Raw genomic sequence first — 55,661 nt, forward strand, 5'->3', positions numbered from 1 at the left:
TCGTAGGCCTGGCCGGGCACGACGTCCATCGTCAGGACCTGCGGCACGAAGGTCCAAGGCAGCTTGGAATTCACCGTGCCGTCGAACTCGATGCGCACCGTGCGGTTGGGGTCGACCTGCATGCCGACGACGCGGCGCTCGCCGGCGGGCGTGTCCTCGAGCTTGATGCCGAAGACCTTCTCGCAGGCGATCTCGTAGAGCGGCACCAGTGCGAAGGCGGCGACGAAGCATCCCGCCGAGACGAGCGCAATGGTGCGGGCGGTGGCGGCATTCGAACTCATGCCGAAGCTCCCTGCGTCATGACCTTGTACATCGCGTAGAGATAGACGGCGGCCGCCACGGCCCCAAGCAACCAAGCCGTCCGCCGGGCGGAGCCTCGGCGGGCGGGCAGGTCGTTCGGTTCGCGCGGCGCGTCCACGTCAGGCACGGATCACGTTCAGTGGGCGACGTCGCCGTGCGACAGGTCTTCGTCGCGGAGCACCGGCGGCTTCGTGAAGGTGTGGTGCGGGGCCGGCGAAGGCACCGTCCACTCGAGGCCCTTGGCGCCTTCCCAGACGCGGTCGGTCGCCTTGACGCCGCCGCGGGCGCACTTCCAGACGATGTAGACGAAGAGCAGCTGCATGAAGCCGAAGCCAAAGCCACCGACCGACGACCACATGTTGAAGTCGGCGAACGCCACGTTGTAGTCCGGGATGCGGCGCGGCATGCCGGCGAGGCCCAGGAAATGCTGCGGGAAGAACAGCAGGTTCACGAAGATCGTGCTGCCCCAGAAGTGCACCTTGCCGAGGGTCTCGTTGTACATGTAGCCCGTCCACTTCGGCAGCCAGTAGTACACGCCGGCCATGATGCCGAACACGGCACCGGTCACCAGCACGTAGTGGAAGTGGGCCACCACGAAGTAGGTGTCGTGGTACTGGTAGTCGGCCGGCACCATCGCGAGCATCAGGCCCGAGAAGCCGCCGATCGTGAACATCACGACGAAGCCCAAGGCGAAGAGCATCGGGGTCTCGAACGTCATCGAGCCACGCCACATCGTGGTGACCCAGTTGAAGACCTTCACGCCCGTCGGGATGGCGATCAGCATCGTGGCGTACATGAAGTACAGCTCGGCGCCGAGCGGCAGGCCCACGGTGAACATGTGGTGGGCCCAGACGATGAACGACAGGAAGGCGATCGAGGCCGTGGCGTACACCATCGCCTGGTAGCCGAACAGCGGCTTGCGGGCGAAGGTCGGGATGATCTCCGAAATGATGCCGAAGGCCGGCAGGATCATGATGTAGACCTCGGGGTGCCCGAAGAACCAGAACACGTGCTGGTACAGGACCGGGTCACCGCCACCGGCGGCGTTGAAGAACGAGGTGCCGAAGAACTTGTCGGTGAGGAGCATCGTCACCGCGCCGGCCAGCACCGGCATGACCGCGATCAGCAGGAACGCCGTGATCAGCCAGGTCCAGACGAAGATCGGCATCTTCAGCAGGTCCATGCCCGGGGCGCGCATGTTGAGGATGGTCGCGATGATGTTGATCGCGCCCATGATCGAGCTGATGCCCATCAGGTGGATCGCGAAGATCGTGAACGCGACGTTCGAGCCGCCCTGCAGCGACAGCGGCGGGTAGAGCGTCCAACCGCCGGCCGGGCCACCCGAGCCGATGCCGAACAGCTGGAGCACCAGCGGCATCAGCAGCAGCGCGAAGGCGAACGGCATGATCCAGAAGGACCAGTTGTTCATGCGCGGAAGCGCCATGTCCGGCGCGCCGACCATCAACGGGATCATCCAGTTGGCGAGGCCGACGAAAGCCGGCATCACGGCGCCGAAGATCATGACCAGCGCATGCATCGTGGTCATCTGGTTGAAGAACGCCGGGTCGACCAGCTGCAGGCCAGGCTGGAACAGCTCGGCGCGGATGACGAGCGCCATCGAGCCGCCGACCAGGAACATGACCAGCGAGAAGATCAGGTAGAGGGTGCCGATGTCCTTGTGATTCGTGGACAGGAACCAGCGCTCGAAGAACGTCTGCTGGTGGCCGTGGTCGGCGTGGTGGGTATCAGCGTGCGTGTTTGCCATGACGGGACCTCTCTGGCTCAACCCTGCGGACCGGCGACAGCCGGGACGGCGGAAGCGGTGCGTGCGGTGGTGTCATCCGCGGACTTCATCGCGGCCAGGCGGGCCTGGAACTCGGCCTTCGGCACCGCCTCGACCACGATCGGCATGAAGCCGTGGTCCTTGCCGCACAGCTCGGCGCATTGGCCGCGGTAGATCCCCGGCTCGCGGATCTCGGTCCACTGCTCGTTGACGATGCCGGGGATGGCGTCGCTCTTCCAACCCAGCGCCGGCACCCACCACGCGTGGATCACGTCGTCGGCAGTGATGATGAAACGGATCTTGGTGTCGGTCGGAAGCACCAGCCGGTTGTCGACGTCCAGCAGGTAGTTGGCGTTGTCGGCGTCGGCCTTGTCGACCACGACCCCGCTCTGGCGGAGGCGGTCCGACTGGCGGTCGAGGCGACTGGTGAAGCTGACGCCCTCGCCGACGTACTCGTAGGTCCAAAGCCACTGCTGGCCGACGATCTTCACCGTCATCTCGTGGTCCTTCGTGTCATAGGCCTCGATGACCTTGACGGTCGCCGGATAGGCCATGACCACGAGGATCAGGGTCGGAATGGCGGTCCAGATGACCTCGAGCTTCGTGCTGTGCACGAAGGTCTTGTCCGGCACCGCGCCCTTCGACTTCCGGAACTTGAGGATCGAATACGCCATCGCGCCGAACACGATGACGCCGATGACCACGCAGATGGCCAGCATGATCATGTGCATCTCGTACGCACGCTCCGCCGTGCGGGTGACGCCCGGCGTCATGTTCAGTTGCCAGGGCTCGGCCTTTTCGGCAGCCCAGGCGAACGTGGCGCCAAGGCCGGCCACGAGGGCGGCGATCGCGTGTTGGGGTCGGAACTTCTTCATGCCGATGACCTCACCTCAATGTTCGTTCGCCGGCGCACGGCCCGAAGCCGCCGCCAGCATCCACCGCAGCCGCTCCGCGAGCTCGCTGCGCTCGCAGGGCGGCAGGAAACTGCCGATCTCCACCTCGCGCCCCTGCGACCCCAGCCGCAGGTGCGCAGGCGCGTCACGCTCACCGTCGGTGCTCAGTCGCACCCAGTAGGGATGCGCCTTGAACACCGCGGCGTCATCCGGCGAGCGACGCACCTCGACGCGCCCCTCACCGACGACGATCCGCTCGTAGCGATCGCCGGACCGCCACACCCACCGCAGGGCCAGCGCCACGATGGCGAGGTCCAGCAGCGCGAACCACGGGGCGAACGCGTTGCCCAGCGCCGCGCTGTAACCCGACACCGCAGCCACCGGCAGGGCAATCAGCACGAAGAGAACGACGAACTGCCGCGGCGACAGGACCCGGCGGGGGCGCAGCATCAGCTGCGCCTCGGAGCCTGGAGCCGACGGCGGCAGTTCATCGATCACGGTGCCCGTGCCAGAAGACCCTGCGACAGGATGACGCAGTTTACGACCCGAGCGTCGGCAGGGGCAAGCAAAGCGGCGTGAGTGAAGGTGGCGAGCCGTGCCCAGCGCGCGCATACGGAAGTCAAACAGCAGGGGGTTACGGGGGTTCGGCACGGCGGGCACACTTCGCGTCTTTCCCCAGCGCCACCGGTCTCCGCGTGAAGCCCATCCTCAGCCCCGAACTGCCCGCCGCGCCCGGTCCGGCGCGTGAACGCACCACCGCGGCCTATGCCCGCGACGAGTCCGAGCACCTCGCCGAACTGCTGGCCGCGGCCCGGCTCCCGGCCGAGGTCCAGGCCGGGGTGCAGGCCACGGCCGAGGCCCTGGTCGAGCGCACCCGCGTCCGCGCGGCCGACCCGGAGCTGGTGCAGGCCTTCATGCGCCAGTACGACCTCAGCTCCGAGGAAGGCGTGCTGCTGATGTGCGTGGCCGAGGCCCTGCTGCGCATCCCCGACCAGCTGACCGCCGACAAGCTGATCCGCGACAAGCTGGGCGACGCGGCGTGGGAGAAGCACCTCGGGGGCTCCTCCTCGGTGCTCGTGAATGCCTCGACCTGGGGCCTGATGCTCACCGGCCGGGTGGTCAGCCTGGCCGAAGACACCCGCCGCGACTTCGGCGGGGCCTTCCGGCGCCTGATCGCCCGCACCGGCGAACCCGTGATCCGCCTTGCCGTGCGCCAGGCCATGAAGATCATGGGCCACCAATTCGTGATGGGGCGCACGATCGCCGAGGCGCTCGAGCGCAGCCTCAAGGGGGAGAACGCCCGCTATCGCTACAGCTTCGACATGCTCGGCGAGGGCGCCCTCACCACCAAGGACGCCGCCCGCTACTTCCAGGCCTACAAGGACGCGATCGGCGCCATCGGCGCCTCGCTCCGGTCCGTGGGCGGCGCGGAGAGCGTCTTCGCCGCGCCGAGCATCTCGGTGAAGCTCTCGGCCCTGCACCCGCGCTACGAAGTGGGCAAGCGCGCCCGCGTCATGGCGGAGCTCACGCCGATGGTGCTGGAGCTGGCCCAGCACGCGAAGGCACAGTCGATCGGCTTCACCATCGACGCCGAGGAAAGCGAGCGACTGGAACTCTCCCTCGACGTGATCGGCACGGCCTTCGCGGACAAGAGCCTCGACGGTTGGGAGGGCTATGGCCTCGCCGTGCAGGCCTACCAGAAGCGCGCGCCCTTCGTGATCGACGAACTCGCCGCGCTGGCGCGGCAGGTGGGCCGGCGCATGCCGATGCGCCTCGTGAAGGGCGCCTACTGGGACTCGGAGATCAAGAAGGCGCAGGTGGAGGGCTACACGGGGTATCCCGTCTTCACCCGCAAGGTGAACACCGACGTGAGCTACCTGGCCTGCGCGCGCCGCATGTTCGCGGCGACCGACGCGCTGTACCCGATGTTCGCCACGCACAACGCCCAGACCATCGCCGCGATCCACGCGATGTCGAAGGAAGGCGGCACGCGCCGCGACTACGAGTACCAGCGCCTGCACGGCATGGGCGAGGACCTCTACGCCGAGGTGATCGGCGCCGACCAGCTCGGCGTCCCCTGCCGCGTGTATGCGCCGGTGGGCTCGCACGAGGACCTGCTGCCCTACCTCGTGCGCCGCCTGCTCGAGAACGGCGCGAACTCCAGCTTCGTCAACCGCATCACCGACAGCCGCGTGCGCGCCGCCGACCTCGTCGCCGACCCGCTGGCCACGGTGGAGCGCAACACCATCAAGCCGCACCCGCACATCCCGCAGCCGCGCGACCTCTTCCGCTCGCAGAACGAACCCCGGACCAACTCGATGGGCATCAACCTCGCCAACGACGCGCAGCTGCGCGAGCTCGCCGCCAAGATCAACGCCGCCGTGACGCCGTGGTCGGCCCAGCCGCTGGTGCCGGGCGCCTCGGCCTTCGGCGGATCGGTGAAGGTGACCAACCCCGCCGACCGCCGCGAGGCCGTGGGCGAATACCTCGCGGCCAGCGAGACGAACGTGCAGCAGGCGCTGGCCAATGGCGTGAAGGCCCAGCCGGGCTGGGACGCCCTCCCCGCCGCCAGCCGCGCCGTGATCCTCGAGAAGGCCGCCGACCTGCTGGAAGCGCGCACGCCGGAGTTCATGGCGATGTGCGTCAAGGAGGCCGGCAAGAGCCTCCCGGCCTCGGTGGCCGAGGTGCGCGAGGCCGTCGACTTCCTGCGCTACTACGCTTGCCAAGCGCGCGAACTCTTCGCGCCGGTGAAGCTGCCCGGCCCCACCGGCGAGTCGAACCAGCTCACCCTGCACGGCCGCGGCGTGTTCGTCTGCATCAGCCCGTGGAACTTCCCGCTGGCCATCTACCTTGGCCAGGTCGCGGCCGCGCTCGCGGCCGGCAACAGCGTGATCGCCAAGCCCGCGGAGCAGACGACGCTCGTCGCCTTCGCCGCGACCAAGCTGCTGCATGAAGCCGGCATCCCCGAGGACGTGCTGCAGTTCCTGCCGGGCGACGGCGCCACCGTCGGCGCCGGCCTGACCCGCGACCCGGGCGTGGCCGGCGTGGCCTTCACCGGCTCGAACGAGACCGCGTGGGCGATCAACCGCACGCTGGCGGCGCGCAACGCGCCGATCGCCTCGCTGATCGCCGAGACCGGCGGCCAGAACGCGCTGATCGCCGACTCCTCCTCGCTGCCCGAGCAGGTGGTGAAGGACGCCGTGGCCTCGGCCTTCGATTCCGCCGGCCAGCGCTGCTCGGCCGCGCGCGTGCTGTTCGTGCAGGACGACATCGCCGACAAGGTGATGGACATGCTCGCCGGCGCGATGGACGAGCTCGTGATCGGCGACCCGGGCCTGCTCAGCACCGACGTCGGCCCGGTGATCGACGAGGACGCCAAGCGCAACCTCGAAGCGCATGCCGCGCGCATGGACAAGGAAGCCCGCCTCATCAAGATGGCACCGCTCCCCGAGGCCGCCGCGCACGGCTGCTTCGTCGCCCCGCGCGCGTACGAGCTGAGTTCGCTCTCGCAGCTCGACCGCGAGGTGTTCGGCCCGATCCTGCACGTGGTGCGCTGGAAGGCCGACAACCTCGACGGCGTCATCAACGACATCAACGGCACCGGCTTCGGCCTGACGCTGGGCATCCACTCGCGTATCGACGCGACGATCGACCACATCGCGAAGCACGTGCGCGTGGGCAACTGCTACGTCAACCGCAACCAGATCGGCGCGGTGGTCGGCGTGCAGCCCTTCGGCGGCGAGGGCCTCTCGGGCACCGGCCCGAAGGCCGGCGGCCCGCACTACCTCGCCAAGTTCGCCACCGAGCGCACGCTCACGGTGAACACGACGGCCGCCGGCGGCAACGCTTCGCTGCTGACGCTGGCCGAGTAAGCCCCCCGTGGCGACGCCGAAACACGCTGGGACGAAGCGCGGCGGCGGTGGCGGCCCGGGCCACGCTCCCGCCGCCAAGACCATCCCGGCCGTCGCCGGCCACGGGCCGCTGCGGGTGCGACGCTTCGTCGCCAATCCGGGCTTCGTCGCTTTCACGCACGCGCTGGTCGTGATCAACGCGCTGGCGCTGGGCGTGGAGGCCCTGCCCGCCGCCACCGAAGCGTTCGAAGGCCTGCTCGAAGGGCTGTTCGCCCTCTCGACGGCGTGGTTCGTCGTCGAGATCGCGCTGCGGATGGTCGCGCACGGCAAACCGCTGGCCGGCTTCTTCCGCGACGGCTGGAACAGCTTCGACACCATCATCGTCGTGCTGTCGCTGCTGCCGCTGGCCGGTGGCGTCGCCATCGTGGCGCGCCTCGCCCGCCTGCTGCGACTGCTCCGACTCGTGTCCGGCAACGACCTGCTGCGCGGCTTTGTCGCCCGGCGGCTGCCACTTGGCCCGCACCTGCTGGCGTCCGCCGTGCTGCTCGCCCTCGCCCTCTACGCCTTCGCGCTCGCGGGCTTCCACGTGGCCGGCGGGGTGTTGGCCGATCCCGGTGCGTGGTCCGACCTGCCCAATGCCGCCGCGAGCACGCTGCGCTGGGGCGTGGTGGTCGCGGCGCCGGCGCTGCCGGCGGAGGGCGCGGCCGGGATCGCGTGGCTGGGGGCCTTCGGCGTCACGCTGCTCGCATGGCTCGGGATGACCGTCCGCGGCCTGTTCGGGGCGGGGCCGAAACCATGAGGGCCGTGCTGATGCTCGTCGCCCTGGTGCTGCTGGCGCTCGCTGGGGTCATCGGCATGCAGCGCGCGAGCTTCGTGCGCGTGGCCATGCCCACCAGCGGGATCGTCGTCGACATCGAGTCCCGCGACACCCGCTGCGGCCGCAAGCCGCGCCGCGCCTGCACGAAGTTCACCGCCGTGGTCGAGTACACGGTGGCGAACGACACCCGCCGGTTGCGCACCGGCGCCGGCCAGTCGCGCGGCCGCAACCAACCCGAAGACCAGGCTCGCCACCGCGTCGGCGACGCGTTCCCCCTGCGCGTGCATCCAGCCACCCGCGAGGCGCTGCCCGACAGCACCATGGGCATGTGGGGCCTGCCGATCCTGCTCGGACTCGGCGGCGGCGTGTTCGCACTGTTCGGTGTGCTGGGCTTCCGCCGGCGGCGCTGATCCGGCCGCTGCCGATGGCCGCGCTTCCGTGGCAGGCTTAGCGCCCGTCCCCGTGGTTCCTCCGAATGCTCCTCGAGTACTACGGCTTCGCCGAAGCGCCGTTCTCGATCACGCCGGACCCGCGCTTCGTCCACCTGAGCGAGCGCCATCGCGACGCGCTCGCGCACCTGCACTACGGCATCACCCAGGGAGGCGGCGGCGGTTTCGTGCAGCTCACCGGCGAAGTCGGCACGGGGAAGACCACGCTATGCCGGCTGCTGCTCGAACAACTGCCTGACAGTGTGCGGGTTGCTCTCGTGCTCAACCCGCTTCTCTCCCCGGTCGAACTGCTCGAGGCCATCGCCGAAGAGCTGCGGATCGAGATCGGCGCGGTGCGCGGCAGCCTGAAGGGCCTCTACGACCGGCTCAACGCCTACCTCATCGACGCCTATGCCCAAGGGCTCCGTGTCGTGGTCATCATCGACGAGGCGCAGAACCTGTCGAAGGACGCTCTCGAGCAGGTGCGCCTCCTCACCAACCTCGAGACCCCGACGCAGAAGCTGCTGCAGATGGTGTTGCTGGGACAGCCCGAGCTGCGCGACCTTCTCGAGCGCCCGGAGCTGCGCCAACTCGCCCAGCGCATCACGGCCCGCTTCCACCTGACCCCGCTCGATGCCGACGAGGTCGAAGCCTACGTCCGCCACCGCGTGGCGGTGGCCGGTGCCACGCGTTTTCCGTTCACGCGCCTCGCGGTGAAGCGGCTGCACCAGCACGCCGGCGGCGTGCCGCGGCTGGTGAACGTCATCGCCGAGCGGGCTTTGCTGGCCGGCTACGCACGCGACGAGCATCCGGTCGGCGAGCGCCTCGTCGACCTCGCCGCACGGGAGGTGCTGGTGCGCCCGCTCCGGCGCCTGCCCACGCCTTCGATGCCGATGATGGTCGGCGCCGCGCTCGCCTTGGGCATCGCGCTGTTCGCGCTGGCGCCGCCGCGCGCCCTGACCCCGCCGCCACCCCGGCTCAATGCCGACCTGGCGATATCCATCCCGCCACCGCGGCTGGACGCGGCGACGCTCGAGGCACGGTTGCAACAGCTGGACGGGGCGATCGGGCCCGCTGCCGCCGAGCTGATGCGGATGTGGGCCGTACGCGCCCATGAGGCCTCGCCGGCGCGCGTCGCCGAATGCCCGCCACTACTGGCACCCGGCCTGCTCTGCCAAACCGGCTCGACCAGCCTCGACGCGCTGGTCGCGCTGCAGCGACCGGCGCTCGTGCAGCTGCATGGTCCCGGCGACCGCCGCGTCTGGGCGGTGCTGCTCGGTGCCGACGCCCTCCGCGTCCGGCTGTGGCTGGGCGACATCGCGGTCGACGTGGCGCGCGTCGACTTCCATCGCCACTTCCAGGGCCGCCAGCTGTCGATCTGGCGTGGCCCGGCCGCGTTCGCGCGCGTTCCCACGGAGGGCGATACGGGGCCGGAGGTCGATTGGCTGGCTGCGCGCCTGGCCCCTCGGGGCCAGGCGGCAACGCGCCAAGGGCCGTCGGAGTTCGACGCATCGCTCCTGGCTGCATTGCGCGACGTTCAGCGCGTGCATGGGCTCGACGCCGATGGCGTGCCCGGACCGACCACGTTGCGCGCCCTCGGTGCGGAGCGCGGCGATGGCCCGCGGCTTCGCCGTGACCTCGATGGAGGCGACCGCCATGTCCCTGATCCTTGAAGCCCTGCGCCGCTCGGAAGCCGAACGCCGGCGCACGTCCCCGCCCACGCTGCTCGGCGACAACGCGCCGCCGCCGCGCGCGGCGGCGGCATGGCCGATCGCGTTGGGTGGACTGGGCGCCGGCCTGCTCTTGGCCGCCGCTGCATGGTGGTGGGACTCCGCCCGCGATAGGCCGACGACGGCGGCTGCCCCGGCGCGGCCATCGGCCAACGGCGGCGCGGCGGCCGACGCCGAGCCCATTCCCGTCGCCGCCTACGCGCCACCCGACCGGCCATCGCTCGCCATCGCCCCCCCTCCGGCAGCCCCGGCCCGGACGCCGCCGGCCCGCGCCGCCGGAACCGCCGCGCCGCCCGCATCCGAACCTCGGCCGCAAGCACCCGACCCGCCCATGCGTCCAATGGATGGCGCGACACCGGTCGACGGGACCGGCACCGGGCCACGCCACGGCGACCTGCCGTGGATGGCGTCCAACGCCGAAGGGTTGCCCGCGCTGAAGGTATCGATGCACGTCTATGCGGAGGACCCCGCCCGCCGCTTCGCCATCATCGACGGCCAACGACGGCGGGAGGGCGAGGCGCTGGGGCCGGATCTCGCACTGCTCGAGATCCGCCGTGATGGCCTGCGCCTCCGCTGGCAGGGGCGCGTGCTGTGGGTACCGCGCTGATGATGTTCGTCGACGCCCCCGGACGCCGCCACGTCGCAAGGCGATGGGCCACGCCGCTGGTGCTGGTGCTGTGCGTCGGCGCGTACGGGCTCCTCGCCTTCGTCGATCGCGCCACCCACGACGCCCTGCTCCTTCGCTGGGGCGCCCTCTCCGCGGCCGCCGCCGATTGGCGCAGCCTGCTCCAGCCGGAGCGCGCCGCGACCCTCGTGACCACGCTGGGCCTGCACAGCAGCGGCACCCACCTGCTCGGCAACATGCTCTTCCTGCTCGTGTTCGGCCTGCCTGCCGAGCGCGCGCTCGGATCGTGGCGACTGCTGGTGGTGTTCGTGACCGGCGGCGCGGTGTCCAACTTCGTCGCGGCGCTATCGATGGATCGCCCCGACCGCGTGATCATCGGCGCTTCCGGCGCGGTCTCGACCCTGATCGGTGCCTACCTCGCGCTGTTCCCCAATGCGCGACTCGGCGTGGTGCTGCCGCTCGGCCTCTGGCTGGAGTTCGTGCGGATGCCCGCCGTCGCACTGATCAGCCTTTGGGTCGTGCTGCAGCTGCTTTTCACCTGGGCGGGGCCGAGCTTCGGCGCCGTGGCGTGGTGGGCACACCTCGCCGGCTTCGCCTTCGGCTTCCTGGTGGCCCTGGCCGTGCGCGAATCGCTGGCGCGGCGCTCGCGACTGCGCAACTGAGGACGGCTCCACGGGGCATTGGCGAACGCCGCCTATACTGCGCGCATGGCGAAAGCGATCTACAAAATCACCTTCCTCAACGCCGGGCGCATCTACGAGCTCTATGCGCGCGAGGTGCAGAGCAGCGCACTCTGGGGATTCACCGAAGTGGCCGACCTCGTCTTCGACGTGAACGAAGGCGTCGTCCTCGATCCGACGGAAGAACGATTGAAGGACGAATTCGGGCAGACCCGGCGGCTGTACCTGCCGATGCAGAGCATCGTCCGCATCGAGGAGGTGGAACGCAAAGGGAGCTCGGCGATCCGCGACGCCGGCAGCGGGGAAAAGGTGGTGACGCCCTTCCCGATGCCCTCGAAGCCGCGGTGAGTGGGGAAGGCCCGGCATCGTGGAGGCGCTCATCGGACGAATCGCCGCATGGTTCAGGAACCTGCAGCAGCGACGCCGCGAGGCATTGGCGTTCGAACGGCGCTGGGTCGTCGAGCACGACGACCTCGGGGTCCGCGTTTCCCGGCCGGACGGCGAACAACAGGCGATCGGCTGGAGCGATTTGTGGACGGTGGCCATCGAGACCAATGACAGCGGGCCATGGGGCTCCGATGTCTGGTGGGTGTTCGAAGGTGCTTCGGCGCGCGTCGGCTACCCACAGGGCGCGACCGGCGACGCGGGAATGCTGGAAGTCATGCAAGCACGGCTCGCCGGATTCCGCGATGCCATGGTCATCGAGGCGATGGGCTGCACCGACAATGCCCGCTTCGTCTGCTGGACGCGCGAGGTGCCCGAGGCGGGAGGGCGGATATGACGCCGTTCGATGCGTCATGGCGGCGTACATGGGCGAATCTCGGGCGCGAAGCGCCGCATGGCCTCAAGCAACGACTCCTGGAGGCGTACGCCGAGCCGCAGAGGCATTACCACTCGCGGCAGCACTTGTCCGAATGCCTCGCGCTCCTGGATGACGCGATTGACCAGGCCGAGGCACCGGGCGAGGTGGAAGTCGCGCTGTGGTTCCACGACGCGATCTACCACCCCGGGGCGAAGGACAACGAGCACCGGAGCGCGGACTGGGCGTCGAGCGCCCTTGCGGCCGCGGGCCTCGACGGCGCGGTGATCGAGCGGGTTCGCGGCCTGATCATGGCCACGTGCCACGACGCCACCCCCCGTGACCCCGACCAGCAACTGCTGGTCGACATCGACCTTGCGATCCTCGGCGCCGATCCGCAGCGATTCGCCGATTACGACCGCCAAATCCGCGCCGAATACCCGTGGGTGCCCGGCTTCGTCTATCGATGGAGGCGCCGGCAGGTGCTCATGCGTTTCCTGTCGCGCCCGGCGCTTTACCTGACGCCGACCTTCAAGGCCCGATTCGAGACGCGCGCCCACGACAACCTGCGCGCGGCCTTGCGCTGAGCGCCATGGCGGCGCATGCCGTCATCCCGCGCCGGCAGGGCGTCGCGCGCTGGCCTGCCGCGCCGCGGCGGCCTGCTTCACGCGTCGAAGCGCCTCCGCCACCGCCGAATCACCCTCGACGATCACGCCGGTGGCGTAGCCGTCGGGCACCTCGGCATCACCGGCGAGGTGGCTGGGCAGGTCCTGCTCGCGAAGGCCGCGGATGGCCGTGCCCGGCAAGGTGACGTCCGGGAGGATGCCGCTGGCCTGGATGGAGCGCCCGGATGGCGTGTAGTAGCGGGCAGTCGTGAGCTTGAGCGCGTCGCCATTGCCAAGGTCGACGACCGTCTGCACCGAGCCCTTGCCGAAACTCCGCGCGCCGAGCAGCAGGGCGCGGCGCTGGTCGCGCAGGGCGCCGGCCACCACTTCCGCGGAGCTGGCCGTGCCGACGTCGAGCAGCACCGCGATCGGGGCTCCCTGCAGGGTGTCGCCGGGGGAAGCGCGATACAGCGTGTTCGAGGCCGCTGTGCGGCCGCGCGTGCTGACGATCAGACCACTTTCCAGGAACAGGTCGGCCACCTCGACGGCTGTGGTGAGCAGCCCTCCCGGGTTGTTGCGCAGGTCGAGCACGAGGCCGGAAAGCGGACCGCCGGAGGCCGCTTGCAGCGCGGCGAGCTGGCGCCTCGACTCATCGCCGGTATCGCCTTCGAAATAGCCGATGCGCAGATAACCGTAACCGGGCTCCAGCAGGCGGCCGCTGACGCTCGACAGCGCAACGCTTTGGCGGACGAGCACGACATCGCGCGGCAGGGCTTCGCCAGGGCGCAGCAGCGACAGCCGCACGCTGGTGCCAGCGGTGCCGCGCAGCGCGCGGGACGGGTCGGCCTCGCGCCGGCTTCCTGCGGGACGGCCGTCGATGGCCACGATGACATCGCCCGTGCGCAGGCCGGCCTTGTGCGCAGGACCGCCCTCGATGGTGCCGACCACCTTGAGGCTGCGGTCAGGCCTGACCTCGACCTCCACGCCGATACCGTCGTACACACCCTGCACGTCCTCGGCCAAGGCGCTGGCGCTGGTGGCCGGCAGATAGGCGCTGTGCGGGTCGAGGTCGGCAAGCAGGGCGCGGATGGCGGACTGCATCAGCGTGCGGTCATCGACCGGGTCGACATAGCCCTCCTGCACCGTGCGGAAGACCTCGACGAAACGCCGGATCTCTTCGAGCGGAACCGACGACGATGGCGCCGGGGCCAGCGGATCGGACGCCGGGCCGGCCTGGGCGAGCACGGGGGACGATGCGGACAGCGCGAGCAGGATCGGAAGGGGGGAAAGTCGCATGGCGTCCACCGGAGAGGCCGCCATTATGCGGCTCAGCGCCACCAGCCGCGCGGATCCACGGGTTGGCCGTTGCGGCGCAGTTCGAAATACAGCGCGGTCTGCGATGCGCCGCCGGAGTCGCCGGCGCGGGCGAGGGTGTCGCCCTGCCCCACCCAGTCGCCCACGCCGCGACTCAGCCTGTCGTTGTGGGCGTAGAGGCTCATCCAGCCGTCGCCGTGGTCGAGGATCAGCAGCAGGCCGTAGCCCTTCAACCAATCGGCATAGGCCACGCGGCCCGGCGCGACGGCGCGCACCGGGGTGCCGCGCGCCACGGCGAAACGCACGCCGTCGCTCTGCAGGCCGCCGGGCAGCGCAGCGCCGAAACGTTCGAGCACCCGGCCCCCCTCCACCGGCAGCGGCAGCTGGCCTCGGCGGCTGGCGAAGGGGCGATCCTCGTCGAGCCGCTTGGGGATATCGGCGATGGCATCGCGCAGTTCCGCCAGCAAGGTCTCCACCGCGCGCTGGTCGCGGCCCAGTGCGGCCAAGCGGGCTTGGCGGTCTTGGAAGGCGGCTTCCAGGCCCGCCAAGGCCTGGCGTCGAGCGCCGCGCTCGTCCTCCAGCGTGGCCAGGGCCGTCGTCGCCGCGGCCGCGACGGTGGCCATCTCGCCTTGCTGGCGCCGGACGTCGGCGGTCAGCGTCGCGAGCGCATCAAGCTCGGCCAGCACGCCCTGCACGCGACGCGCGCGATCGGCCTGCACATGGCGATGGTAGGCCAGCGCACGCCCCATCGCGCCGACCTGGTCCTGCGCCAGCAGCAGCTTCAACTGCTCGTGCCGACCCGCGGCATAGGCGGCACGCACCAGCCGGGCCAGCACCTCGCGTTGGCCCTTGAGGGCGTCGGCGAGTGCGGCGCGCTCCGCCTCCTTCGCGGCCAGGGCCTCGGCAAGCCGCGCCTGATCGGCTTCGGCGGCATCGACCGCCTGTTGCGCTTCGGCCACGCGGGCGTCGGCTTGGCGCAGGGCGGACAGCGTCTCGGACTTTTCGGCCTCCACGCGCTTCTGCTGCTCGACCAACGCCGCCACGCGCCGTTTCAGCGCATCGAGCTGGGCCTGCGCTTCGGCCTCGCGCGCCGCACGCTGTGGATCCGCAGGCTGCGCTAAGGACGGCGCGGCCCCGAGGGCGGCGAACGCCATCAGCCCGGCGAAGGCTCGGCCAGCCCACCGGCGCGCCGGCCTCGCGCGCGGGACCGTCAAGCGATCTGCACCAGCGATTCGCCGGTCATCGCCGCCGGCTTCGGCAGGCCCATCAGCCGCAGCACGGTCGGCGCGATGTCGCGCAGCGCACCGCCGGCGCGCAGCGTGGCCTTGCGCCCGACGTAGACGAAGGGCACCGGCCCGACGGTGTGCGCCGTGTGCGGCTGGCCCGTTTCCGGGTCGCGCATCATCTCGAGGTTGCCGTGGTCGGCGGTGACGAGCATCTCGCCGCCGACGGCCTCGATGGCCTCGCGCAGGCGGCCGAGCGCGGTGTCGACGGCCTCCGCCGCCTTGATCGCCGCGGCCAGGTCGCCGGTGTGGCCGACCATGTCCGGGTTCGCGATGTTGCAGGCGATGAAGTCGACCTCGCCGCCGCGGATGGCGGCGACGAGCTTGTCGGTGAGTTCGGGGCAGCTCATCTCCGGCTGCAGGTCGTAGGTGGCGACCTTCGGCGAAGGCACGAGCTCGCGCGTCTCGCCCGGCAGCAGGGCCTCGCGGCCACCGCTGAAGAAAAAGGTGACATGCGCGTACTTCTCGGTCTCGGCGATGCGCAGCTGCTTCAAGCCGGCGGCGGCGATCACTTCGCCCAGCGTGTCGCGCAGGTCTTCCGGCGCATAGGCCACCTTCGCCGGCAGCTCGGACGAATACTCGGCCATGCCGACGAAGCGCGACAGCGCGATGGCACGCGGCTTGGCGAAGCCCTCGAAGCCCGGCACGGTGAACGCCGCGGTGATCTGGCGGGCGCGGTCGGCGCGGAAGTTGAAGAACACCACGGCGTCGCCATCGCGCATCGGCGCGGCACCGTCGATGACCGTCGGCTTCACGAACTCGTCGTTCTCGCCGCGGGCGTAGGCGGCCTCGAGCGCCGCCAAGCCGTCCGCTGCGCGGAACCCGGCGACGCCTTCGGTGATCGCGCGGTAGGCCGCCTCGACGCGCTCCCAGCGCTGGTCGCGGTCCATGGCGTAGTAGCGGCCCGACACGGAGGCGAGGTGTGCGTTGCCAGCCTTGGCCATCACCTCGGCCAGCGCGCGCAGCGAGGCCTCGGCGGAGCGCGGCGGCATGTCGCGGCCGTCGAGGAAGGCGTGCACGGCGACGCGCGCCACGTCCTCGCGCTTCGCCAGCTCGATCAGTGCGAACAGGTGGGCCTCGTGCGAGTGCACGCCGCCCGGCGAGAGCAGGCCCATCAGGTGCAGCGTGCCACCCGCGTCGCGGGCCGCGCGGCAGGCGGCGAGCAGCTCGGGGTTGCGGAAGAAGTCGCCACTCTCGATCTCGGCATCCACCCGGGTGAGGTCCTGGTAGACGATGCGGCCGGCGCCGATGTTCATGTGGCCGACTTCGGAATTACCCATCTGCCCGTCCGGCAAGCCGACGAACTTGCCCTCGGTGTGGACGAGGGTGTGCGGGCACTCGGCCAGCAGGCGGCGCCAGTGCGGGACGCGGGCCAGAGCGATGGCGTTGTCGGCCGTGGCCTCGCGATGGCCCCAGCCATCGAGGATCAGCAGGAGGACGGGTTTCGGACGCGACGCCATGACCTTTGCACCAGTGACGAAAGGGAGGCGACAAGTCTAGCGGGCGGGCGGCAACATGGCCCCGTCATCCCGACCCGGAGCACGCCATGCGCCATCCCGTCCGCCTCAGCCCGCTGGTCATCGCCCTGGCCCTCGCCGTCGGCGCCGGTCACGCCCTGGCCGACACCCCGCCCAGTGAATCGAAGGTGCTGGGCAGCATCACCGCGCAGGCCGGCCAGGCCTACGACAGCCTGGATTCGGTGAACGGTGGCATCCGCATCCAGCGCGGCGCCACCGTGCGCAGTGCCGAGACCGTCAATGGCGGTATCAGCATCGACGAGGGTGCGAACGTCGGCAGCGCCGAGACCGTGAATGGCGGCATCAGCATCGCCGGCAAGGTGAAGCTGGGGAGCGCGGAGACGGTGAACGGTGGCATCAGCCTCGACGACGACGGCGAAGTGTCCGGCGATCTCGAGACCGTCAACGGCGCCATCCGCATCGGCGCCCGCAGCGTGGTGGCCGGCGAGGCCGAGACCGTCAACGGCGGCATCCGCCTCGATGGTGGCACGGTGCGCGGCGTGCTGCGCACCGTCAACGGCGACATCACCCTGACCCGCGGGGCCGAGGCCGGCGGCATCGAGATCGAGGAACCGAACCGCGGCTGGTGGAATTGGGGCGGCGAGAAGCTGCCGCGCGTCGTGATCGGCCCGGAGGCCAAGGTGAACGGCCCGATGGTCTTCAAGCGCGAGGTGCGGCTGTTCGTGCACGCCACCGCCACCGTCGGCGAGGTGCGCGGCGCCACGGCGGTGCGCTACGAGGGCGAAGACGCGCCCGAGTAGGCGGCCTAGAATCGGGGACGTTTCCACGTTGGAGTGTCCCCGTGATGCGATCCACCCTGATGGCGGGCGTCGCCCTCCTCACCAGTGCGGCCGCCTGCGCCACGCCGGTTCCGCCCGCCGCCGCCACCGCGACGGCCCAGCACAGCTTCGGGCCCGAGATCTCGGCCGAGGACTTCAGTGCCCACGTGCGCACCCTCGCCAGCGACGAGTTCGCCGGCCGCTCGCCGGGCGGCATCGGCGAGACCAAGACCGTCGAGTACCTGATCGCCCAGCTGCAGCGCCTCGGCCTGAAGCCCGGCAACCACGGCTCGTGGACGCAGGACGTCCCGATGACCGAAACCAAGGCCGACGACAAGACCAGCACCTTCACGCTCACCACGGCCAAGCAGACGCTGGCGCCGGCCATTGGTCCCGAGGTGGTGGTCGGCACGCGCACCGGCCAGCCGGAGGTGACCATCGACGCCAGCGAGCTGGTGTTCGTCGGCTACGGTGTCAACGCACCGGAGGCCGGCTGGAACGACTACGACGGCCTCGACGTGAAGGGCAAGACGGTCGTGATGCTGATCAACGACCCGGGCTTCCACGTCGGCAGCGCCGAGCTGTTCGGCGGCAAGCGCATGACCTACTACGGGCGTTGGACCTACAAGTTCGAGGAAGCCGCCCGCCAGGGCGCCGCCGCGGCGCTGATCATCCATGACGACGCCGGCGCGGCCTACCCGTGGGAAGTGGTGCAGAACAGCTGGGGCGGCCCGCAGTTCGACCTGCCACCGAGCGAGGACCCGGAACCGCGCCTGCCGGCGCAGGGCTGGATCAACGCCGCCACGGCCGACGCGCTGTTCGCCGACGCTGGCCTCGACTTCGAGGCGATCCGCACGGCCGCCAACCAGCCCGGCTTCAAGGCGGTGCCGCTGAAGGCGACGTTCTCGCTGTCGCTGAAGAGCAGCTCGCGCACCGCGACCTCGCAGAACGTCATCGCCATGCTGCCGGGCACCACGCATCCGGACGAGGCCATCGTCTATACCGCGCACTGGGACCACCTCGGCCGCAACTTCTCCGGCGTGGGCGATCGCATCTTCAACGGCGCCATCGACAACGCCACCGGCGTGGCCGGCGTGCTGGAGATCGCGGAAGCGTTCACGGTGCAGCGCCCGGCACCGGAACGCAGTCTGGTCTTCCTGTTCGTGACGCTGGAGGAGTCCGGCTTGCTTGGCTCGAAGTACTACGCCGCGCATCCGGCCATCCCGCTGGAAAAGACCGTCGCCGTCATCAACCTCGACGCGATGAGCGTCGTCGGCCCGTCGAAGGAGCTGGTCGTCATCGGCCTCGGCAACTCGACGCTCGATGACGTGGCCCGCTCCTTCGCCGAAGCGCAGGACCGCGTGCTGATGGAGGAGAGCGAGCCGCAGAACGGCTATTTCTTCCGCTCCGACCACTTCAACTTCGCCAAGGCCGGCGTGCCGGCGCTGTACGCCAAGGGCGGCGTCGACCACCGCGAGAAGGGCCGCGAATTCGGCCTCGCGTGGATGGCCGACTACACCGCGGTGCGCTACCACAAGGTCGGCGACAACTACGACGCGAGCTGGGACCTGCGCGGCACCATGCAGGACCTGCAGCTGCTCTACGGGGTGGGCCGCACGCTGGGAAGCAATCGCGAGTGGCCGAACTACGTGGAAGGCAACGCCTTCCGCAAAGTGGAACAGCGCGGGCAGTAATCGTTCGGCGGGCCCGTCCTGCGAACCAACGAAACGAAGAACGGGCGCCGCGAGGCGCCCGTTTCCATTTCCGGCCGCGCGTCGGCGGCGGGGCCGCCGGCGCTCGGCTCAATCGGCCTTGCGGACGTGGGTGTCGAGGAACGCCAGGTAGGCCTCCTGCGCGGTGATGCGGTTCTCGCGACGCAGGAACCCATGCCCCTCGTCGGGGAACAGCACGTACTCCACGGGCACGTTGTTGGCGCGCGCCGCCGCCACCAGTTCGTCCGACTCGACCTGCAGCACGCGCGGGTCGTTGGCACCCTGCACCACGAGCATCGGACGCACGATGTTCTTCGCGTGGAACAGCGGCGAGATGCGGCGATGGCGCTCGGCGTCGGTCGCCGGATCGCCCATCTCGTCGTAGAGCGCCTGCCGCTGCGCGCCCCACCACGCGGGGATCGATTCCAGCGTGCGCACCCAGTTGGTGACGCCGAAGATGTTGATGCCGGCTTCGAAGGCTTCCGGATGGAAGGTGAGCGCCGCTGCCGTGATGTAGCCACCGTACGAGCCGCCCATCACCGCCACCTGGTCGTCGGCCACCCAGTCCTGCGCGCGCAGCCAGTCGCCGCCGGCGACGATGTCGCGCAGGTCGGCCTCGCCGTGCCGGCGGTCATCCATGTGGAAGAAGGTCTTGCCATAGCCCGAAGAGCCGCGGTTGTTGGCGCCGAGCACGGCATAGCCGTGGTTGACGAGGTGCTGGACCATCGCGCTGTAGCCGCGGCGCGTCTGCCCGCCGGGGCCGCCGTGCACCAGCACGACCGCCGGCACCGGGGTCGCCGCGGACGCGCCCTTCGGACGGTAGAGCACCGACGGGATCTGAACGCCGCCCTCGGCCGTGTAGCGGACGATGGTCGCCTCGACGAGGTGCGACTCGTCGATGGCCGGATTCAGCGCCGAGGTGAGCCGGCGCACCTTGCGGTCGGCGAGGTCGGCGACGAAGACATCGGCGGGCGAGGTGTCGGAGGCCACGGTGAACGCCATCCGCGATTCATCCGGCGAGAAGCGCACGCCACCGATATCGCCATCGGGCAGGCCGTCGAAGGTGAGCGGCTGGCCGTCGCGGGTGTCGAGGATGGCCAGGGCGGTGCTGGCATCGGCATTGATGGCCGAGACCCGGTAGCGACCGCTCGGCGACCACGATACGAACATCACGTCCCAGTCGGCCTCGATCAGCGGCGCCTGCTTGCCCGAAGCGAGGTCATGCGTCCAGGCCTGGTTGAACTCGCCGTGCGCGTTGGTGGCGAACACCAGCGTCTTCGCGTCCGGCGTGAAGCCATAGACGCTGGTCGACACCGCGCCCTCGCCCGGGGTGACCAGCGCGGGCTTGCCGTCGCCCTCCAGATCGACGAGGTACACATCGGAATCCGCCGAGGTGTTGGGCTTTTCCAGGGCGACCCAGCGGCCGTCGTTCGAGACCTCGGCCGGCAGGAAGCCGCCGGGGTTCTGGAACAGCACGCGATGCTCGAAGGTCGTCGTGTCGTAGGCGAGCACGTCGAAGGCCTGCGGGTCGCGGGCGTTCGAGGTGATCCACAGCGTCTTGCCGTCCGGGCTCAGGCCGGCGAAGCCGGCCTTGAGCTTCTCGCCGGGCGTGAGGTCGCGCAGCGTGCCGTCGGGCTCGCGCAAGTACACATGCGTCAGCTCGTTGCCACCCTTGTCGCCCTGCACCAGCACGCGCCCGTCCGGCAGGTAGCTGGCGGCGAACAGCGCATCGGTGGTCGACGCGGTGAGCGGCACCGGAGCGCCGCCAGCCACCGGCAGCGCGTAGGCGTTGAACACGCCGGTGGCGTCGGAGCTGATCAACAGCGACGTGCCGTCGGGCGAGAACGTGAGTCCGCCGGCATCGGCCACGCGGAAGCTGGTGGTGTCGAAGAACTGCGCGGCCGTGTATTTCGGACCGGCCTCGGCAGCGGCGGCCTCGACCGGCAGGACGCCGGCGAGCAGGAAAACGGCGGACAGAACGGCGGTGGCACGCATCGGCGGGACTCCCGGTGTGGAAATGCCCGCCGAGCCTACCCCGCTGCCGGCAGGACGCGACGGGGCCGATGGTCACGCAGAGGCATGACGGACGGCTCAGCCCCTGGAGGCAAGGACACCGCGACCTGCGCCCTCAGCGCCTCGGCCACCTCGTCCATCGCCGCCATCATCGGCATGTGTCCGCAGCCTGGGAGCATCACCGTGCGCGACTCGGGCAGGCCGGCAGCGAACAACGCGGCCGCGCTCGGATCGATCACGCGATCGTCGTCGCACCACAGCAGCAACGTCGGTGCGCGGATGTCGCCGAGCAGGGGATGGACCGCGAACGCCTCGTCGCCGCGCAGGCGATCGAGCACCGCCACCTCGAAATCATGTTCCGCGATTCGCCTGGCGATCAGCGCGCGGTCGGCCGGCCAGGGAACGATCGGCGGATCGGTGAACACGAGACCGAGGTAACGGTCGAGCGTGGCGCGGTCCGCCACGGCGAACGGATGGCCCCCTTCGAGCACGGCGCGACCGAACTCGTTCGGCGCGAACGGCACGCCCGCCGCCGACAGCAGGGCAAGGCGCTGCACCCGCCCGGGATGCCGGGCCGCCACCAGGCCGGCGATGTGCCCCCCCATCGAGTGGCCCACGAGGAGCGCCGGCGGACGAGGCAGCGTGTCCAGCCAGGCAGCGATCCGTTCGGACTGCGCCACCACGCCGTAATCAGCGCCGGGATCGCGATCGCTCTCGCCCCAGCCGGGCAGGTCCGGCGCGATCACGCGATGCGTGGCCGAAAGCTCGGCCATCAGCGGCAGCCAGTTCTCCTTGGCGCCGGTGAATCCGTGCAGCAGCACCACCAGCGGGGCATCGGCGGGTCCGGCCTCGAGCTGCACGATGCGTTGTCCGTCCACCTCGACGCTGTGGACGTCGGCACCGGCCTGCAGCCGCTGCACGGCGAACCAGCCCTGCAGCGCCCACTCCGGCCGCCACGCGAACAGGCCGATGACGATCAGGGCATCGAGGGCCAGCGCCACGACGAGGATCGTGCGGCGCCGCAGGCCTCGCGGCGCACCGGACGACACGGCCGGCAGACGCGCAGCGCGCATCGCGGCCTACTTCGCCGCCGCGTCGAGCACGGCCTGCACGGCACCGCGGGTGATCGGGTGGTAGCCCGCACTGGCCTGCTGCAGCACCTGGCGCGCGAACGCGAGGCCATCCGGCGTCTCGGCCAGCGCCACGTAGCTCGGCAGGACCAACTTGCGGCGGCCCACCTTGCGCAGGAACTGCGCCAAGGCCGGGCGGGCCTCGAAGTAGCCGGCGCGCACGGTGATCGGGTACCAGCGTTGGGCGATCTCGCCGTTCGCCGTGCCGGTGAAGCGGAAGGCGCCGTCAAGCTCGAGAAGACGGCTGGCATCGATATCCTCCGGCAGGCCCTCGAGGAAGTGCACCCATTCCTGAGTGATCCATTTCGCCGTGTCGAGCTCGGCCACGGCGCGACGGCGCTCCAGCCAGTCGGCGCGGGCGGCATCGACGGCGGCGAGGCGCGGGGAGGTCGCGGCGACAGCGGTCTCCGGCAGGCCGGGGCCGGCGATCCAGGCGGCCAGCTCGGCCTCGGTGAGCTTGCCCGGGTTCTTCGCGATGAGCTCGCGACGCAGGAAAGCAAGGAAGTCGTCGGTGGTGACGCTCTTGAACGCGTGCTCGTCGAACCACTTCCGCAGGAAGGGGTCGAAGACCTCGCGACCGTAGCGGCCCTCGAGAAAGGACAGGAACCACTGCCCCTTGATGTAGGCCACGTCGGTGAGGGCTTCGTCCGGATCGCGCCCCGGCGACGGCGGCAGCGCCAGCACCTGCTGGGCCGGGGGCAGCGCGGCCAGCTCGGCGCGCAGGCCGGTCTGGCTGACCACGTCCTCCATGTCGGCCTGCTCGCGGCCGTAGACGGCCTCGACGATGCGGTTCTCCACGTAGCTGGTGAAGCCCTCGTTGAGCCACATGTCCTTCCAGCTGGCATTGGTGACGAGGTTGCCCGACCACGAATGCGCGAGTTCATGCGCGATCAGCGAGACCAGCGACTTGTCGCCGGTGATCACCGTCGGCGTGATGAAGGACAGGCGCGGGTTCTCCATGCCGCCGAACGGGAAGCTGGCCGGCAGGATCAGCAGGTCGTAGCGCTCCCAGCGGTACGGGCCGTAGAGCGCCTCGGTGGCGACGATCATCTTTTCCGTGTCGCTGAACTCGGCCGCGGCGCGGTCGAGCACCGGGGCCTCGGCCCAGACGCCGGCGCGGTCGGAGATCGCCTTGAAGCGGAAATCGCCGACGGCGATCGCCAACAGGTAGCTGGGAATCGGCTGCGCCATCGTGAAGCGGTAGTCGCCATCGGCTTCGGCGGCCGGGTCGTTGTCGGCGCTCATCAGGGCCATCAGGCCCGGCGCCGTGCGGATGCGCGCCGTGTAGGTGAAACGCACGCCCGGTGTGTCCTGCAGGGGCACCCAGCTGCGGGCATGGATGGCCTGCGACTGGCTGAAGAGCAGCGGCAGCTTGCCGCCGGCCGTCATGGCCGGCGTCATCCACTGCAGGCCCGAAGCCTCCGGCGACGTACGGTAGCGGATGCGCACCGCATCCATCCGGGACGGCAATGACACGGTGAGCGTGCTGCCGAAGATCGCGTCGCGCTCGGCGAGGCTGAACTCGACGCGCTGCCAGCGGCCGTCACCCTTCCGGGCCTGCACGCGCTCGATGGCGAGGTCGCGGGTGTCGAGTCGAAGTTCCGCCGGGCCCGACGCCGCCGGGTCGGCCCACGCCAGCGCGTGGACGACCTCGCCCGACAGGGTGCGCGCCGGGAAATCCACGCGGAGATCCAGCGCCATGGCGCTGATGCGCACGACCGTGGGCTGGGCGGCGCTGTGCTCGTCGTGCGCACGATCGGCCGACTGGGCGACCGCCGCGAAGAGTGCGAAGGCGAAGGCGAGGATCAAGCGCATGCGGGCAGGGCCATCCGGGGAATCACTGCAGTTTACTCAAAGCCCGGCGCGGCCCCTTGCCGCCTGCCGACGCCAAGGTGTGGAAAGGCCGCGGCCTCAGACGCGGTAGCCGGAGTGGATGGCGCAGATGCCGGCGCTGAGGTTGCGGTAGTCGCAGCGTTCGAAGCCGGCCTCGGCCATCATCGCCTTGAGTTCGTCCTGCGGCGGATGCTTGCGGATGCTTTCCGCGAGGTACCGGTAGCTGGCCGAATCGTTGGCGAACAGCTGGCCGAGGCGCGGCAGCACCTTGAAGCTGTGGAAGTCGTAGACCGGCTTGAACCACTCCGGCTTCACCTCCGAGAACTCCAGCACGAGGGCGCGGCCGCCGAGCTTGAGCACGCGGCGCATCTCGCGCAGGGCCTTGGCCTTGTCGGTGACGTTGCGCAGGCCGAAGGCGATGGTGACGAGGTCGAAGCTGGCGTCCGGGAAAGGCAGCGCCTCGGCGTTCAGCTGCACCCAGCGCAGGCCGCGCACGAGGCCGCGGTCGGTGAGCCGGTCGCGGCCGACGCCGAGCATCGCCGCGTTGATGTCGCCGACCACCACTTCGCCCGAATCGCCGACGCGCTCGTGCAGCAGCGCGGCGATGTCGCCGGTGCCGCCGGCGAGGTCGAGCACGCGGTCGCCCTTCGCCACGCCCGAGGTGGCTACGAAGTAGCGCTTCCACACCCGATGCACGCCGAGGCTCATCAGGTCGTTCATCAGGTCGTACTTGCCGGCCACCGACGAGAAGACCTCGCGCACCAGGCCGGCCTTCTCGGCGGTGGGTACGTCGCGGAAGCCGAAATGGGTGGTGCCGCCGTCGCGGGGTTCGCTGTTCATGCGGACGATTATCCCACCACCGGCGGCAAGGCGGCGTTTCCGAAAGGGGGCGGGGCCCTGCCGCTCAGACCGGGTCGCGCGACAAGCCCGCGGCGGCGAGCGCGGCCTCGTAGGTTTCCCATCGCGCGTGATGCTCCCGGCCCAGTTCGTACAGGTAGGCCCAGGTGTACAGGCCGGTGGCGTGGCCGTCGCTGAAACGCAAGGCGATCGCGTAGTGGCCCACCGGCTCGACGGCGTCGATGGCGACCTCGCGTTTCCCGGCGACGAGGATCTTCTGTCCGGGAGCGTGCCCCTGCACCTCGGCACTCGGCGACTCCACCCGAAGGTACTCGGCGGGCAGGCGGACGACGGCACCGTCGTCGAAGGTGAGCTCGAGGACGCGGGAGGCTCGATGGAGAGTGATGGCAGTGGGGCGGGCGCTCATGCGCAGATTGAACCAGACCGCCGCGCCCGGCGTCGCCCAGCGAGGCGGATTCAGCGACGTCAGCGCCGGCTGAACACCCCGCGGGCAGTCAGGCTGGTGAAGGCAGCGGAGGACTATGCTCGGGCGATCCCCCGCCGGAGACCCGCCATGCGCAAGCCCCTCCTCGTCGCCCTCGTGCTGATCGCGACGCCCGCCCTGGCCTTCGACCAGGCCCAGGTGATGCAGCCCGCCGCGCTGTCGAACGTGCAAAGCGTCCACATCGCGCCCGTCGCGGTCGAGCTGCCCGCCGCCCGCCGCGCCGGCGCCCGCGGCGACGAGCCGCGCCCGGTCGCCCCGCGGGACGCCGAGGCGAAGGCCGCGGACCTGACCGCCGCGCTGCGGCGCGGATTCGAGAAAGAGTTCACGGTGGTCGATGCGCCGGGCCCCGGCGTGCTCGTGGTCGAGGCCACGCTGACCCGCCTCGAGGCCAGCCGCCCGACGATGGCCGACTACCATCGCGAGCCGGGCTTGGGCTTCGAATCCGTCTACGCTGGCGGTGCCGCCGTCGAGGTGCGCCTGTCGCGCGACGGCAGCGACATCGCCGTGCTCAAGGACCGCTACGTCGGCAGCTTCGCCGACGGGGCGCCGCGCATCGGCGTTTGGCAGGACACCGACCGCGCGTTCTCGCGTTGGTCGCGCCAGCTGCCGGACTGGGTGGCGCAGCCAGTGACCGCGTCCCGCTGAGTCGGCGCGGGATCACGGAAGGCCCGGAGCGATCCGGGCCTTCGTCGTTTCAGGGCTTCCGCTTCGCGCGAGGATGCGCGACGTCGTAAACCCGGGCCAGATGCTGGAAATCGAGATGGGTGTAGATCTGCGTGGTCGCGATGTTCGCGTGGCCCAGCAGCTCCTGCACGCCGCGCAGGTCGCCGGAGCTTTCCAGCACGTGGCTGGCGAAACTGTGCCGCAGCAGGTGCGGATGCACGCGCTTCCAGACGCCCTGGCGCATCGCCAGCTCGCGCACGCGCTTCTGCACCGCACGCGGGCTGATGGGCCCGCCGTCGCGACCGGGGAAGACCGGGCGGGCGCCGGGGGACGCGACGCCGGACGACGGCCCCCGGGCGGAGGTCGCCTCGCTCGCCGCCCAAGCGGCCAGCGCCTCGCGCGCATGCCGGCCGACCGGCACGATGCGCGTCTTGCGGCCCTTGCCGAGCACGCGCACTTCGCCACCCGCGAGGTCGAGATCGCCCCAGCGCAGTGCGCAGAGCTCCGACACGCGCAAGCCCGAGGAGTAGAACAGCTCCATCATCGCGCGGTCGCGCAGGCCGAGCGGCGCGTCAGTGGGCACTTCGACGAGCTGGCCCATCTCGTCGGCATCCAGCACCTGTGGCAGCTTGCGCGGTGCCTTCGGCCCGCGCAGGCCTGCGCTCGGATCGAGGGCGATCTCGCCGTGCTTCATCAGCCAGCGGAAGAGCGCACGGCAAGCCGAGAGCCGCCGCTGCACGCTGGGCGGCGAGAGGCCTCGGGCGTGCTCGTCCGCGACGAAAGCGCGCAGCGCGAGCCCATCGATTCGACCCCAGTCCGCGATGCCCTGCGCACCGGCCCAAGCGCGCAGCGCCGCGAGGTCGCGGCGATAGGCGTCGAGGGTATGGGGGGATGCCTGCTTCTCCACCGCCAGGTGGTCGACGAACCGGGCGAGCGCCGCGTCGAGGGCCTGCCCTCCCACGTCGCCGGCCGCGCTCCGGTTCATCGCTGCGCGAAGCGCCCCATCGCGGTCGCGAGGGCCTCGGCCATCATCCGCAGGAAGAGCGTGCCCATGCCGGGGAAGAAGCGGTTCGGATCGACGCTGCCCACCGCAACCAGCCCCACGCCGGACACCGGCAGCACGGCGCAGGAGGCGGCACGGTCCGCGGTGTCGCCGAACAGGAGCGCCTGACGCTCCGGCGACAGGCGCCCACAAAGCGGCTCACCGGTCGCGATCGTCTCCTGGAAGGACGCCATCCGCGGATCGGAGGCGGGCACGACCCGACACCACGAAGCCTCGCCGAGACCGGCGACGGGCGCGAGCAGCGTGGCCTGCACGGCGTCGCCGGCGAAATCCTCGCCGAGCACCGCGACCATCGCCCGCAGCGTGTCGGCGGCGGAACCAGCCCGCATCAAGGCGAGAGTGAGCTGGTGGGCGCGCACCGCAAGACGCTCGTTGTCCTGCGCATTGGCGGACAACTCGTGCAGCCGTCGCGTCAACTCGCGGTTCTTCTCGCGCAGCACTTCCAGCTGGTAACCCGCCAGCGAGGCACTCGCGCCGCCATCCTTCGGCACGACGAGCGTGACGGCCAGATCGGGGAACTGTTCGAGGAAGCGGGGGTGGCGGCGCAGCCACTGCGCCACTTCATGCGCCTCGCTGCGTGCGTTGCGTTCATCGGCCATTGGCGTCGACTCCCTCATCCCACCACTCTCCCTCGAAGACGAACGCGGCCGGGCCGCGCATGGCGACCGGCGCGTCGTCGGACGGCCAGTCGATGTGCAGGGTGCCGCCAGGCAGGTCGACGCGCACGGCGCGGCCGACGCGCCCCTGGCGCACGAGGACGGCCACCGCGGCGCAGGCGCCGCTGCCGCAGGCGAGCGTCTCGCCGACGCCCCGCTCGAAGACGCGAAGGGCGATGTGGTCGGACGCCCGCACCTCGGCGAACCCGACATTGACGCCGTCGGGGAAGCGGCCGCTGCGCTGGAGCCACATGCCGATGCCAGCGACATCGACCGCGCCCAAGGCGTCACCGGGTGCCGCCCTGGCGGCCACTTCGATCACGGCGTGCGGATTGCCCATCGACACGGCACCGAAGGCCAGGGGGCCGAACGCGCCGTCGGCGACGTAGCGCGCCGCCTCGGAGGGGGCGAGCAACGGGATGCGTTCCGGGGCGAAGTGCGGCACGGACATCTGGACACGGACGCTGCCGTCGTCCAGCGCCTCGGCCTCGACGCGGCCGGCGGGACTGCCCATCACGAAGCGCGCCGTTCGGGCGCTGCCGTCGCGGCGGAGCCATGCGGCCACGCAGCGCGCCCCGTTGCCACACTGGCCGGCGGCGCTGCCGTCGGCATTCCAGATGCGATAGTCAGCGACCGCGTCCGGCGCCGTCGGGGGCTCGATCGTCAGCAACTGGTCGAACCCCACGCCGCGATGGCGGTCGGCCATCCGCGCGGCCTGGGACGGCGTGGGCGGCGGCGCGCCATCGCGCAGGTCGAGAACGACGAAATCATTGCCGGCGCCGTGCATCTTGCTGAAGCGGCGGCGCGGCGGCGCCGGACGGCTCATCCGGCCGCCGCTCCGGCGTCCAAGGCCATCGCGGGCCCGGGCTCGGGGCGAACGAGGTCGCCCTTGTTGCCGCAGGCGGCGAGCAGGGCGCAGGCGAGAAGCAACGACAGCAGCAGGCGGAGGGTCTTCATGCGCGGGAGTATAGCGACGGCATCCCGTGGGCGATGAATACGTTTGCGCCTCCGGCCGCCCCGCAAGCGGCCTTCGGGCCGAAGGATTACGCTGCCCGGTCAAGCCCCCATCGAGTGCTCCATGACCCAGGACGCTTCGCTCTTCGTACTGTTCGGCGCCACCGGCGACCTCGCCCAGCGCATGCTGCTGCCCTCGCTGTACGCGCTGGAGCGCGACGGCCTGCTGCCCGGAGCCCTGCGCATCCTCGGCACCGCGCGCAGCGCGATGGATGCCGCTGGTTTCCGCGCCAACGTGGCCGAGTCCATCGGCAAGGCGATCGCGGCGGGCGAGTGCAACGAAGCCGCGCTGGAGCGACTGCTCGGCCGCTGCGACTACCAGGCGGCGTCGGTGGACGATCCGGCCGCTCTTGCCGCGCTCGCCGCGCGCATCGCCACCCTGCGGGGCGAGGGCGACACGCTGGTGCACCTGTCCACCGCGCCCAAGTTCTACGGGCCGATCTGCGAAGCGCTGGCCGCCGGCGGCGTCGCCGACGCGCGCATGCGCGTGATGCTCGAGAAGCCCATCGGCCACGACCTCGCCAGCTCGATCGCCATCAACGAGGCGGTGGCGAAGGTGTTCCGCGAGGCGCAGGTGTTCCGGGTCGACCACTACCTCGGCAAGGAGGGCGTGCAGAACCTGCTGGCCCTCCGCTTCGGCAATGCGCTGTTCGAGCCGATCTGGAACTCGCGCTTCGTCGAGCAGGTGCAGATCACCGTCGCCGAGACGGTGGGGCTCGAGGGCCGCGGCGGCTACTACGACGAATCGGGCGCCATGCGCGACATGGTGCAGAACCACCTCCTCCAGCTGCTGACCTTGACGGCGATGGAGCCGCCGTCGCACTTCGATCCGGGTTCCGTGCGCAACGAAAAGCTGAAGGTGCTGCGGTCGCTGCGACCCATCGAGGGAGAGGATGTGGCGACCCATACGGTGGCCGGCCAATACACGGCGGGGGCGATCGATGGCAAAGCCGTGCCGGGCTATGCCGACGAACTGGGCCGCCGCAGCCGCACCGAAAGCTTCGTCGCCATCCGTGCGCACATCGACAACTGGCGCTGGAGCGGCGTGCCCTTCTACCTGCGGACGGGAAAGCGCCTGCCGCGCCGCGCCACCGAGATCTACGTGAAGATGCGCGCGGTGCCCCACTCGATCTTCGACGGCGAAGGCGCGACGCCGGAGCCCAACGCCCTGCTGATCCGCCTGCAGCCGGAAGAGCGCATCTCGATGATGCTGATGAGCAAGACGCCCGGCCTCGACCGCGGCGGCGTGAAGCTCTCGCAGGTGGCGCTCGACCTCGACCTGCACGACGCCTTCGCCCACGAGCGCAAGCGCATCGCCTACGAGCGCCTGTACCGCGATGCGCTGGCCGGCGTCGGCACGCTGTTCGTGCGCCGCGATGAAATCGAGGCGGCGTGGAGCTGGATCGACCAGATCCTCGGCGGCTGGACCGCGCGCGGTCAGGAGCCGAAGCCCTACCCGGCCGGCACGTGGGGCCCGACAAGCGCGCTGGCGCTGCCGGAGCGCCACGGCCACAGCTGGCGCGAATGAGCCGCGACGACGCTATGCCGATGAGCCCGCTGCCAATCGTCCCTCACGCCAACGCCGAGGCCCTGGCCGACGCCGTTGCCGAGGCGCTCGCCGACGCGATCCGCGAGGGCGTCGCCGCCCGCGGCGAGGCCTGGCTGGCGCTGGCCGGTGGCAGCACGCCGTTCGCCGCCTACCGTCGTCTGGCTGCGATGGCCCTGCCGTGGTCGCAGGTGCACCTCGTGGCCAGCGATGAGCGCTGGGTGTCGGCCACGCATGACAAGCGCAACGAGCGGGCGCTCGCCGACGCCTTCGCCACCGCGAACGGCGTGACGATCCATCCGCTGGTGCCCGCCGTTGAGTCCGCCGTCTTCGCTGCCGGGGCCGGCGCCACCGCCGAGGCCAGCCTCGCGCCGCTCGCCCACCGCGCCTTCGACGCCGTGCTGCTCGGCATGGGCGCCGACGCCCACTTCGCCTCGCTGTTCCCGCAGGTGACGCCGGCTGCCGCCCTCGATGCCGGCGACCGCGCGGCGGTTGTCGCGTTGACGCCCGACCCGCTGCCGCCGGAAGCGCCGTTCCCGCGCATTTCCCTAACGCTGTCGCGCCTCGTGGCGACGCGCTCGCTGCTGCTGATGATCACCGGCGAGGCCAAGCGCGCCGTGCTCGAATCGGCCCGCACCCGCCCCGCCGCTGACGCCCCCATCCACGCCCTGCTGGCCGCCGCGCCGGACCTCGCGATCCACTGGAGCCCCTGATGTCGCTGCACCCCGTCGTTGAACGCGTCACCGAGCGGATCCGCGAGCGCAGCGCGCCGACCCGCACCGCCTACCTCGCTCGCATCGAGGCCGCCCGCCTGAAGGGCACGGCGCGCGCGCGGCTCTCGTGCGGCAACCTCGCCCACGGCTTCGCCGCCTCGGGCGACGACAAGGACGCGCTGAAGCTGCAGGTGAAGCCCAACCTCGGGATCGTCACCGCCTACAACGACATGTTGTCGGCGCACCAGCCGTTCGCGACCTATCCCGAGCTGATCAAGATGGCGGCCCGCAACGCCGGCGGCACCGCGCAGGTGGCCGGCGGCGTGCCGGCGATGTGCGACGGCGTGACGCAGGGCCGCACCGGCATGGAGCTCTCGCTGTGGTCGCGCGACACCATCGCGCAGGCCACGGCCGTCGCGCTTTCGCACGACATGTTCGACGCCGCGCTGATGCTCGGCGTCTGCGACAAGATCGTGCCGGGCATGCTGATGGGCGCGCTGGCCTTCGGCCACCTGCCGGTGGTGTTCGTGCCCGCGGGCCCGATGCCCTCGGGCCTGCCGAACAAGGAAAAAGCGGCCGTCCGCCAGCGCTACGCCGAAGGCAAGGCCACGCGCGAGGAACTGCTCGCGGCGGAATCGGCGAGCTACCACTCGGCCGGCACCTGCACGTTCTACGGCACCGCCAACAGCAACCAGATGCTGATGGAAGTGATGGGCCTGCACCTGCCGGGCTCGGCCTTCGTGAACCCGGGCACCGCCCTGCGCGACGCCCTCACCGTGGCCGCCGCCGAGCAGGCCCTGCGCGTCACCGCGCTTGGGCCCGATTGGCGCCCCATCGGCCACACGGTCGACGAGAAGGCCATCGTCAACGCGATGGTCGGCCTCGCGGCGACGGGCGGTTCGACCAACCACGTGATCCACCTCGTGGCCATGGCGCGCGCCGCCGGCCTGCGCGTCACCTGGGACGACCTCGACGAGCTCTCGCGCGCCACGCCGCTGATGGCCCGCGTGTACCCGAACGGCTCGGCCGACGTGAACCACTTCCACGCCGCAGGCGGGCTCGGCTTCGTGATCCGCGAGCTGATCGACGCCGGCCTGCTGCACGGCGACCTGAAGTGCGTCCATGGCAGCGACCTGCGCCAGCAGTCGCTCGAGCCGCACCTCGAGGGCACCCGGCTCACGTGGCGCGAACCACCGCCGGCGAGCGGCGACCTCAACGTGCTGCGCCCCGTGGCCGAGCCCTTCGATGCCGAAGGCGGCCTGCGCCTGGTCACCGGACGCCTCGGCCGCGCCGTGGTGAAGATCTCGGCCGTTGCGCCGGAGCACCGTCGCATCACCGCGCCGGCCAAGGTCTTCGACGACCAGGACGACCTGCTCGCCGCCTTCAAGGCCGGCCAGCTGGAGGGCGATTTCGTCGCCGTGATCCGTCGCCAGGGCCCGAAGGCCAACGGCATGCCCGAGCTGCACAAACTCACGCCGACGCTCGGCCTGCTGCAGGACCGCGGCCAGCGCGTCGCCCTGCTCACCGACGGCCGCATGAGTGGCGCCTCCGGCAAGGTGCTGGCGGCCATCCACCTCGTGCCCGAGGCCGTGGCCGGCGGGCCGATCGCCAAGCTCCGCGATGGCGACATCATCACCATCGATGCCGAGACGTCGACCGTCGAGGTCGACATGCCCGAAGCCGAGTGGGCGGCGCGCACGCCCGCCCCGATGGACCTCGCCGGCAACCAGTTCGGCGTGGGACGCGAGCTGTTCGCGGTGTTCCGCGAGGCCGTGGACAGCGCGGAGGACGGCGCCTGCGCGCTGTTCGGGAACAGCGGCCTGTGAGCGCGATCCACCGCCCCGCCTTGATCGCCGACATCGGCGGCACCAATGCGCGGTTCGCGCTGACGGACCTCGCCGCGGCACGGCCCGACATGCGTGCCGTGGAGACGCTGCCCTGCAGCGAGTATGCCAGCCTGCAGCACGCTGCCGAGGCCTACCTCGCGGGCGTGGGCGCGAAGCCCTCGAGGGCTGCCATCGCGGTGGCCTGCCCCGTCGACGGGGACGCCATACGACTGACCAACCGTGCCTGGGCCTTTTCGAAGCGCGAGCTGCAGGAGGTGCTCGGCTTCGAACGCCTCGCCGTCATCAATGACTTCGGCGCGGTGGCCTGGTCGGTGCCCGCGCTGTCGCCGGACGACGTGGTCTGCCTGCACGGCGATCCAGCCCTGCCGCGGCGGGGCCCGGTCAGCGTGCTCGGCCCCGGCACCGGCCTTGGCGTCGCGATGCTGGTCGGCGACGCGACGCGCGGCTGGCAGGTGGTCGAGACCGAGGGCGGCCACGTGAGCTTCGCGCCGATCGGCGAGGAGGAGCACAGGATCCAGCGCTGGATGACCCAGCGCTTCGGCCGCACCAGCAATGAACGCCTGCTCTGCGGTGTCGGCCTGTCGCACATCGATGCCGCCCTGCGCGACCCCGGCACCGGCCCGAACCCGCTCGGCGACAGCGCCACCGTCCTGCGCGACCCCGCGGCCATCGTCGAATCGGCGCTCGAGGGCCATGACCTCAATGCCCGTCGCACGCTGGCGCGTTTCTGCGCCGTGCTCGGCAGCGTTGCCGGCGATACCGCCCTGATCCATGGTGCCAAGAGCGTGATGATCGCGGGCGGCATCGTGCCGCGTTTCATCCCGTTCCTGCGCAGCAGCGCCTTCCGCGAGCGCTTCCTCGCCAAAGGCCGATTCGCCGCGTACCTGGAGAAGGTGAGCCTCCACGTCATCACCCATCCGCAGCCCGGCCTGCTCGGTGCCGCCTGCGCGCTGCGGCAGGCAGAATGACGGAAGCGCGATGACGCGACGAGGGGGGGACGAATGAAGCAATCCACGGCATCCAGGGGAGCAGCGGCACGATGAGCTGGAGCACAGAACGACGCAACGCGGCGGTCGATGCCGTCTTCGCCCAGGCGCCGGTGCTGCCGGTGATCGTCATCGAGACGCTGGAGCAGGCGGTTCCACTGGCCCGCGCCCTAGTGGCCGGCGGGCTACCGGTGCTCGAAGTCACGTTGCGCACGCCGGTGGCGCTCGCGGCGATGCGCCGCATCGCCGCTGAGGTGGAGGGCGCCATTCTCGGGGCCGGCACCGTGCTGACGCCCGCGGATCTCGACGCCGCCGCCGCCGCCGGCTGCACCTTCGCCATCAGTCCCGGGGCCACGCCAGCCCTCTATCGCGCCGCCGACGCCAGTCCGATCGCGTGGCTGCCGGCCGTGGCCACGGCCAGCGAGGTGATGCAGGGGTTGGGCTACGGCCACCAGCGCTTCAAGTTCTTCCCCGCGGTGAGTTCGGGCGGCGTCGGCGCCCTGAAGGGCTTTGCCGGCCCCTTCCCACAGGCCCGCTTCTGCCCCACGGGAGGCATCGACGCCACCAACGCCCGTGACTTCCTCGCCCTGCCGAACGTCGGCACCGCGGGCGGCTCGTGGATGCTCCCGAAAGACGCCGTCGCCGCGGGCGATTGGTCGCGCGTCGAACGTTTGGCCCGGGATGCCGCGGGGCTGCGAGCGACCTGAACGACGCAGCCCGTGGCGCCGTCACGCGACGACCGCGCCGCCTTCCCGGGGCGGGGTATCCTCCCGTCGTCATGAGCCAGAAATCCCGCCCCACGTCGTTCGACATCGCCTACCGCGCCGGCGTCTCGCAGGCCACGGTCTCGCGGGCGCTGCGCGACAGCCCGCTGGTCAGCGAGGACACCCGCCGGCGCATCCGTGAGATCGCCCGCGAGCTGAACTACAAGGTCGACAAGAACGCGTCGAACCTGCGCCGGCAGAGCTCGGTCACGCTGGCCCTGCTGCTGTTCGAGGACCCGACCCCGAACGACACGCTGATCAACCCGTTCTTCCTGACGATGCTGGGCTCGATCACCCGCGCCTGCGCGCGGCAGGGCTACGACCTGCTGGTGAGCTTCCAGCAGTTCAGCGAGGACTGGCACGCCGACTACCAGGACGCACACAAGGCCGACGGCCTCATCCTGCTGGGCTACGGCGAATGGTTCAGCACCCGCGACAAGCTCGACCGCCTCGTCCAGCAAGGCACGCATTTCGTCCGCTGGGGGCCGGTCTTCGACGCCCAGCCCGGCGTATCGATCGGGAGCGACAATCGGGCCGGTGGACGCCTCGCGGGCGAGCACCTTGCGACGCATGGCCGACGGCGGGTGGCCTACCTCGGCGCCAACCAGCCGACGTGGCCCGAGTTCCGCGATCGCTACCTGGGCCTGTGCGACGCGCTGCAGGATGCTGGCCTGAGTACCGAACCCGCCCTTCAGATCGACGTCATCGACTCGACCGAGCTGGCCGGTTACGCCGCCGCGCAGGCGCTCTTCGCGCGCGGTGTCGCTTTCGACGCCGTGTTCTGCGCCAGCGACCTGATCGCGATCGGCGCGATGCGCGCGCTGATGGAGCACGGCCTGCGTGTCCCCGAGGACGTCGCGGTGATGGGCTTCGACGACCAGCCGGTGGCCGCCTTCACCAATCCGCCGCTCACCACCGTCCTGCAGGACACGAAGCTTGCCGGCGAGAAGCTCGTCGACACGCTGATCCGGGAGATCCGCGGCGAGGCCGCGGTGAGCGAGGTGCTCTCGCCGGCGCTCGTGGTGCGTCGCTCCTGCGGCGCAGAGCTCGCCGTCACCCGCCCTGCAGGAAGATCCAGCAAAGCCCGTTGAGGAACCCGCCATGCGCCGCTACCCCGTCCTCGTCATCGCGTCCGTCCTGCTCGCCGCCTGCGCCGGCAACGGCGCGACCCGCGGCGATGCCGCGACGGCAGCGCCCGTTGCCACCCCCGCGCCAGTGCCGGCCCAGCCGCCGTTCGAGACCCGGGTGGTCCGGGATGGCGCGGTGCTGCTGTCGCCGCAGCCGATGGCTGCCGATCTCGAAGCCCTGGGTGCCAAAGGCGTTCGCCGCGTGATCAACCTGCGCACGCCCGAGGAAATGGCCACGCTGGGTTTCGACGCGGCCGCCGTGGCGAAAGCGCAGGGCATGGACTACACCCTGCTGCCGATCGCCGGCAACGCGGGCTTCACCCCTGCCGCGCTCGACGCGTTCAGCGCGGCCATGGCGACCGGCGAAGGCGACGTGCTGCTGCACTGCGCCAGCGGCACGCGCGCCGCGCACCTTTATGCCGCTTGGCTGGTACGCGAAAAGGGCATGAGTCCGGAGGACGCGATGCGCCGCGTGGCCCCCCTCGGCCTATGGCCTCTGCCCATGGAGCGCCTGCTCGACCGGCCGCTGCGCCTCGAATTCACCGAGCCCGCCGGCGGCTGATCGCGGACCGGTTTCAGCGCGCGATCATCGCGGCTTCGACCGCGGCGCGAAGGGCGGGCGCAGTGAGCGGCTGCTCGAACATGAAGACCTGCACGCCGTTCGCAGGCACCTCGGACTCGAAGGCCTCGCCCGCCGCAATCACGCGGGTGCCGCCGCCCAGCGCTTCGCGCCAGCGGCCCGGTTGCACCAGGGCGTCGATGCGGAAGCGCGTCGCGGCATCGCCCTTGTTCAGCAGCACGAGCGCGGTCTGCGCCACGCCGTCGTGCTCCAACACGCGGTAGAACGCCGCGCGTTCGCCTTCGAATTCCACGTTGACCTGCAGGCCGCGCTGCAGCGCCGGCGTATTAGCGCGGAGCGTCGCGATGCGCTTCAGTGCCCCATGGATCGGGTTCGCCGGCGCAGCATCGATGCGCGCCTGCCCGAAGTAATTGCGGTTGCCGGCATGCTCGGCGGTGCCACGCATGAAGCCCACCTCCGAACCCTGGTAGACCACCGGGATGCCACGCACGGTGAACAGGAAGTTGTTCGCATTGATGAAGCCGGCATCGTCGGCGTCGAGGCGTGGCATGTCGTGGTTGTCGTAGAAGGTCATCAGCACGTACGGATTGGCATACGGGCCGCCGTCGAGGAACAGCGCGGGGAGGATCGCCTCGTAGCCCGCGTCGCGCTTGCCGAACACCTCGCCCATCGCCTTCTGCAGCGGGAAGTCGAGCACGCTGATCGCGCCGTTCTCCGGCTGCGTGAACGCGCCAAGCACGTCGGGCTCGTAGGTGAAGGCCTCGCCGAACATGAAAAGGCCCGGACGCTCGGCCCGCAGGCGGTCCGCGTAGGTCTTCCAGAACGACAGCGGCATGTGTTTGATGGTGTCGAGGCGGAGCGCATCGGCGCCCTGCCCCAGCCATTTCAGGCTGCTTCCCACGAGGTAGTCGACGACGGCAGGGTTGCGCTCGTCGAGGTTCGAGAGCTCGGCGATGTCAGGCTCGGTGCGGAAGAAGGCGTGCAGCGGATTCGTGGCAGGCGTCAGGCGCCGCGGCGGCAGGTTCTGGTGGTCGGCGACGAGCTCGCCGGCCTCGTTGAACAGCTTGCCGAACTGGTCACGCTGCGTCGGGGCGGTGAACGACGGCGAACCGTGGTTGGCGACCACGTCGAGCACCGTCTTCAAACCACGGGCGCGAAGGCCGGCGGTGAGCGCGCGGAAATCGAGGCCCTCGGACGGAAGATGCTCATCAAGCTCGTAGAAGTTCGTGGCCCAGTAGCCGTGGTAGCCGGACTTGCCGCCGTCCGTGAACATCTTCCCCCACGCGGCCGGCGTGCCGCCGCTGAAGGCCTCGTCCGGCTGCTCGACGATCGGCGTCAGCCACACGGCGCCGAAACCCATGTCGCGGATGTAGCCAGCGTTGTCGAGGAGACCGCGGAAATCCCCGCCGAGGTAGCCCACGTAGTCGGCCTTGCCCGGCGGCGCGCCGGGCACCGGCCCGCCCCAGGTGCCATGGTCGGGCAGGCCCTGCTCACGATGGTCGTTCGACGGATCGCCGTTGACGAAGCGGTCGGTCATCACGAAATAGACCGCGTGCGCTGCCATCGGCTCGGTGGTGCCGACGAACGACCCCGAAGACGGTGGCGGCGAGGCGGTCTGCTGCGCTGCGGCAGCGGAGGCGGCTAACAGGCCAGCGAGGAAGGCGGTCAGAGGACGCAAGCGCATCGAAGCCTCGAGGACGGGAACGGCGACGCTCGAGTGTATCGGCGGCCGGTCCATCCGCCGTGAGAGTCACCGTCGATGAATTCGAATTCAGGCCGCTGTCCCGCGTGATGCGTCACGCCGAATGACCCACCACCGCGGAAGATCGGATGGGCGACGCCACCTGCCGCCACCGTCGATCAGCGCGCTTGCCCGCTCGCCTCGCCATCGTGGGCTGATCGCGCTCCGCCCGCGAACGCCGCAACCCACGCGATCGCCGCGTCGAAGGTCGCGGCCATGTTGTTGTGGCCCTGCCCGGGGAAGACGCGATACTCGTACCGGTGACCCTTGGCCTGCAGCGCGCGCAGGTTCCGCAGCGAGAGGTCCACCGGAATGCTGCCGTCCTGTTCGCCGAAGATCCAGAAACCCGGAATCGCCAGCGTCGCCAGGTCTTCGGCGGGGTCGGTGTCCCGGCCAAGGAAGGCCGGCCAGACGTAGGGCGTGTCGCGCGCGGCGAGCGCCGTGGCGTAGGCCGGGCGGTCGGCGCCGTCGCGGTCGCCGGTGTGCTTGCTGTAGAGGTCCTCCTCGCTGACCTTGGTCACCGGTGCGCTCCACAGCAGCAGGAAATCCGCTTGGCGCGTCCGGGTCGCGGCGACCGGCGCGATCCAGCCGGCCTGCGAGATGCCGGCGAAACCGAGCGGCACCGCATCGAGCCCGGGCTGCGTCGCCAAGGTCTCGAGCGCCGCCACCGCGTCATCCGCGAGGAGCGAGATGTTCATGCCGGTGACGCTCTGCTCGCCCTCGTACACCCCTCCCGAGCGCCCCACGCCGCGCTTGTCGTAGACCAGCGCGGCGATGCCGCCATCGGCGAGGCGCCGGGCCACGCCGAGGTTGCGCCCCTGCTCGCCGGAGCCGTGGATGAACACCACGCCGGCGACGATGGGCTTTCCTTCCGGCAGGACGAGGCTGCCCGACAGCGTCGCGCCATGGCTGACGAAGCGCACCTCGTCGATGCGAGGCGCGGCCGCCAGGGCGGCGGGCGCGAGGGCGAGGAAAAGAACAACCGCGAACGTCGGCAGGCGCATGGGAACCTCGAACGGCGATGCTTCGGGACGAAAAACCCCGGCGCGGGGCCGGGGCTCTCGATGGCGCGCAGCGGCTTGTCGCGGATTACTCCGGACGCGTTTCCACGCCCAGCTGGTCGAGCAGGAAGGCGTAGTACTCGGCGGCTTCGGCGAAGCGGCGGAAGCGGCCCGACTTGCCGCCGTGGCCGGCTTCCATGTTGGTGCGGAACACCAGCAGGTTGTCGTCGGTCTTCTTCGCGCGCAGGCGGGCGACGTACTTCGCCGGCTCCCAGTACTGCACCTGCGAGTCCCACAAGCCGGTGCCGACGAACATCGCCGGATAGTCCTTCGCCGCCAGCTGGTCGTAGGGCGAGTACGAGAGCATGTAGTCGTAGAAGTCCTTCTGCTCCGGGTTGCCCCACTCGTCGTACTCGTTGGTGGTGAGCGGGATGCTCGGGTCGAGCATCGTCGTCACCACGTCCACGAAGGGCACCTGCGAGATGATGACGTCGTACTTCTCCGGCGCCATGTTGGCCACCGCGCCCATGAGCAGGCCGCCGGCGCTGCCGCCCATCGCCGCCACGCGATCCTCCGCGGCATACCCGTTCTTGACCAGCCAGTCGGTCACGTCGATGAAATCGGTGAAGGTGTTGATCTTGTTGAACAGCTTGCCGTCGTCGTACCAGGCGCGGCCCATCTCCTGGCCGCCGCGGATGTGGGCGATGGCGTAGACCATGCCGCGGTCGAGCAGGCTCGGCACCAGGCGGCTGAAACCCGGGTCCGAGGAGCTGCCATAGCTGCCGTAGGCGTACTGCAGCAGGGCGGCCTCGCCGTTCTTCTCGAAGCCCTTGCGGTAGACGATCGACACCGGGATGCGCACCTTGCCGTCGCGCGAGGGGACCCACACGCGCTCGGTGGTGTACTGCGTCGGGTCGAAGCCAGGCACCGGGTCCTGTTTCAGCTGCTTGCGCTCGCCGGTCTCGACGTTGATCTCGTAGGTCGTCGCCGGGGTGGTGAGCGAGGTGTAGGTGTAGCGTACCCACGGGGTGTCGGGCATCGCATTGACCGAGAGGCCCATCGTGTAGGCCGGTTCGTCCGACTTCACGAACTGGCTGTCGCCGCCGTCCTTGAGGATGCGGATGCGGCGCAGGCCGTCGGAGCGTTCGCCGATGGCCATGAAGCCGTCGAACAGCTCGACGCCCTCGATGAAGACATCGCTGGCGTGCGGCACGAGTTCCTTCCAGCTCTCGCGGCTGCCGAGGGCGTCCTCGGCGGCCGTCATGAGGCGGAAGTTCGGCGCGTTCCAGTTGGTGGTGATGACCCAGCGGCCGGCGTGGTGGTCGGCGTCGTACTCGACGTCGCGCTCGCGCGGGGCGATCACGGTGAACTCGCCCGGGTTGGCGGCCTTGGTGCAACGCTGCTCCGACGAAACCGTGCTCTGCACGCCGATGCAGATGTACTGCTTCGACCGCGTGCGGCCGATGCCCATGTAGAAGCTCGTATCGGTCTCGGTGTAGACGAGCTTGTCCTCGCTCGACGGCGTGCCGATCACGTGCGTCTTGACGTGGGTGCTGAGCAGGGTCTCCGGGTCGTTCTCGACGTACCAGATCGTCCGGTTGTCGTCGCCCCAGACGATGTTGCCACTGGTGCCGGTGATGGCCGAATCCAGCACTTCACCGGTGGCGATGTCCTTGACCTTGATCGTGTACTGGCGGCGACCGTTGAGGTCCTCGGCCCACGCGAGCTTGCTTCCGTCCGGGCTCACCTCCCAACCGCCGACCTGGAAGTAGTCCTTGCCCTCGGCCATCGCGTTCTGGTCGAGCAGGATCTCTTCCGGCGCCTCCATCGTGCCCTTGCGGCGGGCGGTGATGGCGTAGTCCTTGCCGGCTTCGAAACGCGTGTAGTACCAGTAGCCGTCCTCGAAGTACGGCACGCTGGAGTCGTCCTGCTGGATGCGGCCGACGATCTCCCCGTAAAGGCGCTGCTTCAGCGGTGCCAGCGGCGCCAGCACGGCATCGGCGTAGGCGTTCTCGGCGTTGAGGTAGGCGAGCATCTCCGGGTTCTCGCGCTTGTCGTCGCGAAGCCAGTAGTACTCGTCGTTGCGCACGGCGCCGTGCGGCGCCTTCACTTCGTGCGGGCGCTGCGCGGCCACGGGCGGCGTCGGTGCGTCCGCCGCGAAACTCGCCGGCGCGGCGAAGCCGGAGGCGAGCAGCAGGCCGAGTGCGGCCAGCGGACGGCGCGAAAGGTTCGGGCGGTGCATCAGTTCGCCTCCGGGAAGAGCTTCATCTTCAGGAAGGTGTAGGCCAGCGCGTTCATCTTGGCGCTCTGCGCGTTGTTCGCGGCGCCGCCGTGGCCGCCCTCGATGTTCTCGTAGTAGTAGACCGGGTGGCCCTGCTCCTTCATTAGCGCGAACATCTTGCGGGCGTGGCCCGGGTGCACGCGGTCATCGCGCGTGGACGTGGTGAACAGCACGGGCGGGTACTGCACGTCGGGCTTCACGTTGTGGTACGGCGAGAAGGTGCGGATGAACTCCCACTGCGCCGGGTCGTCCGGGTTGCCGTACTCGGCCATCCACGAGGCGCCGGCCAGCAGCGTGTGGTAGCGGCGCATGTCGAGGAGCGGCACCTGGCAGACCACGGCGCCGAACAGCTGCGGGTAGAGCACGGTCATGTTGCCGACCAGCAGGCCGCCGTTGCTGCCGCCCTGGATGCCGAGGTGCGGCGCCGTGGTGATACCGCGCTTGATCAGGTCTTCCGCCACCGCGGCGAAATCCTCGTAGATGCGCAGGCGGTTTTCCTTGAGGCCGGCCTGGTGCCAGCGCGGGCCGTACTCGCCACCGCCGCGGATGTTGGCGACGACGTAGACACCCCCTTCGGACAGCCACGCGCGGCCCACGCCGGCGGAGTAGCCCGGAGTCAGCGAGACCTCGAAACCGCCGTAGCCGTACAGCAGGGTCGGGTTCTTGCCGTTCGCCTCGAGGCCCTTCTTCGCGACCATGAAGTAGGGCACGCGGGTGCCGTCCTTGCTGGTGGCGAAGTTCTGGGTGATCTCGAAGCCCGTGGCGTCGAAGAAAGCCGGCAGCTGCTTCAGCGGCTGCGGCGCCTCGCCGACGGTACCCATCATCAGCGTGGTCGGCGTCAGGTAGTCGGTCACGGTGAGGAAGTAGTCGTTGTTCGCCTCGTCGTCGACGGCCGAGACCGACACCGTGCCGAAGGCCGGCGCGCCTTGCAGCGGACCGCGCGTCCACTCGCCGTTCGCGTAGGTCAGCACCGACAGACGGTTCTTGACGTCCTCGAGCACGTTGAGGATCAGGTGGTCCTTGGTCGGCGTGAGGCCGACGAAGGCCGTGGTGTCGGTCGGCTCGAACAGCACGTCGAACTCGCGCCCGCCAGCCATGAACGCGTCGAACTTGGCCGCGATCACCGCGCCCTTCGGGTAGACGCGGTCGCCGACGCGGTAGTCCTCGCGCAGCTCGAGGATCAGCCACTCACGGTACGGCGTCTTGTTCGCCGAATTGGGCGCATCGATCTTGGTGAGCGCGCCATCGGCACCGCGCAGGTAGAGCTCGTCGTTGTAGAAGGCGAGGGTGCGGCTGACGAAGTCCCGCTCGAAGCCCGGCGTCAGGTCGCGGTAGCCGGCGATGTACATGTCCTGCGCCGTGCCCTCGTACACCACCTTGGCCTCGGCCAGCGGCGTACCGCGGGTCCATTCCTTGACGACGCGCGGGTAGCCCGAGGACGTCATCGAGCCCTCGCCGAAATCGGTGTAGACGAAGACGCTGTCCGCATCGCGCCAGACCGCGCCGCCCTTGGCCTCCGGCAGGCGGAAGCCGCCTTCGACGAAAGCGCGATCGCTCTTGTCCCACTCGCGGATCTCGATGGCGTCGGCGCCACCACGCGACAGCGAGACGAGGCAGCGATCATAGGCGGGGCGCAGGCAGTTGGCGCCGCGCCACACCCAGTTCATGTCCTCGGCCTTGTTGATGGCGTCGAGGTCGATCAGCACTTCCCACGCGGGCTCGGCCTTGCGGTACTCCTCGAGCGTCGTGCGGCGCCACAGGCCGGCGGGGTTCTTGGCATCGCGCCAGAAGTTATAGAAATACTCGCCCTGCTTGCTGACGAACGGAATGCGGGCATTCGAATCGAGGATGGCCAGCAGGTCGTCGCGCAGCGCGCCGAACTCCGGCTGCGCCTCCAGCACCTTCAGCGAGTCGGCGTTCTGCGCGCGCACCCAGTCGAGCGATCGCGGGGCTTCGACATCCTCCAGCCACTGCCAGGGGTCGGCGGGCTGCGGCGCGGTGGCCGCGGTCGCAGGGGTCTGGGCATGGCTGAGCGGAGCGGTCATCAGGGCAAGGACAAGAGCGAGGCGCGTGCGGCGCATGGGGCCTCCATGGGGGCCGGAAGGGAGTGGTCGGAGCTTACCCCCGGCCCACGCCGCGGCATGCATGACCAAAGTCACAGCGAACGCCGCCTTCACGGCCTTGACGGGGCGTTCTCCCGGCGGCGACCACGCTGCGTCAATCATTCCAACGGAGCCGCCCATGCGCGCCGCCGCCCGCCCCGCCCTACGCACCGCCGTGATCGCCGCCTTGGCCCTCGCGCTGGCCGCCTGCCAGACCCCACCGGAAACCCCCCGCATGCCTGCCGAAGCCAGCGCCGCACCCGTCGACCTCGAGCGCTTCATGGGCACGTGGCACGTCGTGGCGAATGTCCCCTACTTCTTCGAGAACGGGAAAGTCGCGACGCGCGACGTCTATCGCCTGCGTCCGGATGGGCGCATCGACAACGACTTCGTGTTCAAGAAGGCCTTCGGCGAACCCGACCGTACGTGGAACGGCGTCTCGACCGTCGTCGAGGGCAGCGGCGGCCGCGAGTGGAAGGTTCAGTTCGTCTGGCCCATCTCGACCCGCATGCAGGTGTTGGAGGTCGCGCCGGACTACTCGACCGCCCTGCTCGCCACGCCGGACCGCAAGCTGGCCTGGATCTTCGCGCGCGAGCCGGTCGTCGACGACGCCACGCTGGCCGCCTTGGCCACGCGAATGGCCGCACACGGGGTGGATCGCGCGGCCTTGCGGCGCGTGCCCCAAGTCGAGGGGCAGACGGTCGCGCCGATCGCCCCCTGATCCAGCCCGGCGCTGAACGGGCGGGACGCCCGCATGGCGGGGCGCGGGCGAGCGTGCTATTCCATGCGCCGCACCCCCAACCAACGAGGCCCGCCATGCCGAGTGTCTCCCGCGTCCGCCCCGTCCTTGCCTTGGCGCTGTTTGCGCTGGCCGGGCTCTCTGTCGCCACGGCATCGGCGCAGCCCGCCGACGGCTACATCGGCCCGGAAACCTCCAGCGAGCCGCAGCCCGCGGTGGCGGCGAAGTCGGGCCGCTACGGCGGCGGATGGTCGGGGGACTGGCGCTTCTGTGCCGAGGAAGGACGCCGCTGCTCGGTGCGGGGCTGGGGGGTCGTGCGCTACGGCACGCAGGGGCGCTACGTGTATCGCGAGGTGCGCAACGCGAGCCTGCAGTGCGACAACTCGATGTTCGGCGACCCGGCGCCCGGTCGCGGAAAACGCTGCGAAATCCGCCAGTACGACGACACCGGCTGGGGCGGCGGTGGCGACGACGGCTACGGCTGGACGCTCTGCGCCCGCGAGAACGAGACCTGTCGCGTCGACGGGCCGGCCACGGTGCGCTTTGGCACCAACGGCCGCTACTACGAACGCCGCGTCCGCGGCGGCAGCGTGGCCTGCAGCATCCAGACCTTCGGCGATCCCGCGCCGCGCGAGCGGAAGGTCTGCGAACTGCGCTACGACGGTGGCGGCCGGCCGGGTAGCGGCGGCGGCTGGGGCGGCAGCTGGAGCGGTGGCTGGACGCCTTGCGCGCGCGAGAACGAGGTCTGCCGCCTGCCCGGCCCTGCCACGGTCCGCTACGGCACGGAGCGCCGCTTCACCGACCTCGAGGTCCGTGGCGGCAGCGTGCGCTGCGACAACCGCGGCTTCGGCGATCCTGCCCCGGGCGAGGTCAAGCACTGCTCGTTCCGCACCGGTGGCGGCTGGCAGGGCGGCGGGCCTGGCAACGCCTGGACGGAGTGCGCGACCGAGGGCGGCTTCTGCTCGTTCCGCGGCCGTCGTTCCATCTGGTATGGATCCGACGACGGCCGGAGCGTGACCCGCGAGTTCCGCGACGGCGTGTCCTGCACGAACGCGGCCTTCGGCGGCGACCCGGCGCCGCGCTCGCCCAAGCGCTGCGCGATCCAGCGCTACTGAATCCAGTCGGTGAGCGCGGCCTCGGCGAGCTCGCGGCCGCGCTCACGGAGCTCCTTGGCGCGCCAGAACTCGTAGAAGCTCGCGGAATCGCGCGGCACGCGGATGACGAGGTCCGGCGGATCCTGGGCGACCTGCAAACGCGTGATCTGCGAATGCATGGTGTCCATCGAGCGCGACATGAGGTCCAACAGGCTGCCGATCCCGCCGCCCGGCGCCGGTGGCGTGGACGCGGGCGGGGGGACGCTGAACCACGAGGCCACGCGCGCCTTCCAGTTCGGCGGCGCTATGGGCGCGTCGTCGTTGAACATCTCGGCTTCCCGCAGCGGCACGGGCCCGCTCACGGGTGCGCGCGGCGACCGCGCATTGAGGTCGACGGCCACCACGTAGTCGCAGTGGAACGCACGGGTCGCCGCCAGCGGCAGCGGCGCGAGCAGGCCGCCGTCGACCAGCTCGCGGCCGTTCACCTCGTGCGGCGTGAACACCATCGGGATGGCGATCGATGCACGGATGGCGTCGAACAGCGGGCCATGCTGGAACCACACCTCGCGCTGCGTGGCGAGATCGGTGGCGACCGCCACGTAGGGCAAGGGCAGCGTCTCGATGCGATGCTCGCCGACGAGCTCGCGAAGCGTCGCGATGACGCGGTCGCCGCGGATCAACCCCGACGCGCCGAAGGTCACGTCGAGCAGTCGGAGAACGTCGTTGCGCTCCAGCCGCTCGGCCCATTCGCGGTAGGCGGCGAGCTTGCCGGCGGCGTGGATGCCGCCGACGAGCGCTCCCATGGACGAGCCCGCGATCGCCGCGATCTCGAAGCCGCGGGCCTCCAGGGCTTCGATCACGCCGATGTGGGCGAGGCCGCGCGCGCCCCCCGCTCCAAGGACGAGGGCGATCCGCTTGCCGGCCCTCGCCGCGGCGGCCGGCTCAGCCGTCATAGGCGGCCGCGGTGAGTTGCAACAGGGTGCGCAGCTGCTCGCGCAGCGGGGTGGGCTCGACCACTTCCGCATCCGGGCCATAGCGAAGCACATCCATCAGCAGCTCGCGCGCGTTGCTGTAGGGCACGCGAAGCTCGTAACGGCCATCGGGCAGCAATCGGCCTTCCTGTTTCGAGTGCCAGTGTTCGTCGGCCACCCAGCGCGCGGCCTTGGCGCTGAAGCGTATCGTCGCCCAGGCCTTGGGCGCCCCGCTGAAAATGCCGTAGCTCGAGGCGAGATGGGCGTCGAGCTCTGCATCGGGATGGTCGATGGCCGCCACATCGTCGATGCGCGCATGGGCGATGCGATCGACGGAGAAGCTGCGCAGGGCCTCGCGCTCGTGGTCGAAGGCGTCGAGGTACCAGTTGTCGCGGTAATGCGTGAGCCGCTGCGGCGAGACGCTTCGCTGCGTCCGGGTGTTCGTCGAACGCGCGAGGTATTCGAAGCGGAGGCGACGGCGCTCGAGCACTGCGCCGGCAACCATGCGGAAGGCTGCCTCGTCCACGCGCCGCGTGCCGCTGCCGATCACCCGCACCCGTTCGATCGGCCAACGCTTCCCCCCCGCATGCTGTTGCAGGAGGGAATCGATGCGTCCCTTGAGGGGCGCGATCGCCGCCGAGAGGATGCCCGGGCCGGTGCGGTCGAGCAGCTGCTGCGCGGCGGTCAGGGCATGCAGTTCCTCCGAGCTCAGCCACAAACCGGGAAGCTCGAAACGCTCGGCCTCCTTCTCGAGGTAGCGGAAGCTGGCTTCGCCGTCGGTGCTCTCCAGCGGCGCACCGAGCGCGTCGCGCAGGAAGGCGATGTCGCGATAGAGCGTGGCCCGGGAGCATCCGAGCTCGTCCATCAGGCGCTGGAGCGGCACCGGAAGGCGCGCGGCCTTGAGGCTGCGGTGCAGGGCGAGGATGCGTTCGTAGCGGTCCATCGGCGGCTCGGGCTCGACGCGGGGGCCGCTAGCATCGCAAAGGCCTCGGCCGGCCGCCATCGCCGGGTTACATTCCTCGGCCTGATCCTGCAGGAGCCTTCCCCCTGGACGCATGGCTGACCCTCGCCATCCTCGTCGTCGCCGCTTCGCTGTTCATCAGCGAGCGGCTGCGGGTGGACGTCATCGCCCTGATGGTGCTTTCCGCCCTGCTGGTGCTGGGGCTGGTCGACCCCGACGACGCCCTGGCGGGCTTCAGCAGCGAGGCGACCATCACCGTGGCGGCGATGTTCGTGCTCAGCGCCGGGCTGTCGCGAAGCGGCGCCCTGCTCGGCCTCGGCCGGGCGATGTCGAGGATCCGCAATCCCTGGCTGATGCTGGCGATCGTGCTGGCCGTGGTCGGCCCGGTGTCGGCGTTCATCAACAACACCGCGGCCGTCGCGGTGTTCCTTCCGCTGTTGCTGGCGGCCGCCGCGACCAGCCGCCGGGCCCCGTCGAAGTTCCTGATCCCGCTGAGTTACGTCGCGCAGATGGGCGGCGTGTGCACGCTGATCGGCACGTCCACCAACCTGCTGGTCAACGGCATCGCCAAGCAGGCCGGCGAGCCGGGATTCACCCTGTTCGAATTCAGCGAGCTCGGCGTCATCTTCCTTGCTTTCGGCGTGGGCTACCTGTTGATCGCCGGCCCATTCCTGCTGCCGGAGCGCGAAGCACCAGCGCTGCCACCGAGTGACGAGATCGGGAAGTACGTCACCGAGCTTCGCGTGCCGGCCCGGTCGCCGCTGGTCGGGCGCACCGTGACCGACATCCGCGCCATGGAGACGCACCGCGTCTACGTGCTGGAGCTGATCCGCGGCGACGAGAAGCACTGGTCCCCGCGGAGCACCGCCATCGATGTCGACGACCGGCTCCTGGTGCAGGGCGAATGGCCGAAGCTGACGGCCTTCGCCGACGCCCACGGGCTGCAGCTCGAGGCCGTTCCGCAGGGCGATCGAGGCATCCTCGTGGAGGCGATGGTCGCGCCCAACAGCCGGCTGGAAGGCCGATCGCTCGGCGAAGTCGCACTCCCCGAGCAGCACCAGTCGCAGGTGATCGCCCTGTACCGCCGAGGCCAGCGAGTCGCCGAGCAGCTGCGCGCCCTTCCGCTCACCGCCGGCGACCTCGTGATGCTCAACGTGCCGCAGCGCGAGTTGGCCGACCTGCGCCGCGACCCCGCTCTGGTGGTGGTCTCGGAACGCAACGAGCAGCGCATCGACTGGACGCGCGCCCTCGTCTCGGTCGGCGTGATGGCCAGCGTCGTCGGACTGGCCGCCGCCGGCGTCATGCCGATCGTCGAATCGGCCCTGCTCGGCTGCATCGCCCTCGTGCTGCTGCGCTGCCTTGAGCCCGACGAGGCCTACGCCGCGATCGACTGGCGCGTGATCGTTCTGCTCGCGGGCGTGTTCCCGCTCGGGGTGGCGATGCGCGACAGCGGCCTCGCCGCCCTGATCGTCGACTACACCCTGGCGCCGTTGGGCGGCTTCGGCCCGATCGCGGCGCTGGCCGCGCTCTACCTCGTCACCGCGGTGCTGACCGAGGTCATGAGCAACAACGCCGCGGCCGTGCTGCTGACACCGATCGCCCTGGGCACGGCGGAAACCCTGGGCGTCGACGCCAAGCCGCTCCTGGTCGCGGTGATGTTCGCCGCGTCGACGGCCTTCGCCACGCCGGTCGGCTACCAGACCAACACGATGGTCTACAGCGCCGGCGGCTACCGCTTCTCCGATTTCATGAGGATCGGCCTGCCGCTCAACCTGCTGTTCTTCGCGCTGGCCGTGCTGTTCATCCCGCGCTACTTCCCCTTCTGAGCCCCAGCAATTCGCCCGCACCTTGCGCCAGCAGGGCTTCGGCAACGCGGTGGCCGAGGCCTTCCGGATCGGCGGCGCTGCCCTTCGCTTCCGCCCGCACCAAGCGGCCGTCGTTGGCGTCGCCCACCGCGCCGCGCAGCAGCAGTTTCTCGTTGAACAGTTCGGCGAAGCCCGCGACCGGCACATGGCAGCTGCCGTGCAGGGCGCGGTTCATCGCGCGCTCGGCCTCGACGCAGACGCGCGTGGTGCCGTCGTCCAGGCCGCGCAACAGGCGCGCGATGTCGGCATCACCGTCGCGGCATTCGATGGCAATGGCCCCCTGCGCCACGGCCGGCAGCAGGCGCGGCGGCGTCAGGCGCTCGCGGATACGGGCGTCGAAGCCAAGGCGCTGCAGCCCGGCACAGGCGAGGATGATCGCGTCGTACTGGCCGGCGTCGAGCTTCGCGAGGCGCGTGTTGACGTTGCCACGCAGGTCGAGCAGCTCGAGGTCGGGGCGAAGCGCGCGCAGCTGGGCCTGCCGGCGCAGCGAGCTGGTGCCGACGCGAGCGCCGCGCGGCAGCGCGTCGAGCGTGGCGTGCGCGTTGCTGACGAAGGCATCGAAGGGATCGGCACGCTCGAGGATGGCCGCCAGCACGAAGGGACCGTCGAGGTCCATCGGCACGTCCTTCAGCGAATGCACGGCCGCATCGGCACGGCCTTCCAGCATCGCGACTTCGAGCTCCTTCAGGAACAGGCCCTTGCCGCCCACCGCGGCCAGCGCGCGGTCGAGGATCTGGTCGCCGCGGGTGGTCATCGGCACCAGCTCGACGTCGAGTCCGGGGTGCAGGGCGCGCAGGCGCGAGGCGACATGTTCGGTTTGCCAGAGCGCGAGCGCGCTCTCGCGCGTGGCCAGTCGGATCAGGGTCATATGGGGTTCCGTGTGGGGCGCCGTCGGCGGCGCTACAGGTGTTTCAGCTCGTCGCGAAGGCCGGGCAGGCAGCGGCGGCTCACTTCGAGCATGGCGCCGCCATCGCGAAGCACCGCGTGGACGACGCCTTCGGGGGAGCGCCTCAGCTCGCCGATCTGCTCGCGGGCGACGAGGCAGTTGCGATGGATGCGGAGGAACCGGCCGGCGAACTCCGCCTCGAGCCCCTTCAGCGAATCCTCGACGAGGTCCTCGCCGCGGGCGTGGTGCACGACGACGTATTTTTCCTCCGCCTGCAGGTAACGGATGTCGGCGACCGGGATGAGTCGCAGCGAGCCCCGCAGCCGCGCCGCGAGGTGGGTTCGCGAACGCCCCGGAAGCGCCGGCGCGGCCGCTGCCTGCTGGCGCCCGGCGCGGCGCTCCGCGGCGCGCCGCAGCGCAGCGGCAAGTCGCTCCGCGCGCACCGGCTTCAGCAGGTAGTCGACGGCGGCGGCATCGAAGGCCGCCAGCGCATGCTCGTCATAGGCGGTGCAGAACACCACGGCGGGCGGCGATTCGAGGCCAGCGAGGTGCCGTGCGGCTTCGAGGCCGTCCATCTCCGGCATTTCGATGTCCATCAGGACGACGTCCGGACGTTGCCTCAGGCAGGCGTCGAGCGCGCTGCGCCCATCGCCGGCTTCGGCGACAACGCGGTGCCCGCCCAGCTCGGCAAGGAGCCCGGCGAGGCGCTCGCGGGCCAGAGGTTCGTCGTCGGCGATCAGGACATCCATGGCATCAGGCAGCGGCACCGATCGGCAGTTCGAGGCGGACGCGATAGTAGCCCTCGGTGGCCTCGGCCGACATCCGCGCCCCATCGCCGAACTGGTGGCGCAGGCGTTGGCGGATCGATTCCAGGGCATGGCCGTTGCCCGGGCGCGCGTCGGCGGCCAGCGGTCGCGGGTTGCCGACGTCGATGCGCAGGAGGCTGTCGGCGACCGCCAAGTCGATCCGGATTTCACCCCCCTCCTTCAGACGGGCCACGCCGTGCACCACCGCGTTTTCCAGCAGCGGCTGCAGGACAAGGCGCGGCAGCGGCAGGTCCATCGGCAGGCCCGCGGCGGCATTCCAGCGGACGAGCAGGCGGGGACCGAGACGCAGCTGTTCGATCCCGAGGAAGCGCTGGGCAAGGTGGATCTCGTCCGCCAGCGTGCCGCGCTGCCCGGGCGCCCCGAGCGCGGCGCGGAACAACTCCGACAGATCCTCCACCGCGCGCTCCGCGGCGGCGGGGTCGCGACGCACCAGCGCGGCGATGGAATTCATCGAGTTGAAAAGGAAATGCGGCCGGATGCGGGCCTGCAAGGCGTCCATCTGCGCCTGCGAGACCGCCTGCACCTGCGCGCGCCAGCGGTCCTGGGCGGCGAAGTAGCGCAGCGCGATGGTGGCGATCAGGCCGGTGAGCCCGGCGGTGGTGAGGACGAACTGGCGGTTGACCCCGGCGTCGAGCACGAACTGGCCGAGGCTCGCGGCGATGTAGTTGAGTGCCCCGGCACCGAAGAGCGCCACCAGCATCGGCACGGCGGTGGCCGCGGCGAAATCGACGCGCGGGGGGAGGCGCATCAGCCACGGCCGCAGCTTGCACAGCGCCACCGCCGAGGCGATCGCGATCCACGTGGCCAACGCGCTGGCGGAAGCGAACTCGGTGAAATCCCAGCGCGGTGCACGCGTCGGCGCCAGCGCGATGGTCAGCATCACCACCTGCCCGGCCGCAATGGCGGCCAGCAGGCGGCCGCGCGAGCAGAAATCGGGGAGACTCAGGCGATCGGCGACGGGCGGCATGCCCGCATTATTGCCGAATGCCGCGCCGGCGCCGTCAGGCCGTGGTGGGCACCCAGTGCGGTCGGCTCGGGAAGGCGTGGCGAAGAATGCGCCACACCACTTCGCCGAACTGCTTCGGCAGCGAGCCCGTGTTGTAGGGCACGCCGTACTTCGCGCAGAGCGCCTTCACCTCGACCGCCATCTCGGCGTAGCGACGCGCCGGCAGGTCGGGGAACAGGTGGTGCTCGATCTGGTGGCTGAGGTTGCCGGTCATGAAGTGCATGAGGAAGCCGCCCGCGATGTTCGACGAGCCTCGGATCTGGCGCTGGTACCAGCCGGCGCGCGTCTCGTCCTTCACCTGGGCCGGCGTGAACGTGATCGCATCGGCGGTGAAGTGGCCGCAGAAGATCACGACGAAGGTCCACAGGTTGCGGACGAGGTTCGCGGCCATGTTCCCCAGCAGCACCGGCAGGAAGAACGGGCCGGCCAGCAGCGGAAACACCACGTAGTCCTTGCCGCCCTGCCAGGGCAGCTTGCGCAGCAGCGGCTTCGCGTCCGAGAGGAAGTAGCGCCACGAGCGGCGACCCTTCACGTAGCGGCCGAGCTTCAGGTGCTGGATGGCGATGCCGGTCTGGTAGAACACCGCCAGCAGGGCCGCGTAGATCGGCTGGCCCAGCGCGAACGGCGTCCAGCGCTGTTCCGGGAAGATGCGCAGCAGGCCGTAGCCCACGTCGTCGTCCTTGCCGCGCACGTTGGTCCACTGGTGGTGGCTGTGGTTGTGCGTCTGCCGCCACCAGTCCGAGGGGCACAAGTGGTCCCACTGGAAGCGGTCGCCCTGCAGGCTCGGGTCGTTCATCCAGTCGTACTGGCCGTGGATGACGTTGTGGCCGAGCTCCATGTTGTCGACGATCTTGGAGATGCCGAGCAGCAGCACGCCCAGCACCCACAGCGGCCACAACAGCCAGGGGGCCGGAGCGGCACCGTAGATCGCGAGGCGGCCGAGCACTTCCGTCCAGCGCACGACGTGGCGGACGCGGCGGATGTACGTGGCGTCGGCGGCGCCGAGGTCGCGGACGTGCTTGTCGCGCAGGGCGTCGAGTTCGGCGCCGAAGGCTTCGAGGCGCTCGCCGGTGAGCAGGGGGGCGTGGGCGGTCATGTCAGAGGTCGATCGCAAGGTCGGTGCGGGCCGCGCTGACGCAGAGTTTCAGCGCGGTGCTGGCTTCGGGATGGGCGCTGTCGTCGCGCAGGTCGACGTGCACGCCGCTGGCCTTCGCGCAGGTGCAGCGGCCGCAGAGGCCCTGGCGGCAGCCGTGCTCCGGGTTGAGGCCGGCGGCTTCGAGGGCGGCGAGCAGGGGCGTGTCGGTGGGAATGCTGAGCGTGCGACCGCTCTTCAGCAGCGTGAGCTGCACGGCCGCGGCGGGCACCTCGGGCACGCGCAGCACCGGCGGCGTGAAGCTCTCGGTGGCGATGCGGGCGGCCGCTTCGCGCAGCAGGGCCTCGACGCGCGCCACGAAGCCGGTGGGGCCGCAGGCGAGCACCTCGGCACCCTTCGGGCTACCGGGCAGGGCCGCGAGGGTGGCCTCGTCGAGCCGGCCTTCCGCCTCGTGCGCGGCTTGCGGGGCTTCACCGGTGAGGAACAGGCGGAACTGGAAATCCGGGAAGCGCGACTGCAGCGTGCGCAGCTCCTCGACGAAGCAGGCCTCGGCGCGCTCGCGCACCCAGTAGGCGAGGGAGAGCCCCGCCAGCTGGCCGCGTTCCGCCGCCGCGCGCACCTGGGCAATGGCCGCGGTGATGCCGCTGCCGGCCGCCATCAGCATCCGCTGCGGCGCGTCAGGCAATTCAAAGGCCATGCCGCCCCAGGGCTCGCTGATCTGGAGTCGGGTGCCCTCGCGGGCCTCGGACAGCCAGTCGGCAAAACGACCGCCGGCCACCTTTCGCACGGTGATCGCGAACTCCCGCTGGCCCGGCAGGCTGGTGAGGGTGAAGCTGCGCTGGAAGCGACGGCCGTCCACCTCGAAGCCGAAGCTCAGGTGCTGCCCCGGCTGCCAGTCGCGCAGGCGCTGGAAGGGCTTCAGCCAGAGCGTCTCGCTGTCCGCGGACGCCGCCTCGCGGCGGATCAGCCGCGCGGTGTTGCCGTAGGGGCTCCAGCCCGGCTGCAGCAGGCCGCGCCAGTAATGCCAGGCAGGGCGGAACGGGGGCGGGGCAAGGGCGAAGGACATGCAGGGCTCGGCTGAGGTGGCGCCGGGGAATACTATACAGTCGTGCAGACAGACGTATAGACAAGCATCCCGGAATTCAACCGGCCCGCCGGTTGGCGTTCATCCCGGGAGCGTCCGCCGCCGCACCACCCCTACACTGGCCCCATGAGCGACCCGATTCCCCTCCATCCCACCCGCGCCACGCCCTCGGGCCCCGGCCGCAAGCCGCAGATCAGCCGCGACGACCTGATCGCCGCCGCCCTGCGCCTGCTCGGGCCGCACCGCAGCGTCTCGACGCTGTCGCTGCGCGAGGTGGCGCGCGAGGCCGACATCGCCCCGAACAGCTTCTACCGGCACTTCCGGGACATGGACGCGCTGGCCATCGCGCTGATCGAACTGGGGGGTCGGAGCCTGCGCACCATCATCCGCGAGGCCCGCACGCGGGTGCGGCCGGGACGCAGCGTGATCCGCACCTCGATCGAGACCTTCATGGAGCAGCTCGACGCCGACGAGCGCCTGCTGCACATCCTGCTGCGCGAGGGCATGGTCGGGTCGGACGCCTACAAGGCCGCCGTCGAGCGCGAGCTGCGCACCTTCGAGGAAGAGCTGTGCATCGACCTTGTGCGACTGTCGGAAGCCGGCGGCCGGCCGGTGCACGCGCCGGCCCTGGTGGCGACGGCCATGACGCGCCTCGTGTTCGCCATGGGCGGCACGGCCATCGACCTGCCGCGCGAGCGCCGCGGCGAGATCGTCGAGCAGCTCGTCGAGATGCTGAAGATGATCATGGTCGGCTCGCACGTGCTGGCCGAGCACGAGGCGCGCTGAAGCGCCCCGGAGCACGCAACGGCGGGATCAGCCGGCGAAACGCGCCGTCATCCAGTCGCCGAGGTCGCGGATCTCCTCGGCGCAGACCGAGTGCGGCATCGGGTAGCGGCGCAGCGCCACGTCCATGCCCAGCGCCTTGAGCGCCTCCGCCGACTTCTGACCGGCCGACAGCGGCACCACCGGGTCCTGCGTGCCGTGCGCCATGAACACCGGCGTGGCGAGGCCCTGCCGCGTCGCTTCCGCGGCCGTCTCGGCGGCCAGCGGCAAATAGGTCGAGAGCGCAGCGAGCCCCAGGAAGGGCTGCTCGCGGCGCAAGCCGGCGGCCAGCGTGATCGCGCCGCCCTGAGAGAAGCCGGCCAGAATGATGCGATTCGCCGGAACACCGCGGTCGCGCTCGCGGGCCACCAGGGCATCCACGTCGGCGATCGAACGCCGTACGCCGGCGGCGTCCTCGCGCACCGTCGAGAAGTCGAGGCTGACGATGTCGTACCACGCGCGCATCGCGTGGCCGTTGTTGATGGTGATCGGCATCACCGGCGCGTGCGGGAACACGAAGCGCAGCGCCGGCCATTCCTTGCGCACCAGCTCGGGCACGATCGGCGCGAAATCGTGGCCGTCGGCGCCGAGGCCGTGCAGCCAGATCACCGAGAAGACCGGCTTGGCACCGGTGGTGGTTTCGATCGCATCGAGCATGGCGGCATCACGAAATGAGGGCGCGGCATTGTGCCCGAGCCGGCGCCCCCTGCCCGCGGCCGCGCCGGCACCGCACAATGCGCGAATGAGCGCGATCACCACGCCGTCCTGGCGCCTCGACGATGACACCCCGGCGGC

The 55,661-nt window shown here is 70.6% G+C and carries 52 protein-coding genes (2 of these 52 running past the window's edge); 24 read left to right on the forward strand and 28 right to left on the reverse strand.

Annotated elements, in window-relative coordinates; translation table 11 throughout:
- From ACYVAK_RS03615 to ACYVAK_RS03630, 4 genes are all read right to left on the reverse strand, one after another.
- Positions 1-281: the beginning of a cytochrome c oxidase assembly protein gene (locus ACYVAK_RS03615; protein ID WP_461058057.1), read on the reverse strand. Its footprint begins 307 nt before the window's first position; only the first 281 of its 588 coding nucleotides appear in the window; it begins with the start codon at positions 279-281; its stop codon lies beyond the left edge, outside the window.
- 155 nt (positions 282-436) lie between these two features.
- On the reverse strand, positions 437-2,065 hold the full coding sequence (gene ctaD / locus ACYVAK_RS03620) for a cytochrome c oxidase subunit I (RefSeq protein ID WP_461058059.1): 1,629 nt from the start codon (positions 2,063-2,065) through the stop codon (positions 437-439).
- A 17-nt stretch (positions 2,066-2,082) separates the two neighbouring features.
- The gene (coxB, locus tag ACYVAK_RS03625) at positions 2,083-2,958 is read right to left on the reverse strand and encodes a cytochrome c oxidase subunit II (RefSeq protein WP_461058061.1); all 876 of its coding nucleotides are present in this window, start codon (positions 2,956-2,958) and stop codon (positions 2,083-2,085) included.
- A 15-nt stretch (positions 2,959-2,973) separates the two neighbouring features.
- Positions 2,974-3,474: a DUF2244 domain-containing protein gene (locus ACYVAK_RS03630; RefSeq protein WP_461058063.1), complete on the reverse strand. Its 501-nt coding sequence runs from the start codon at positions 3,472-3,474 to the stop codon at positions 2,974-2,976.
- A gap of 197 nt (positions 3,475-3,671) precedes the next feature.
- Between ACYVAK_RS03630 and putA the strand changes: the two genes are divergently transcribed.
- The 9 genes from putA to ACYVAK_RS03675 all read left to right on the forward strand — a co-directional run bounded on the left by putA (position 3,672) and on the right by ACYVAK_RS03675 (position 12,493).
- A complete protein-coding gene (gene putA, locus ACYVAK_RS03635; RefSeq protein ID WP_461058065.1) occupies positions 3,672-6,848 on the forward strand; it encodes a bifunctional proline dehydrogenase/L-glutamate gamma-semialdehyde dehydrogenase PutA in 3,177 nt (1,058 codons plus the stop codon).
- Positions 6,849-6,855: 7 nt separating this feature from the next.
- Positions 6,856-7,626, forward strand: a complete 771-nt coding sequence (locus ACYVAK_RS03640) for an ion transporter (protein WP_461058067.1) — start codon at positions 6,856-6,858, stop codon at positions 7,624-7,626.
- Entirely contained in the window at positions 7,623-8,054 is a 432-nt protein-coding gene (locus ACYVAK_RS03645; protein WP_461058069.1) for a hypothetical protein, read from the forward strand. The genes ACYVAK_RS03640 and ACYVAK_RS03645 overlap by 4 nt, the downstream gene beginning before the upstream one ends.
- A gap of 65 nt (positions 8,055-8,119) precedes the next feature.
- Positions 8,120-9,745, forward strand: coding sequence for an ExeA family protein (locus ACYVAK_RS03650; RefSeq protein ID WP_461058071.1), 1,626 nt, complete (start codon positions 8,120-8,122; stop codon positions 9,743-9,745).
- Complete coding sequence (locus ACYVAK_RS03655; RefSeq protein ID WP_461058073.1) at positions 9,729-10,409, forward strand: general secretion pathway protein GspB; 681 nt, start codon at positions 9,729-9,731, stop codon at positions 10,407-10,409. Before ACYVAK_RS03650 ends, ACYVAK_RS03655 begins: the two co-directional genes overlap by 17 nt.
- A 2-nt stretch (positions 10,410-10,411) precedes the next feature.
- On the forward strand, positions 10,412-11,089 hold the full coding sequence (locus ACYVAK_RS03660; protein WP_461058630.1) for a rhomboid family intramembrane serine protease: 678 nt from the start codon (positions 10,412-10,414) through the stop codon (positions 11,087-11,089).
- Between the two features lie 45 nt (positions 11,090-11,134).
- Entirely contained in the window at positions 11,135-11,455 is a 321-nt protein-coding gene (locus tag ACYVAK_RS03665) for a DUF1820 family protein (protein WP_461058075.1), read from the forward strand.
- A gap of 19 nt (positions 11,456-11,474) precedes the next feature.
- On the forward strand, positions 11,475-11,888 hold the full coding sequence (locus ACYVAK_RS03670) for a hypothetical protein (RefSeq protein ID WP_461058077.1): 414 nt from the start codon (positions 11,475-11,477) through the stop codon (positions 11,886-11,888).
- A complete protein-coding gene (locus ACYVAK_RS03675) occupies positions 11,885-12,493 on the forward strand; it encodes an HD domain-containing protein (RefSeq protein ID WP_461058078.1) in 609 nt (202 codons plus the stop codon). The genes ACYVAK_RS03670 and ACYVAK_RS03675 overlap by 4 nt, the downstream gene beginning before the upstream one ends.
- Positions 12,494-12,514: 21 nt before the next feature.
- On the opposite strand, the gene ACYVAK_RS03680 is transcribed toward ACYVAK_RS03675, so the two are convergent.
- Genes ACYVAK_RS03680 through gpmI form a run of 3 tightly spaced genes read right to left on the reverse strand, consistent with a single transcriptional unit; the run spans position 12,515 to position 16,568 of the window.
- Positions 12,515-13,807 carry a S41 family peptidase gene (locus ACYVAK_RS03680; RefSeq protein WP_461058080.1) on the reverse strand — a complete coding sequence of 431 codons (1,293 nt, stop codon included), beginning with the start codon at positions 13,805-13,807 and terminating at the stop codon, positions 12,515-12,517.
- Between the two features lie 32 nt (positions 13,808-13,839).
- Complete coding sequence (locus ACYVAK_RS03685; RefSeq protein ID WP_461058082.1) at positions 13,840-14,979, reverse strand: murein hydrolase activator EnvC family protein; 1,140 nt, start codon at positions 14,977-14,979, stop codon at positions 13,840-13,842.
- Positions 14,980-15,035: 56 nt separating this feature from the next.
- Positions 15,036-16,568 carry a 2,3-bisphosphoglycerate-independent phosphoglycerate mutase gene (gpmI, locus tag ACYVAK_RS03690; RefSeq protein ID WP_461058084.1) on the reverse strand — a complete coding sequence of 511 codons (1,533 nt, stop codon included), beginning with the start codon at positions 16,566-16,568 and terminating at the stop codon, positions 15,036-15,038.
- Between the two features lie 86 nt (positions 16,569-16,654).
- On the opposite strand from gpmI, the gene ACYVAK_RS03695 reads away from it, so the two are divergent.
- Positions 16,655-17,386 carry a DUF4097 family beta strand repeat-containing protein gene (locus ACYVAK_RS03695; protein WP_461058086.1) on the forward strand — a complete coding sequence of 244 codons (732 nt, stop codon included), beginning with the start codon at positions 16,655-16,657 and terminating at the stop codon, positions 17,384-17,386.
- 44 nt (positions 17,387-17,430) lie between these two features.
- Complete coding sequence (locus ACYVAK_RS03700; RefSeq protein WP_461058632.1) at positions 17,431-19,098, forward strand: M28 family metallopeptidase; 1,668 nt, start codon at positions 17,431-17,433, stop codon at positions 19,096-19,098.
- Positions 19,099-19,206: 108 nt separating this feature from the next.
- Here the strand turns inward: ACYVAK_RS03700 and ACYVAK_RS03705 are convergent, their stop codons facing one another.
- From ACYVAK_RS03705 to ACYVAK_RS03725, 5 genes are all read right to left on the reverse strand, one after another.
- Positions 19,207-21,111 carry a S9 family peptidase gene (locus ACYVAK_RS03705; RefSeq protein WP_461058088.1) on the reverse strand — a complete coding sequence of 635 codons (1,905 nt, stop codon included), beginning with the start codon at positions 21,109-21,111 and terminating at the stop codon, positions 19,207-19,209.
- A gap of 35 nt (positions 21,112-21,146) precedes the next feature.
- A complete protein-coding gene (locus ACYVAK_RS03710; RefSeq protein WP_461058090.1) occupies positions 21,147-22,202 on the reverse strand; it encodes an alpha/beta fold hydrolase in 1,056 nt (351 codons plus the stop codon).
- A 6-nt stretch (positions 22,203-22,208) separates the two neighbouring features.
- A complete protein-coding gene (locus tag ACYVAK_RS03715) occupies positions 22,209-24,074 on the reverse strand; it encodes a M1 family metallopeptidase (RefSeq protein ID WP_461058092.1) in 1,866 nt (621 codons plus the stop codon).
- Between the two features lie 96 nt (positions 24,075-24,170).
- Positions 24,171-24,932, reverse strand: coding sequence for a bifunctional demethylmenaquinone methyltransferase/2-methoxy-6-polyprenyl-1,4-benzoquinol methylase UbiE (ubiE, locus tag ACYVAK_RS03720; protein ID WP_461058094.1), 762 nt, complete (start codon positions 24,930-24,932; stop codon positions 24,171-24,173).
- A gap of 64 nt (positions 24,933-24,996) precedes the next feature.
- Positions 24,997-25,356 carry a gamma-butyrobetaine hydroxylase family protein gene (locus tag ACYVAK_RS03725; RefSeq protein ID WP_461058096.1) on the reverse strand — a complete coding sequence of 120 codons (360 nt, stop codon included), beginning with the start codon at positions 25,354-25,356 and terminating at the stop codon, positions 24,997-24,999.
- Between the two features lie 147 nt (positions 25,357-25,503).
- Here ACYVAK_RS03725 and ACYVAK_RS03730 point away from each other — a divergent pair, with 147 nt between their 5' ends.
- Positions 25,504-26,079 carry a DUF3313 family protein gene (locus tag ACYVAK_RS03730; RefSeq protein WP_461058098.1) on the forward strand — a complete coding sequence of 192 codons (576 nt, stop codon included), beginning with the start codon at positions 25,504-25,506 and terminating at the stop codon, positions 26,077-26,079.
- Positions 26,080-26,128: 49 nt separating this feature from the next.
- Here ACYVAK_RS03730 and xerC read toward each other — a convergent pair whose 3' ends face one another.
- Genes xerC through lptM form a run of 4 tightly spaced genes read right to left on the reverse strand, consistent with a single transcriptional unit; the run spans position 26,129 to position 28,773 of the window.
- Positions 26,129-27,082, reverse strand: a complete 954-nt coding sequence (gene xerC, locus ACYVAK_RS03735) for a tyrosine recombinase XerC (protein WP_461058100.1) — start codon at positions 27,080-27,082, stop codon at positions 26,129-26,131.
- Entirely contained in the window at positions 27,079-27,759 is a 681-nt protein-coding gene (locus tag ACYVAK_RS03740; protein WP_461058102.1) for a DUF484 family protein, read from the reverse strand. The genes xerC and ACYVAK_RS03740 overlap by 4 nt, the downstream gene beginning before the upstream one ends.
- Positions 27,749-28,642 (reverse strand): diaminopimelate epimerase, encoded by an 894-nt coding sequence (gene dapF / locus ACYVAK_RS03745; protein WP_461058104.1) that lies wholly within the window; start codon positions 28,640-28,642, stop codon positions 27,749-27,751. Before dapF ends, ACYVAK_RS03740 begins: the two co-directional genes overlap by 11 nt.
- The gene (lptM, locus tag ACYVAK_RS03750; RefSeq protein ID WP_461058106.1) at positions 28,639-28,773 is read right to left on the reverse strand and encodes an LPS translocon maturation chaperone LptM; all 135 of its coding nucleotides are present in this window, start codon (positions 28,771-28,773) and stop codon (positions 28,639-28,641) included. The genes dapF and lptM overlap by 4 nt, the downstream gene beginning before the upstream one ends.
- A 121-nt stretch (positions 28,774-28,894) precedes the next feature.
- Between lptM and zwf the strand changes: the two genes are divergently transcribed.
- The 7 genes from zwf (at position 28,895) to ACYVAK_RS03785 (ending at position 36,375) form a co-directional block, all read left to right on the forward strand.
- Positions 28,895-30,358: a glucose-6-phosphate dehydrogenase gene (zwf, locus tag ACYVAK_RS03755; protein WP_461058108.1), complete on the forward strand. Its 1,464-nt coding sequence runs from the start codon at positions 28,895-28,897 to the stop codon at positions 30,356-30,358.
- Positions 30,359-30,378: 20 nt separating this feature from the next.
- The gene (pgl, locus tag ACYVAK_RS03760) at positions 30,379-31,089 is read left to right on the forward strand and encodes a 6-phosphogluconolactonase (RefSeq protein ID WP_461058110.1); all 711 of its coding nucleotides are present in this window, start codon (positions 30,379-30,381) and stop codon (positions 31,087-31,089) included.
- Entirely contained in the window at positions 31,089-32,915 is a 1,827-nt protein-coding gene (gene edd, locus ACYVAK_RS03765; RefSeq protein WP_461058112.1) for a phosphogluconate dehydratase, read from the forward strand. Before pgl ends, edd begins: the two co-directional genes overlap by 1 nt.
- Complete coding sequence (gene glk, locus ACYVAK_RS03770) at positions 32,912-33,904, forward strand: glucokinase (RefSeq protein ID WP_461058114.1); 993 nt, start codon at positions 32,912-32,914, stop codon at positions 33,902-33,904. Before edd ends, glk begins: the two co-directional genes overlap by 4 nt.
- A gap of 71 nt (positions 33,905-33,975) precedes the next feature.
- A complete protein-coding gene (eda, locus tag ACYVAK_RS03775) occupies positions 33,976-34,629 on the forward strand; it encodes a bifunctional 4-hydroxy-2-oxoglutarate aldolase/2-dehydro-3-deoxy-phosphogluconate aldolase (protein WP_461058116.1) in 654 nt (217 codons plus the stop codon).
- A 71-nt stretch (positions 34,630-34,700) separates the two neighbouring features.
- On the forward strand, positions 34,701-35,777 hold the full coding sequence (locus ACYVAK_RS03780) for a LacI family DNA-binding transcriptional regulator (RefSeq protein WP_461058118.1): 1,077 nt from the start codon (positions 34,701-34,703) through the stop codon (positions 35,775-35,777).
- A gap of 10 nt (positions 35,778-35,787) precedes the next feature.
- Positions 35,788-36,375, forward strand: coding sequence for a protein tyrosine phosphatase family protein (locus ACYVAK_RS03785; protein WP_461058120.1), 588 nt, complete (start codon positions 35,788-35,790; stop codon positions 36,373-36,375).
- A 13-nt stretch (positions 36,376-36,388) separates the two neighbouring features.
- Here ACYVAK_RS03785 and ACYVAK_RS03790 read toward each other — a convergent pair whose 3' ends face one another.
- The 4 genes from ACYVAK_RS03790 to ACYVAK_RS03805 form a co-directional block, all read right to left on the reverse strand.
- The gene (locus tag ACYVAK_RS03790; RefSeq protein WP_461058122.1) at positions 36,389-38,077 is read right to left on the reverse strand and encodes an alpha-amylase family glycosyl hydrolase; all 1,689 of its coding nucleotides are present in this window, start codon (positions 38,075-38,077) and stop codon (positions 36,389-36,391) included.
- A 176-nt stretch (positions 38,078-38,253) separates the two neighbouring features.
- Complete coding sequence (locus tag ACYVAK_RS03795; RefSeq protein WP_461058124.1) at positions 38,254-39,138, reverse strand: alpha/beta hydrolase family protein; 885 nt, start codon at positions 39,136-39,138, stop codon at positions 38,254-38,256.
- Positions 39,139-39,223: 85 nt separating this feature from the next.
- A complete protein-coding gene (locus tag ACYVAK_RS03800) occupies positions 39,224-41,377 on the reverse strand; it encodes a S9 family peptidase (RefSeq protein ID WP_461058126.1) in 2,154 nt (717 codons plus the stop codon).
- Positions 41,377-43,497, reverse strand: a complete 2,121-nt coding sequence (locus ACYVAK_RS03805; protein WP_461058127.1) for a prolyl oligopeptidase family serine peptidase — start codon at positions 43,495-43,497, stop codon at positions 41,377-41,379. Before ACYVAK_RS03805 ends, ACYVAK_RS03800 begins: the two co-directional genes overlap by 1 nt.
- Before the next feature lie 160 nt (positions 43,498-43,657).
- Here ACYVAK_RS03805 and ACYVAK_RS03810 point away from each other — a divergent pair, with 160 nt between their 5' ends.
- Complete coding sequence (locus ACYVAK_RS03810) at positions 43,658-44,239, forward strand: lipocalin family protein (protein WP_461058129.1); 582 nt, start codon at positions 43,658-43,660, stop codon at positions 44,237-44,239.
- A gap of 95 nt (positions 44,240-44,334) precedes the next feature.
- Complete coding sequence (locus tag ACYVAK_RS03815) at positions 44,335-45,372, forward strand: hypothetical protein (protein ID WP_461058131.1); 1,038 nt, start codon at positions 44,335-44,337, stop codon at positions 45,370-45,372.
- On the opposite strand, the gene ACYVAK_RS03820 is transcribed toward ACYVAK_RS03815, so the two are convergent.
- A complete protein-coding gene (locus ACYVAK_RS03820) occupies positions 45,366-46,304 on the reverse strand; it encodes a patatin-like phospholipase family protein (protein WP_461058133.1) in 939 nt (312 codons plus the stop codon). The genes ACYVAK_RS03815 and ACYVAK_RS03820 overlap by 7 nt on opposite strands.
- Complete coding sequence (locus tag ACYVAK_RS03825; protein ID WP_461058135.1) at positions 46,294-47,265, reverse strand: helix-turn-helix transcriptional regulator; 972 nt, start codon at positions 47,263-47,265, stop codon at positions 46,294-46,296. The genes ACYVAK_RS03820 and ACYVAK_RS03825 overlap by 11 nt, the downstream gene beginning before the upstream one ends.
- A 71-nt stretch (positions 47,266-47,336) precedes the next feature.
- Between ACYVAK_RS03825 and ACYVAK_RS03830 the strand changes: the two genes are divergently transcribed.
- Positions 47,337-49,109: an SLC13 family permease gene (locus ACYVAK_RS03830; protein WP_461058634.1), complete on the forward strand. Its 1,773-nt coding sequence runs from the start codon at positions 47,337-47,339 to the stop codon at positions 49,107-49,109.
- Here ACYVAK_RS03830 and hemC read toward each other — a convergent pair.
- The 5 genes from hemC to ACYVAK_RS03855 are packed head-to-tail and all read right to left on the reverse strand — an operon-like array spanning position 49,084 to position 54,026.
- Positions 49,084-50,016 carry a hydroxymethylbilane synthase gene (gene hemC / locus ACYVAK_RS03835; protein ID WP_461058137.1) on the reverse strand — a complete coding sequence of 311 codons (933 nt, stop codon included), beginning with the start codon at positions 50,014-50,016 and terminating at the stop codon, positions 49,084-49,086. The two genes, ACYVAK_RS03830 and hemC, sit on opposite strands and share 26 nt — an antisense overlap.
- 32 nt (positions 50,017-50,048) lie before the next feature.
- Positions 50,049-50,783 carry a LytR/AlgR family response regulator transcription factor gene (locus ACYVAK_RS03840; protein WP_461058139.1) on the reverse strand — a complete coding sequence of 245 codons (735 nt, stop codon included), beginning with the start codon at positions 50,781-50,783 and terminating at the stop codon, positions 50,049-50,051.
- 4 nt (positions 50,784-50,787) lie between these two features.
- The gene (locus tag ACYVAK_RS03845; protein WP_461058141.1) at positions 50,788-51,828 is read right to left on the reverse strand and encodes a sensor histidine kinase; all 1,041 of its coding nucleotides are present in this window, start codon (positions 51,826-51,828) and stop codon (positions 50,788-50,790) included.
- Positions 51,829-51,862: 34 nt separating this feature from the next.
- On the reverse strand, positions 51,863-52,963 hold the full coding sequence (locus ACYVAK_RS03850; RefSeq protein WP_461058143.1) for a fatty acid desaturase family protein: 1,101 nt from the start codon (positions 52,961-52,963) through the stop codon (positions 51,863-51,865).
- Between the two features lies 1 nt (position 52,964).
- The gene (locus tag ACYVAK_RS03855; protein ID WP_461058145.1) at positions 52,965-54,026 is read right to left on the reverse strand and encodes a flavin reductase family protein; all 1,062 of its coding nucleotides are present in this window, start codon (positions 54,024-54,026) and stop codon (positions 52,965-52,967) included.
- 144 nt (positions 54,027-54,170) lie between these two features.
- Here ACYVAK_RS03855 and fabR point away from each other — a divergent pair, with 144 nt between their 5' ends.
- Complete coding sequence (gene fabR / locus ACYVAK_RS03860) at positions 54,171-54,830, forward strand: HTH-type transcriptional repressor FabR (protein ID WP_461058147.1); 660 nt, start codon at positions 54,171-54,173, stop codon at positions 54,828-54,830.
- A gap of 27 nt (positions 54,831-54,857) precedes the next feature.
- On the opposite strand, the gene ACYVAK_RS03865 is transcribed toward fabR, so the two are convergent.
- Positions 54,858-55,523: an alpha/beta hydrolase gene (locus ACYVAK_RS03865; RefSeq protein WP_461058149.1), complete on the reverse strand. Its 666-nt coding sequence runs from the start codon at positions 55,521-55,523 to the stop codon at positions 54,858-54,860.
- 85 nt (positions 55,524-55,608) lie between these two features.
- Between ACYVAK_RS03865 and ACYVAK_RS03870 the strand changes: the two genes are divergently transcribed.
- Positions 55,609-55,661, forward strand: the start of a protein-coding gene (locus ACYVAK_RS03870; RefSeq protein ID WP_461058151.1) for a 2OG-Fe dioxygenase family protein. The gene runs 697 nt beyond the window's last position; 53 of the gene's 750 nt are visible here — the first part of the coding sequence; its start codon is at positions 55,609-55,611; its stop codon lies beyond the right edge, outside the window.

The sequence above is a fragment of the Silanimonas algicola genome (genome assembly GCF_054777375.1).

Excerpts from the sequence above, each read along its gene's own strand:
- ctaD (WP_461058059.1), bottom strand. The coding sequence starts at position 2,065 with ATGGCAAACACGCACGCTGATACCCACCACGCCGACCACGGCCACCAG.
- coxB (WP_461058061.1), bottom strand. The coding sequence starts at position 2,958 with ATGAAGAAGTTCCGACCCCAACACGCGATCGCCGCCCTCGTGGCCGGC.
- ACYVAK_RS03645 (WP_461058069.1), top strand. The coding sequence starts at position 7,623 with ATGAGGGCCGTGCTGATGCTCGTCGCCCTGGTGCTGCTGGCGCTCGCT.
- ACYVAK_RS03650 (WP_461058071.1), top strand. The coding sequence starts at position 8,120 with ATGCTCCTCGAGTACTACGGCTTCGCCGAAGCGCCGTTCTCGATCACG.
- ACYVAK_RS03655 (WP_461058073.1), top strand. The coding sequence starts at position 9,729 with ATGTCCCTGATCCTTGAAGCCCTGCGCCGCTCGGAAGCCGAACGCCGG.
- ACYVAK_RS03660 (WP_461058630.1), top strand. The coding sequence starts at position 10,412 with ATGTTCGTCGACGCCCCCGGACGCCGCCACGTCGCAAGGCGATGGGCC.
- ACYVAK_RS03665 (WP_461058075.1), top strand. The coding sequence starts at position 11,135 with ATGGCGAAAGCGATCTACAAAATCACCTTCCTCAACGCCGGGCGCATC.
- ACYVAK_RS03675 (WP_461058078.1), top strand. The coding sequence starts at position 11,885 with ATGACGCCGTTCGATGCGTCATGGCGGCGTACATGGGCGAATCTCGGG.
- ACYVAK_RS03680 (WP_461058080.1), bottom strand. The coding sequence starts at position 13,807 with ATGCGACTTTCCCCCCTTCCGATCCTGCTCGCGCTGTCCGCATCGTCC.
- ACYVAK_RS03685 (WP_461058082.1), bottom strand. The coding sequence starts at position 14,979 with ATGGCGTTCGCCGCCCTCGGGGCCGCGCCGTCCTTAGCGCAGCCTGCG.
- gpmI (WP_461058084.1), bottom strand. The coding sequence starts at position 16,568 with ATGGCGTCGCGTCCGAAACCCGTCCTCCTGCTGATCCTCGATGGCTGG.
- ACYVAK_RS03695 (WP_461058086.1), top strand. The coding sequence starts at position 16,655 with ATGCGCCATCCCGTCCGCCTCAGCCCGCTGGTCATCGCCCTGGCCCTC.
- ACYVAK_RS03700 (WP_461058632.1), top strand. The coding sequence starts at position 17,431 with ATGCGATCCACCCTGATGGCGGGCGTCGCCCTCCTCACCAGTGCGGCC.
- ACYVAK_RS03705 (WP_461058088.1), bottom strand. The coding sequence starts at position 21,111 with ATGCGTGCCACCGCCGTTCTGTCCGCCGTTTTCCTGCTCGCCGGCGTC.
- ACYVAK_RS03710 (WP_461058090.1), bottom strand. The coding sequence starts at position 22,202 with ATGCGCGCTGCGCGTCTGCCGGCCGTGTCGTCCGGTGCGCCGCGAGGC.
- ACYVAK_RS03715 (WP_461058092.1), bottom strand. The coding sequence starts at position 24,074 with ATGCGCTTGATCCTCGCCTTCGCCTTCGCACTCTTCGCGGCGGTCGCC.
- ubiE (WP_461058094.1), bottom strand. The coding sequence starts at position 24,932 with ATGAACAGCGAACCCCGCGACGGCGGCACCACCCATTTCGGCTTCCGC.
- ACYVAK_RS03725 (WP_461058096.1), bottom strand. The coding sequence starts at position 25,356 with ATGAGCGCCCGCCCCACTGCCATCACTCTCCATCGAGCCTCCCGCGTC.
- ACYVAK_RS03730 (WP_461058098.1), top strand. The coding sequence starts at position 25,504 with ATGCGCAAGCCCCTCCTCGTCGCCCTCGTGCTGATCGCGACGCCCGCC.
- xerC (WP_461058100.1), bottom strand. The coding sequence starts at position 27,082 with ATGAACCGGAGCGCGGCCGGCGACGTGGGAGGGCAGGCCCTCGACGCG.
- ACYVAK_RS03740 (WP_461058102.1), bottom strand. The coding sequence starts at position 27,759 with ATGGCCGATGAACGCAACGCACGCAGCGAGGCGCATGAAGTGGCGCAG.
- dapF (WP_461058104.1), bottom strand. The coding sequence starts at position 28,642 with ATGAGCCGTCCGGCGCCGCCGCGCCGCCGCTTCAGCAAGATGCACGGC.
- lptM (WP_461058106.1), bottom strand. The coding sequence starts at position 28,773 with ATGAAGACCCTCCGCCTGCTGCTGTCGTTGCTTCTCGCCTGCGCCCTG.
- zwf (WP_461058108.1), top strand. The coding sequence starts at position 28,895 with ATGACCCAGGACGCTTCGCTCTTCGTACTGTTCGGCGCCACCGGCGAC.
- pgl (WP_461058110.1), top strand. The coding sequence starts at position 30,379 with ATGAGCCCGCTGCCAATCGTCCCTCACGCCAACGCCGAGGCCCTGGCC.
- edd (WP_461058112.1), top strand. The coding sequence starts at position 31,089 with ATGTCGCTGCACCCCGTCGTTGAACGCGTCACCGAGCGGATCCGCGAG.
- eda (WP_461058116.1), top strand. The coding sequence starts at position 33,976 with ATGAGCTGGAGCACAGAACGACGCAACGCGGCGGTCGATGCCGTCTTC.
- ACYVAK_RS03780 (WP_461058118.1), top strand. The coding sequence starts at position 34,701 with ATGAGCCAGAAATCCCGCCCCACGTCGTTCGACATCGCCTACCGCGCC.
- ACYVAK_RS03785 (WP_461058120.1), top strand. The coding sequence starts at position 35,788 with ATGCGCCGCTACCCCGTCCTCGTCATCGCGTCCGTCCTGCTCGCCGCC.
- ACYVAK_RS03790 (WP_461058122.1), bottom strand. The coding sequence starts at position 38,077 with ATGCGCTTGCGTCCTCTGACCGCCTTCCTCGCTGGCCTGTTAGCCGCC.
- ACYVAK_RS03795 (WP_461058124.1), bottom strand. The coding sequence starts at position 39,138 with ATGCGCCTGCCGACGTTCGCGGTTGTTCTTTTCCTCGCCCTCGCGCCC.
- ACYVAK_RS03800 (WP_461058126.1), bottom strand. The coding sequence starts at position 41,377 with ATGCACCGCCCGAACCTTTCGCGCCGTCCGCTGGCCGCACTCGGCCTG.
- ACYVAK_RS03805 (WP_461058127.1), bottom strand. The coding sequence starts at position 43,497 with ATGCGCCGCACGCGCCTCGCTCTTGTCCTTGCCCTGATGACCGCTCCG.
- ACYVAK_RS03810 (WP_461058129.1), top strand. The coding sequence starts at position 43,658 with ATGCGCGCCGCCGCCCGCCCCGCCCTACGCACCGCCGTGATCGCCGCC.
- ACYVAK_RS03815 (WP_461058131.1), top strand. The coding sequence starts at position 44,335 with ATGCCGAGTGTCTCCCGCGTCCGCCCCGTCCTTGCCTTGGCGCTGTTT.
- ACYVAK_RS03820 (WP_461058133.1), bottom strand. The coding sequence starts at position 46,304 with ATGACGGCTGAGCCGGCCGCCGCGGCGAGGGCCGGCAAGCGGATCGCC.
- ACYVAK_RS03825 (WP_461058135.1), bottom strand. The coding sequence starts at position 47,265 with ATGGACCGCTACGAACGCATCCTCGCCCTGCACCGCAGCCTCAAGGCC.
- hemC (WP_461058137.1), bottom strand. The coding sequence starts at position 50,016 with ATGACCCTGATCCGACTGGCCACGCGCGAGAGCGCGCTCGCGCTCTGG.
- ACYVAK_RS03840 (WP_461058139.1), bottom strand. The coding sequence starts at position 50,783 with ATGGATGTCCTGATCGCCGACGACGAACCTCTGGCCCGCGAGCGCCTC.
- ACYVAK_RS03845 (WP_461058141.1), bottom strand. The coding sequence starts at position 51,828 with ATGCCGCCCGTCGCCGATCGCCTGAGTCTCCCCGATTTCTGCTCGCGC.
- ACYVAK_RS03850 (WP_461058143.1), bottom strand. The coding sequence starts at position 52,963 with ATGACCGCCCACGCCCCCCTGCTCACCGGCGAGCGCCTCGAAGCCTTC.
- ACYVAK_RS03855 (WP_461058145.1), bottom strand. The coding sequence starts at position 54,026 with ATGTCCTTCGCCCTTGCCCCGCCCCCGTTCCGCCCTGCCTGGCATTAC.
- fabR (WP_461058147.1), top strand. The coding sequence starts at position 54,171 with ATGAGCGACCCGATTCCCCTCCATCCCACCCGCGCCACGCCCTCGGGC.
- ACYVAK_RS03865 (WP_461058149.1), bottom strand. The coding sequence starts at position 55,523 with ATGCTCGATGCGATCGAAACCACCACCGGTGCCAAGCCGGTCTTCTCG.